Annotated in this window: 50 protein-coding genes and 1 riboswitch (1 of these 51 cut by a window edge); of the genes, 44 read left to right on the top strand and 6 right to left on the bottom strand. The window is 69.3% G+C overall.

The features are described from left to right. The 3 genes in view from ACU0DV_RS07705 to cobD are tightly spaced (at most 18 nt apart) and all read left to right on the top strand, a layout consistent with a single transcriptional unit that may run on beyond the window. Positions 1-742, top strand: partial view of a propanediol utilization protein gene (locus tag ACU0DV_RS07705; RefSeq protein ID WP_446243172.1) — the 3' portion only. The gene continues 32 nt to the left of window position 1, outside the view; 742 of the gene's 774 nt are visible here — the last part of the coding sequence; its start codon lies beyond the left edge, outside the window; the stop codon is at positions 740-742. After that, positions 739-1,677, top strand: a complete 939-nt coding sequence (gene cbiB, locus ACU0DV_RS07700; RefSeq protein ID WP_446243171.1) for an adenosylcobinamide-phosphate synthase CbiB — start codon at positions 739-741, stop codon at positions 1,675-1,677. The genes ACU0DV_RS07705 and cbiB overlap by 4 nt, the downstream gene beginning before the upstream one ends. Positions 1,678-1,695: 18 nt before the next feature. After that, positions 1,696-2,664, top strand: coding sequence for a threonine-phosphate decarboxylase CobD (gene cobD / locus ACU0DV_RS07695; RefSeq protein WP_446243170.1), 969 nt, complete (start codon positions 1,696-1,698; stop codon positions 2,662-2,664). A gap of 2 nt (positions 2,665-2,666) precedes the next feature. Here cobD and ACU0DV_RS07690 read toward each other — a convergent pair whose 3' ends face one another. From ACU0DV_RS07690 to cobO, 3 genes are all read right to left on the bottom strand, one after another. Beyond that, positions 2,667-4,112 carry a cobyric acid synthase gene (locus ACU0DV_RS07690; protein ID WP_446243169.1) on the bottom strand — a complete coding sequence of 482 codons (1,446 nt, stop codon included), beginning with the start codon at positions 4,110-4,112 and terminating at the stop codon, positions 2,667-2,669. Then, entirely contained in the window at positions 4,109-4,375 is a 267-nt protein-coding gene (locus ACU0DV_RS07685; RefSeq protein ID WP_446243168.1) for a YrhK family protein, read from the bottom strand. The genes ACU0DV_RS07690 and ACU0DV_RS07685 overlap by 4 nt, the downstream gene beginning before the upstream one ends. 725 nt (positions 4,376-5,100) lie before the next feature. Next, positions 5,101-5,712, bottom strand: a complete 612-nt coding sequence (gene cobO / locus ACU0DV_RS07680) for a cob(I)yrinic acid a,c-diamide adenosyltransferase (protein WP_283980899.1) — start codon at positions 5,710-5,712, stop codon at positions 5,101-5,103. A 49-nt stretch (positions 5,713-5,761) separates the two neighbouring features. Further along, positions 5,762-5,951: riboswitch (cobalamin riboswitch) on the top strand. 117 nt (positions 5,952-6,068) lie between these two features. On the opposite strand from cobO, the gene ACU0DV_RS07675 reads away from it, so the two are divergent. Genes ACU0DV_RS07675 through cobJ form a run of 7 tightly spaced genes read left to right on the top strand, consistent with a single transcriptional unit; the run spans position 6,069 to position 14,162 of the window. Next, complete coding sequence (locus ACU0DV_RS07675; protein WP_283980898.1) at positions 6,069-6,455, top strand: DUF1636 domain-containing protein; 387 nt, start codon at positions 6,069-6,071, stop codon at positions 6,453-6,455. After that, positions 6,456-7,511: a cobalamin biosynthesis protein CobW gene (gene cobW / locus ACU0DV_RS07670; RefSeq protein ID WP_446243167.1), complete on the top strand. Its 1,056-nt coding sequence runs from the start codon at positions 6,456-6,458 to the stop codon at positions 7,509-7,511. A 46-nt stretch (positions 7,512-7,557) separates the two neighbouring features. Further along, the gene (gene cobN, locus ACU0DV_RS07665) at positions 7,558-10,869 is read left to right on the top strand and encodes a cobaltochelatase subunit CobN (protein WP_446243166.1); all 3,312 of its coding nucleotides are present in this window, start codon (positions 7,558-7,560) and stop codon (positions 10,867-10,869) included. Further along, entirely contained in the window at positions 10,866-12,050 is a 1,185-nt protein-coding gene (locus ACU0DV_RS07660) for a cobalamin biosynthesis protein CobG (RefSeq protein WP_446243165.1), read from the top strand. The genes cobN and ACU0DV_RS07660 overlap by 4 nt, the downstream gene beginning before the upstream one ends. Further along, a complete protein-coding gene (locus ACU0DV_RS07655) occupies positions 12,047-12,676 on the top strand; it encodes a precorrin-8X methylmutase (protein ID WP_100929604.1) in 630 nt (209 codons plus the stop codon). Before ACU0DV_RS07660 ends, ACU0DV_RS07655 begins: the two co-directional genes overlap by 4 nt. After that, positions 12,673-13,407, top strand: coding sequence for a precorrin-2 C(20)-methyltransferase (gene cobI, locus ACU0DV_RS07650; RefSeq protein WP_100929605.1), 735 nt, complete (start codon positions 12,673-12,675; stop codon positions 13,405-13,407). Before ACU0DV_RS07655 ends, cobI begins: the two co-directional genes overlap by 4 nt. Beyond that, positions 13,404-14,162 (top strand): precorrin-3B C(17)-methyltransferase, encoded by a 759-nt coding sequence (gene cobJ, locus ACU0DV_RS07645; protein WP_446243164.1) that lies wholly within the window; start codon positions 13,404-13,406, stop codon positions 14,160-14,162. Before cobI ends, cobJ begins: the two co-directional genes overlap by 4 nt. Before the next feature lie 98 nt (positions 14,163-14,260). On the opposite strand, the gene ACU0DV_RS07640 is transcribed toward cobJ, so the two are convergent. Then, complete coding sequence (locus ACU0DV_RS07640) at positions 14,261-14,989, bottom strand: cobalt-precorrin-6A reductase (protein ID WP_283980892.1); 729 nt, start codon at positions 14,987-14,989, stop codon at positions 14,261-14,263. Between ACU0DV_RS07640 and cbiE the strand changes: the two genes are divergently transcribed. The 7 genes from cbiE (at position 14,988) to ACU0DV_RS07605 (ending at position 23,207) form a co-directional block, all read left to right on the top strand. Continuing rightward, the gene (cbiE, locus tag ACU0DV_RS07635) at positions 14,988-16,193 is read left to right on the top strand and encodes a precorrin-6y C5,15-methyltransferase (decarboxylating) subunit CbiE (RefSeq protein WP_446243163.1); all 1,206 of its coding nucleotides are present in this window, start codon (positions 14,988-14,990) and stop codon (positions 16,191-16,193) included. The two genes, ACU0DV_RS07640 and cbiE, sit on opposite strands and share 2 nt — an antisense overlap. Positions 16,194-16,281: 88 nt before the next feature. Next, positions 16,282-16,644 carry a cobalamin biosynthesis protein gene (locus ACU0DV_RS07630; RefSeq protein WP_100929609.1) on the top strand — a complete coding sequence of 121 codons (363 nt, stop codon included), beginning with the start codon at positions 16,282-16,284 and terminating at the stop codon, positions 16,642-16,644. Further along, positions 16,641-17,438, top strand: a complete 798-nt coding sequence (cobM, locus tag ACU0DV_RS07625) for a precorrin-4 C(11)-methyltransferase (RefSeq protein ID WP_446243162.1) — start codon at positions 16,641-16,643, stop codon at positions 17,436-17,438. Before ACU0DV_RS07630 ends, cobM begins: the two co-directional genes overlap by 4 nt. Continuing rightward, the gene (locus ACU0DV_RS07620) at positions 17,435-18,748 is read left to right on the top strand and encodes a cobyrinate a,c-diamide synthase (RefSeq protein ID WP_370311221.1); all 1,314 of its coding nucleotides are present in this window, start codon (positions 17,435-17,437) and stop codon (positions 18,746-18,748) included. The genes cobM and ACU0DV_RS07620 overlap by 4 nt, the downstream gene beginning before the upstream one ends. Then, complete coding sequence (gene cobA, locus ACU0DV_RS07615) at positions 18,745-19,464, top strand: uroporphyrinogen-III C-methyltransferase (RefSeq protein ID WP_100929612.1); 720 nt, start codon at positions 18,745-18,747, stop codon at positions 19,462-19,464. The genes ACU0DV_RS07620 and cobA overlap by 4 nt, the downstream gene beginning before the upstream one ends. A gap of 431 nt (positions 19,465-19,895) precedes the next feature. Next, on the top strand, positions 19,896-20,621 hold the full coding sequence (gene cobF / locus ACU0DV_RS07610; protein ID WP_446243161.1) for a precorrin-6A synthase (deacetylating): 726 nt from the start codon (positions 19,896-19,898) through the stop codon (positions 20,619-20,621). A gap of 369 nt (positions 20,622-20,990) precedes the next feature. Next, positions 20,991-23,207, top strand: a complete 2,217-nt coding sequence (locus ACU0DV_RS07605) for a hypothetical protein (protein WP_446243160.1) — start codon at positions 20,991-20,993, stop codon at positions 23,205-23,207. 124 nt (positions 23,208-23,331) lie between these two features. Here ACU0DV_RS07605 and ACU0DV_RS07600 read toward each other — a convergent pair whose 3' ends face one another. Continuing rightward, positions 23,332-24,726, bottom strand: a complete 1,395-nt coding sequence (locus ACU0DV_RS07600) for a helix-turn-helix domain-containing protein (RefSeq protein WP_100929615.1) — start codon at positions 24,724-24,726, stop codon at positions 23,332-23,334. Positions 24,727-24,866: 140 nt separating this feature from the next. Between ACU0DV_RS07600 and ACU0DV_RS07595 the strand changes: the two genes are divergently transcribed. The 6 genes from ACU0DV_RS07595 (at position 24,867) to ACU0DV_RS07570 (ending at position 31,480) form a co-directional block, all read left to right on the top strand. After that, positions 24,867-26,066, top strand: coding sequence for a pyridoxal-phosphate-dependent aminotransferase family protein (locus ACU0DV_RS07595; RefSeq protein ID WP_446243159.1), 1,200 nt, complete (start codon positions 24,867-24,869; stop codon positions 26,064-26,066). A 94-nt stretch (positions 26,067-26,160) separates the two neighbouring features. Beyond that, positions 26,161-27,120 carry an HpcH/HpaI aldolase/citrate lyase family protein gene (locus ACU0DV_RS07590; RefSeq protein ID WP_370311216.1) on the top strand — a complete coding sequence of 320 codons (960 nt, stop codon included), beginning with the start codon at positions 26,161-26,163 and terminating at the stop codon, positions 27,118-27,120. Positions 27,121-27,253: 133 nt separating this feature from the next. Then, complete coding sequence (locus ACU0DV_RS07585; protein ID WP_100929617.1) at positions 27,254-28,435, top strand: malate--CoA ligase subunit beta; 1,182 nt, start codon at positions 27,254-27,256, stop codon at positions 28,433-28,435. Positions 28,436-28,485: 50 nt separating this feature from the next. Then, entirely contained in the window at positions 28,486-29,382 is an 897-nt protein-coding gene (sucD, locus tag ACU0DV_RS07580) for a succinate--CoA ligase subunit alpha (RefSeq protein WP_100929618.1), read from the top strand. Next, positions 29,379-30,248 carry an FAS1-like dehydratase domain-containing protein gene (locus ACU0DV_RS07575; protein ID WP_446243158.1) on the top strand — a complete coding sequence of 290 codons (870 nt, stop codon included), beginning with the start codon at positions 29,379-29,381 and terminating at the stop codon, positions 30,246-30,248. Before sucD ends, ACU0DV_RS07575 begins: the two co-directional genes overlap by 4 nt. After that, a complete protein-coding gene (locus ACU0DV_RS07570) occupies positions 30,245-31,480 on the top strand; it encodes a CoA transferase (protein ID WP_446243157.1) in 1,236 nt (411 codons plus the stop codon). Before ACU0DV_RS07575 ends, ACU0DV_RS07570 begins: the two co-directional genes overlap by 4 nt. 431 nt (positions 31,481-31,911) lie before the next feature. On the opposite strand, the gene ACU0DV_RS07565 is transcribed toward ACU0DV_RS07570, so the two are convergent. Then, positions 31,912-32,826, bottom strand: a complete 915-nt coding sequence (locus ACU0DV_RS07565) for a hydrogen peroxide-inducible genes activator (protein WP_100929620.1) — start codon at positions 32,824-32,826, stop codon at positions 31,912-31,914. Positions 32,827-33,035: 209 nt separating this feature from the next. Here ACU0DV_RS07565 and katG point away from each other — a divergent pair, with 209 nt between their 5' ends. From katG to hypD, 21 genes are all read left to right on the top strand, one after another. Then, positions 33,036-35,243 carry a catalase/peroxidase HPI gene (gene katG / locus ACU0DV_RS07560; protein ID WP_100929621.1) on the top strand — a complete coding sequence of 736 codons (2,208 nt, stop codon included), beginning with the start codon at positions 33,036-33,038 and terminating at the stop codon, positions 35,241-35,243. A gap of 198 nt (positions 35,244-35,441) precedes the next feature. Next, the gene (locus ACU0DV_RS07555) at positions 35,442-36,515 is read left to right on the top strand and encodes a LysM peptidoglycan-binding domain-containing protein (protein ID WP_370314128.1); all 1,074 of its coding nucleotides are present in this window, start codon (positions 35,442-35,444) and stop codon (positions 36,513-36,515) included. 83 nt (positions 36,516-36,598) lie between these two features. Continuing rightward, positions 36,599-37,981 carry a sensor histidine kinase gene (locus ACU0DV_RS07550; RefSeq protein ID WP_446240790.1) on the top strand — a complete coding sequence of 461 codons (1,383 nt, stop codon included), beginning with the start codon at positions 36,599-36,601 and terminating at the stop codon, positions 37,979-37,981. Beyond that, positions 37,978-38,967 carry an NADH-quinone oxidoreductase subunit B family protein gene (locus ACU0DV_RS07545; RefSeq protein ID WP_446240791.1) on the top strand — a complete coding sequence of 330 codons (990 nt, stop codon included), beginning with the start codon at positions 37,978-37,980 and terminating at the stop codon, positions 38,965-38,967. The genes ACU0DV_RS07550 and ACU0DV_RS07545 overlap by 4 nt, the downstream gene beginning before the upstream one ends. Further along, on the top strand, positions 38,964-40,391 hold the full coding sequence (locus ACU0DV_RS07540) for a nickel-dependent hydrogenase large subunit (protein WP_446240792.1): 1,428 nt from the start codon (positions 38,964-38,966) through the stop codon (positions 40,389-40,391). The genes ACU0DV_RS07545 and ACU0DV_RS07540 overlap by 4 nt, the downstream gene beginning before the upstream one ends. Before the next feature lie 96 nt (positions 40,392-40,487). After that, positions 40,488-42,710 carry a carbamoyltransferase HypF gene (gene hypF / locus ACU0DV_RS07535; protein ID WP_446240793.1) on the top strand — a complete coding sequence of 741 codons (2,223 nt, stop codon included), beginning with the start codon at positions 40,488-40,490 and terminating at the stop codon, positions 42,708-42,710. Positions 42,711-43,086: 376 nt separating this feature from the next. Then, the gene (locus ACU0DV_RS07530; RefSeq protein WP_100929627.1) at positions 43,087-44,175 is read left to right on the top strand and encodes a hydrogenase small subunit; all 1,089 of its coding nucleotides are present in this window, start codon (positions 43,087-43,089) and stop codon (positions 44,173-44,175) included. A gap of 3 nt (positions 44,176-44,178) precedes the next feature. After that, on the top strand, positions 44,179-45,972 hold the full coding sequence (locus tag ACU0DV_RS07525; RefSeq protein ID WP_100929628.1) for a nickel-dependent hydrogenase large subunit: 1,794 nt from the start codon (positions 44,179-44,181) through the stop codon (positions 45,970-45,972). A 15-nt stretch (positions 45,973-45,987) separates the two neighbouring features. Continuing rightward, a complete protein-coding gene (locus tag ACU0DV_RS07520) occupies positions 45,988-46,164 on the top strand; it encodes a hypothetical protein (protein ID WP_283980874.1) in 177 nt (58 codons plus the stop codon). Further along, entirely contained in the window at positions 46,157-46,939 is a 783-nt protein-coding gene (gene cybH, locus ACU0DV_RS07515) for a Ni/Fe-hydrogenase, b-type cytochrome subunit (RefSeq protein WP_370314123.1), read from the top strand. Before ACU0DV_RS07520 ends, cybH begins: the two co-directional genes overlap by 8 nt. Before the next feature lie 341 nt (positions 46,940-47,280). After that, positions 47,281-47,889 carry a HyaD/HybD family hydrogenase maturation endopeptidase gene (locus ACU0DV_RS07510; protein WP_100929630.1) on the top strand — a complete coding sequence of 203 codons (609 nt, stop codon included), beginning with the start codon at positions 47,281-47,283 and terminating at the stop codon, positions 47,887-47,889. Positions 47,890-47,892: 3 nt separating this feature from the next. Further along, on the top strand, positions 47,893-48,213 hold the full coding sequence (locus tag ACU0DV_RS07505; RefSeq protein ID WP_283980873.1) for a HypC/HybG/HupF family hydrogenase formation chaperone: 321 nt from the start codon (positions 47,893-47,895) through the stop codon (positions 48,211-48,213). An 11-nt stretch (positions 48,214-48,224) separates the two neighbouring features. After that, positions 48,225-48,608 (top strand): hydrogenase accessory protein, encoded by a 384-nt coding sequence (locus ACU0DV_RS07500; protein ID WP_283980872.1) that lies wholly within the window; start codon positions 48,225-48,227, stop codon positions 48,606-48,608. 13 nt (positions 48,609-48,621) lie between these two features. Continuing rightward, on the top strand, positions 48,622-49,452 hold the full coding sequence (locus tag ACU0DV_RS07495; RefSeq protein ID WP_446240794.1) for a hydrogenase expression/formation protein: 831 nt from the start codon (positions 48,622-48,624) through the stop codon (positions 49,450-49,452). Further along, complete coding sequence (hybE, locus tag ACU0DV_RS07490; protein WP_446240795.1) at positions 49,449-50,261, top strand: [NiFe]-hydrogenase assembly chaperone HybE; 813 nt, start codon at positions 49,449-49,451, stop codon at positions 50,259-50,261. Before ACU0DV_RS07495 ends, hybE begins: the two co-directional genes overlap by 4 nt. A gap of 4 nt (positions 50,262-50,265) precedes the next feature. Beyond that, a complete protein-coding gene (locus tag ACU0DV_RS07485) occupies positions 50,266-51,162 on the top strand; it encodes a hydrogenase expression/formation protein HupK (protein ID WP_446240796.1) in 897 nt (298 codons plus the stop codon). After that, the gene (gene hypA / locus ACU0DV_RS07480; RefSeq protein ID WP_100929636.1) at positions 51,155-51,496 is read left to right on the top strand and encodes a hydrogenase maturation nickel metallochaperone HypA; all 342 of its coding nucleotides are present in this window, start codon (positions 51,155-51,157) and stop codon (positions 51,494-51,496) included. The genes ACU0DV_RS07485 and hypA overlap by 8 nt, the downstream gene beginning before the upstream one ends. Next, on the top strand, positions 51,496-52,359 hold the full coding sequence (hypB, locus tag ACU0DV_RS07475) for a hydrogenase nickel incorporation protein HypB (protein ID WP_446240797.1): 864 nt from the start codon (positions 51,496-51,498) through the stop codon (positions 52,357-52,359). Before hypA ends, hypB begins: the two co-directional genes overlap by 1 nt. A 5-nt stretch (positions 52,360-52,364) precedes the next feature. Further along, positions 52,365-53,861, top strand: a complete 1,497-nt coding sequence (locus tag ACU0DV_RS07470; protein ID WP_100929638.1) for a sigma-54-dependent transcriptional regulator — start codon at positions 52,365-52,367, stop codon at positions 53,859-53,861. 4 nt (positions 53,862-53,865) lie between these two features. Further along, positions 53,866-54,180: a HypC/HybG/HupF family hydrogenase formation chaperone gene (hypC, locus tag ACU0DV_RS07465; RefSeq protein WP_283980867.1), complete on the top strand. Its 315-nt coding sequence runs from the start codon at positions 53,866-53,868 to the stop codon at positions 54,178-54,180. Continuing rightward, complete coding sequence (gene hypD, locus ACU0DV_RS07460) at positions 54,177-55,319, top strand: hydrogenase formation protein HypD (protein ID WP_446240798.1); 1,143 nt, start codon at positions 54,177-54,179, stop codon at positions 55,317-55,319. Before hypC ends, hypD begins: the two co-directional genes overlap by 4 nt. Positions 55,320-55,486 lie beyond the last annotated feature (167 nt).

The following is a 55,486-nucleotide window of genomic DNA, read 5'->3' as shown; positions in this document are numbered from 1 at the left end:
GCTGCAGGGGCGGCTTGGCGCGGACGGGCCGGTGGTGCTGGTGACGCTCCATTGCCCGGCGCTGCGCGTGACACCCGGCCCGGGCCCGGCGCTGTTCCCCGGGGACGCGGTGGCGCGGTTCTGCGCGGCACTTGGCACGGACACGGCGCACTGGCCGGAACTGGCCTGCGACATGCCGCCGGGCGGCGGGGCAGGGGCCTCCACCGCCTGGCTGGTGGCGGGCGCACGGGCCGTCGCGCCGCAGGCCACGGCAGAAGAGATCGCGCAAGCCTGCCTTGCCGTCGAAGGCGCCTGCGATCCGCTGATGTTCCCCGACCCGGACCGGCTGCTCTGGGCCTCGCGCGAAGGGCGCATCGCCGACCGCCTGCCCGCGCCGCCCCGTTGCGAGGTTGTCGGCGGCTTCTGGGGGGCGCCGACACGCACCGACCCGGCGGACCACGCCTTTCCGGAGGTCGGCGACCTCGTGACCGACTGGAAACAGGCGGTGACGGCGGGCGACCTCGCACGGGCCGCGCGCGTCGCGACAGCCTCCGCCGCCCGCTGCGACGCCTTGCGCGGACCCGGCGACCCGATGGCCGGGCTTGCACGCGATCTGAAGGCGCTCGGCGTGGTGCGGGCGCACACCGGCTCTGCCCGCGGGCTGATCTTCGCCCCCGGCACCGTGCCAGCCAAAGCAGAAGCCGCGCTGCGCGAGGCGGGCCTGACGCAGGTGCTGCGCTTCACAACCGGACAACGCCCATGAGTTTCGCCGCGACGATGCTGGTGGCGCTGGTGCTCGACGCGGCGATCGGCTGGCCCGACCGGCTTTACCAACGGATCGGCCACCCGGTCGTCTGGATCGGCAACCTGATCTCCCTCTGCGAACGGCGCTGGAACGCGGGCCCACGCCACAGACGCATCGCCCTCGGCGCGCTGACCGTCCTCCTCGTGACCGTCCTTCCGATGACGCTTGCCGCACTCATCGCGCTGGCGCTGCCCGGCGGCTGGGCGGGCATCTTCCTCTCCGGCCTCCTCGCCTGGCCCTTCGTCGCCGTCCGCTCCCTGCACGACCACGTGGCGGCGGTCGCCCGTCCGCTGGGCGGCGGCGACCTCGACGGCGCGCGGCAGGCGGTGGCGATGATCGTCGGGCGTGACGTCACGCAGCTCGACACCGGGGGCGTCGCCCGCGCCGGGATCGAGAGCCTGGCCGAGAACGCCTCCGACGGGGTGATCGCGCCGCTCTTCTGGGGTGTCCTGCTGGGTCTGCCGGGCATCGTGGGGTACAAGGCGATCAACACGATGGATTCGATGATCGGCCACCGCAACGACCGCTACGAGGCCTTCGGCAAACCCGCCGCCCGGCTCGACGACGTGGTGAACTGGATACCGGCGCGGATCACCGCCGCGCTCTTTGCGCTCGGCACGCCGCGCCGTCTGAAGGAGGCGCTGAAGGTGGTGCGCCGGGACGCCGCCGCCCACCGCTCGCCCAACGCGGGCTGGCCCGAGGGCGCGATGGCGGGCACGCTGGGCGTACGCCTGTCGGGCCCGCGCGTCTACGCCACCCACCGGGTGGAGGAGCCCTGGCTGAACGCCGGCGCCCCGGACCCTGCGGCGCGCGACATGCGCCGGGCGCTCCGGGCCTACATGCGGGGCATGGCGCTGGCCGGGGTGCTGCTTCTGGCACTCGCCGCGTTCTAGCGACACGAAAGGAACCACATGGCACGCGACCACGGAGGCAACCTCGACGCCGCGATCAGACGCTTCGGCGGCGTGGCGCTCGACTGGATCGACCTGTCCACGGGCATCAACCGCGTGCCCTACCCGGTGCCGCATGTGCCGCCGCAGGCGTGGCAGGCGCTGCCGACCCGCACCGACATGGACCTCCTGCGCAGCGTCGCCGCCCGCGCCTATGCCACCCGGGCCGAGGTGGTGCCACTGGCGGGCGCGCAGGCCGCGATCCAGGCCGTGCCCTTCCTCGCCGCACCCGGCACCGCCCGCGTCCTGACGCCCACCTACAACGAACACGCCGCCTGCCTGCGGGCCTTCGGCTGGACGGTGGAGGAGGTCGCGACCCCCGATGCGCTCCACGGCGCCGACCTGGCCGTCGTCGTCACGCCGAACAACCCCGACGGCCGCGTGGTGGACACTAACGCGGTGGCCGCGCTGTCCGAACAGGTCGGGCTGCTGGTGGTCGACGAAAGCTTTGGCGATGCCACGCCCGACGCCTGCATCGCCCCGGACCTGCACCGCCTGCGCGACAACGTGGTGGTCCTGCGCTCCTTCGGGAAGTTCTACGGGCTCGCAGGGCTGCGGCTGGGCTTCGCGCTCGCGACCGGCCCGCTGGCAGAGCGGCTGAAAGCCATGGCCGGACCGTGGCCCGTCTCCGGCCCCGCGATCGAGATCGCCTGCACCGCCCTCGCCGACACCGGCTGGCAGGCGGAGACCATCGCCCGCCTCGACTACGACTGCGCCGCGATGGACGCGCTCGCCATGGCGCGCGGCTGGCCGCTGGTGGGGGGCTGCCCGCTTTTCCGGACCTACGCGGTGCCCGATGCCGTGGCCGCGCAGGACCGCCTTGCCCAGGCCCATGTCTGGAGCCGCATCTTCCCCTACAGCGCCACATGGCTGCGGCTGGGCCTGCCGGGCAGCGACGAATGGCCCATGGTGGAGGCCGCGCTGCGCTGAGGCTAGCGTGCCACCGCCAGCAGCCCCTCCACATCGAGATGCGTTTCGAGGTGATCCGCCAGGGCATCCAGCGTCGCGTCCACCGTGGCATCGTATGCCTGCGACGAGGCCACCCCGAACCGCTTCAGGAACCCCGCGCGGAAGGCGTCGTCGGTGAACATGCCGTGCAGGTAGCTGCCCATCACGCGGCCATCCGCGGAACAGGCGCCCTCGGGCCGGTTGTCGACAAAGGCGAAGGGCCGCGCGCAATCCGCGCCGGTCGTGCGCCCGATGTGGATCTCGTACCCGGCGAAGGGCAGGGCGGTCGCGGCGTGTTGCGCGCGCACCCGGGTCAGGCGCTTGTCGCCGGTCATCACCGTGTCGACGTCGAGCAGCCCGAGCCCCGCCGTCTCGCCAGCCGCGCCCTCGATCCCGTCCGGGTCGGCCACGCTCCGCCCCAGCATCTGGAAGCCGCCGCAGATGCCCAGCACATGCCCGCCGCGCCGGTGATGGGCGGCCAGGTCGATGTCCCAGCCCTGGTCGCGCAGGAAGGCCAGGTCGCCCCGCGTGCTCTTCGAGCCGGGCAGCACCACGAGGTCGGCATCGCCGGGGATCGGCTCTCCGTGCCCCAGCATGGTCAGCCGCACGCCCGGCTCCTGCGCCAGCGGGTCCATGTCGTCGAAATTGGCGATGCGCGACAGGCGCAGGCAAACGATGTGCAGCCCCGCACGCCGCTCCGGCGCCCGGATGTCGAGCGCATCCTCCGCGGGCAGTTTCCAGGCATGGGCAAACCACGGCGCGGTGCCGAAGCCGCGCCAGCCGGTGCGCGCCTCGATCAGCGCGTAACCGTCGTCGAACAGCGACGGGTCGCCGCGGAACTTGTTGATCAGGAAGCCCGCGATCCGGGCGTTGTCCGCGGGCGAGAGCACCGCCTGCGTGCCCACCACCTGCGCGATCACGCCGCCCCGGTCGATGTCGCCGATCAGCACGACGGGCAGGCCTGCTGCTTCCGCGAAGCCCATGTTGGCGATGTCGCCGGCGCGCAGGTTGACCTCGGCCGGGCTGCCCGCGCCCTCGACGATCACCAGGTCATGGCGCGCCTTCAGACGCCCGAAGCTCTCGGTGACATGGCCCAGCAACTGCGGCTTCAGCGCGGCGTATTCGCGCGCCCGGACCGTGGCGAGCCGCTTGCCCTGCACCACCACCTGCGAACCCACGTCGGTTTCGGGCTTGAGGAGGACCGGGTTCATGTCGGTGTGCGGCTCCAGCCCGCAGGCCCGCGCCTGCAGCGCCTGAGCGCGCCCGATCTCGCCGCCGTCGACGGTGACGGCGGCGTTGTTCGACATGTTCTGCGGCTTGAACGGCGCGACCGACAGGCCCCGGCGCAGCGCCGCGCGGCAGAGCCCCGCCACCAGCACCGACTTGCCCACGTTGGACCCGGTGCCCTGAAGCATGAGTGCGCGCGTCATTCCGGATCACGATCCCCGGGCAGCGGCAGCTGCGCGAGATGATATTCCCGCGCAAACCGCGACGCGGGCCGCGCGACGAAAAGGACGGAACCCACGGTGAAAAGCCAGGTCGCCGGGTACTGCGTCTCCTCCCAGAAGAACAGCACGGACCCCACGAGGAAGGCCATCCCCGCGCAAAGGTCGATGGTGGTATAGAGCTTCTCGTAGAAGCCATAGACCTCCTCGTGCCGGGAGGTGGCGTCCTGCATCCGTTTCCTGAACATCGGGCGGCGGTCCCTTCATGGCCTGGGCGTACTGACCTCCACCGTTACCAGCCTGCGAAGCAGGGTCAACGCACCGCCCGCCATCGCCCGTCGCCACGCACTCGAAGACAGCCTGAGAACAAAACCGCCCGGCGGTCCGAACAGCGCCCCCGAAACACCTCTGACGACGCTGCCACATCGGCCGTGGATGCAAAGAAACCAAAACGGAAAGTGTCCGGAAAAAGCCCCGACCCGCGGCTAAGGTGTGCCTTTGCACCTTCCAGGGAAACGCGACGCCAGCGGTCGCGGAGGGCCAGGAGACCTTAGGCAGCTTCGTCGCTTGACCCTCCCGCGAGGCCACCACCGACAAATCCGCGCAACAAGAAAATTCGCCCTCGCCTTTAACGCGAGACCGCGACCCATCCCGCCCCGCGCCTCTGGCAAATGCCGCGCCCTTGCCAGCCATATGACGCATGCGGCCTCGTCAGGACGCCTCCGGCGGAGGTATTTTCGCCAAGATGAAGGAGAGGGTCGGGCACCGCGCCTCGGGCCTTCCGGGAAGGGGGAGACGCGGTGCCTTCACCTTGGGCGGTCATCGGGACCTCTCCCTGTACCGCCCGGCGAGCCTCCGCGATTCCGGTTAAGAAAGCCTTTCCTTCATCTTGGCGAAAATACCTTGGGGGTCTGGGGGGAACCCCCAGCGGGTCGGGGCGCCGCAGGCGCGCCGAAACCCGGATCCCGCAGGCTCAGAACTCGACACCCTTCTGCGCCTTCACCCCCTCGCGGAACGGGTGCTTGACCAGCGTCATGTCGGTGACGAGGTCCGCCGCCTCGATCAGTTCGGGCTTGGCATTGCGCCCGGTCAGGCAGACGTGGGTCATCGGCGGCTTCTGTTCCAGCAGGAACCCCACCACCTCGTCGATGTCGAGGTAGTCGTAGCGCAGCGCGATGTTGATCTCGTCGAGCAGCACGAACTGCACCTCGGGGTCGAGGATCTGCGCCTTGGCGATCTCCCAGCCGTTCCGTGCCGCCGCGATGTCGCGCTCGCGGTCCTGCGTCTCCCAGGTGAAGCCCTCGCCCGACACGAAGAACCGGCATTCGGCCGCGAAGCGTTCGCGCAGGAAGGTGCCTTCGCCCGTGGGCCAGGCGCCCTTGATGAACTGCACCACCGCGCAGGGCATGCCGTGGGCGATGCAGCGCATGATCATCCCGAATCCGGAGGACGACTTGCCCTTGCCGGTGCCGGTGTGGACGATGATCAGGCCCTTCTCCTCTGTCTTGGTCGCCATCATCCGGTCGCGGGCCGCCTTGATCTTCTTCATCTTTTCAGTGTGGCGGGCGTTCTCGTCTTCGCTCATGGCGCGGGCTCTCCTTGACATTGCCGGGCGTCCGGCGCATCAGCCGGGGTGCTGGTGCCTGTGTCTAGCAGGTGAAAAGGGAATGCGCAGCCCCGCGTCGGGGTCAGGCGCAGCCGCCCCCGCGACCGTGACCGGAAAGGGCCCGAAGCCACTGGCGAGATCGCCGGGAAGGCCGGGTGCCGTTGGGCAGACAGGGACCCCCTGCCGCCCAGTTCCGCAAGCCGGGAGACCTGCCAGTGGCCGCGCCGTGGAAGGGGCGGAGGAACGAAACCGGACGGGGTGATCCGGGGTCGGGAGAGGGCCTGTCATGGCCCGTGCCCCGCTCAAGGTCCCCCCATGAGACGCGCGAGGTTGCCATGTCATCGGAAGCCGAACTTCTGGTCTGCGTGAAGTGCCGCCGGGGGCAGGAGATCCCCGCCGACGACCGCCGGCCCGGCCAGGCGCTCTACGACGCGCTGGCCGCCCGGCCTTTGCCCGCGGGCCTGCGCCTGACCGCCGTCGAATGCCTGCAGAACTGCGACGCGGGCTGCACCGTCGCCCTGCGCGGCGGCGACCGCTGGACCTACGTGTTCGGGAATGTCGACGAGGTGTCGCATCCGGACATGCTGCTCGACGGCGCGGCGCGCTATCACGCGACCGGCGACGGGCTGATCCCGTGGCGCGAGCGGCCCGAACACTTCAAGCGCAACTGCGTGGCGCGCATCCCGCCCCTGACCCCGAACACCCCACTGGAGGCCGACTGAATGACCGATCTAGCCAAACTCCCCGTCACCGTGATCACCGGCTTCCTCGGCTCCGGCAAGACCACGCTGGTGCGTCACCTGATGCAGAACCCCGGTGGCCGTCGCCTGGCCGTGGTGGTCAACGAATTCGGCGACGTGGGCGTCGACGGAGAGATCCTGAAGTCCTGCGCCATCCCCGACTGCCCTGCCGAGAACATCATGGAACTGGCCAACGGCTGCATCTGCTGCACCGTGGCCGATGACTTCATCCCGACGATCGAGGCGCTGATGGCGCTCGATCCGCGCCCCGATCACATCCTGATCGAGACCTCTGGCCTTGCCCTGCCGAAGCCGCTGCTGAAGGCCTTCGACTGGCCGGACATCCGGTCGAAGATCACCGTCGACGGCGTGATCGCCCTGGCCGACGCAGAGGCGGTGGCGGCAGGCCGCTTCGCCCCCGACGTGGCGCGCGTCGACGCACAGCGCCTCGCGGACGACAGCATCGACCACGAAACGCCGCTGAGCGAGGTCTTCGAGGACCAGATCTCCTGCGCCGACATCATCCTCCTGACCAAGCCCGACCTCGCCGGTCCCGAAGGCGTGGCGAAGGCCAAGGCGATCATCGCCGCCGAGGCGCCGCGCCCGCTGCCGGTGGTCGAGGTCGCCGAGGGCGTGGTGGACCCGCGCGTTATCCTCGGGCTGGAAGCGGCCGCCGAGGACGACATGGACGCGCGCCCCTCGCATCACGACGATCATGACGACCACGAACACGACGACTTCGAGTCGATCGTGGTGGAACTGCCGGAGCAGGACACGCCCGCGCAGCTCGTCGCTGCCATCGAACGGCTCGCGAAGGAACAGAACATCCTGCGGGTGAAGGGCTACGCCGCCGTGAAGGGCAAGCCCATGCGCCTTCTGGTGCAGGCGGTGGGGGCGCGCGTGCGTCACCAGTACGACCGCCCGTGGAAGCCGGACGAGGCGCGCGTCAGCCGTGTCGTGGTCATCGCGGAACACGACGACATCCGTCCCGACGCCATCCGGTCGGTCCTCGGCGCCACGCCGGTCGCCGCAGAGTGACATGAAGTAGGGCGGGGCTCTGCGCCGCCTTCCCCGGGAACCGCCGATGCACGTCATCTTCCGCGAAAGCCACGGCCTCGAAGAGAGCGAGACGCCGCAGGACCTGGGCCAGAGCCCGGCGGACCTTGTCGTCCTGTCGTTCTCCGACAGCGACCTCGGCGCCTTCGCCGAAGGCTGGCGGCGCGGCGGCGGACCGGAGGGGCGGATGCCCACGCTCCGCCTTGCCAACCTTGCAGCCCTCAGGCATCCGCTTTCGGTCGACACCTATGTCGAGCAGACGCTGGAGGGCGCGAAGGGCATCCTGATCCGGCTGATCGGCGGCGTGCCCTACTGGTCCTACGGCTTGCAGCAGGTCCTGGCGCTGGCGCAGCAGAAGGGCATCGCGCTGGCCGTGCTGCCCGCCGACGGGCGCGAGGACAGGCGGCTCGACGAGATGTCGACGCTGCCGGTGTCCACGCTGCGGCGGCTGGCGCATCTCTGCGACGCGGGGGGCACCGTGGCGGCGCAGGCCGCGCTGGCGCAACTGGCGCTGGCGGCGGGCCTCTATGCCGGGCCGGTGCGCGGCGCCAAGGGCCTGCCGCCGCTGGGCGCCTGGACGCCCGAACACGGCGTGACCTGCCCGGTGCTGACGCGGGAGCCGGGCAAGACGCCGCTGGCGGTGGTCTTCTACCGCTCCTACCTCGTCTCCGCCGACCTCGCGCCGATCCGCGCGCTTTACGAGGAGTTCGCCGCACGCGGCTTCGCCGTCACCGCCTTCTTCGTGCCCTCGCTGAAGGCGCCGGAGGCTTCGGGCTGGCTGCGCCGCCAGATCGCGGCGCTGGCCCCGGCGGCCATCGTCAACGCCACTGCCTTCTCCGGCAAGGGCGCGGACGGCACCTCGCCGCTCGACGCCGCCGACGTGCCGGTCTTCCAGTGCGTGCTGGCCACCTCCGACCGCAAGGCCTGGGCAGAGGCCGACCGCGGCGTCTCGCCCGCCGATCTCGCCATGCACGTGGTGCTGCCGGAAGTCGACGGCACCATCCTGGGCGAACCCGTCTCCTTCAAGGAAACCGGCGCGCGCGACCCCGACCTGCAGTTCGCCCGCGCCGCCCATGCCGCCCATGCCGAGGGCATCGCGGCCCTCGCCGACCGGGTGGTGGCGCGCCTGTCCCTGGCCCGCCGCACCCCGGCCGAGCGCCGCCCCGCACTGATTCTCTCGACCTACCCGGGCAAGGACTGGAACATCGGCCACGCCGTGGGCCTCGACGCACTGGCCTCCGCCCGCGCGATCCTCGACGACCTGCGCGACGCGGGCCACGACGTGACGGGCGCCCCCGCCGACCTGCCCGCTGCCCTCCTGGCCCGTACCGAAAGCTGGCCGCTGGCGGAGTACGAGGCGGCCCTCGCCAGACTGCCCGACACCCTGCGCGACGACCTCCATACCGCCTGGGGCGCCCCCGACACCGACACGCTGGTCCGGGACGGCGCCTTCCGCTTCGCCGCCCTCCGCTGCGGCCGCGCGACGGTCGCGCTCCAGCCCGAACGCGGCACGCCGGAAACCCGCGACGACGACTATCACGACCTCTCGCGCACGCCCTGTCACGGCTACGTCGCCTTCTACCTCTGGCTGCAACAGCAGGCCGACGCGCTGATCCACATCGGCGCGCACGGCACGCTGGAATGGCTGCCGGGCAAGTCCGTGGCGCTCTCTGCCGCCTGCTGGCCCAAGGCGCTGACCGGCACCCTGCCGGTGATCTACCCCTTCATCGTCAACGACCCCGGCGAGGCGGCGCAGGCCAAGCGGCGCCTCGGCGCGCTCACCCTCGGCCACGTCCCCCCGCCGCTGCGCGAGAGCGGCACCCCGGACCGGCTCGCCCGGCTCGAGGCGCTGCTGGACGAATTCTCCAACGCCGACGGCCTCGACCCGCGCCGCCGCGACCGGCTGCAATCCGACATCCGGGACGAGGCGCAGGCGCTGGGGGTGGAGGACGACCTCGGCCTCGACCGCGCAAGCTCCACCGCCGAGGCGATCACCCGCATCGACCGCTTCGTCTGCGACGTGAAGGAAAGCCAGTTCGGCGAGGGCCTGCACATCTGGGGTCGCAGGGATCCGACGGCGCAAGACCTCCCACAAGACCTCACCGGCTCGCCCGCATCCGAACGCCGCGCCATCCCCGCCGCGCTCGACGGCCGCCGCATCGCGCCGGGGCCCTCCGGCTCGCCCTACCGGGGCCGCCGCGACGTGCTGCCCACGGGCCGCAACCTCTTCACCACCGACCCCCGCGCCGTCCCGACCCGCGCCGCCCATGCGCAGGGCGTGAAACTGGCGGAGGAGCTGGTGCGCCGCCACCTGCAGGACGAAGGCGACTGGCCCCGCGGCCTGATCGTCGACCTCTGGGGCTCCGCCACCATGCGCACCGCCGGCGAGGAATTCGCCATGGCGCTGCACCTCCTCGGCGTGAAGCCGGTCTGGGACAAGGGCTCCGAACGGGTCTCGGGGATCGAGGTGCTGCCCATCGCGGAACTCGACCGCCCGCGCATCGACGTCACCCTCCGCGTCTCCGGCCTCTTCCGCGACGTCTTCCCGACGCTCTCCGCGCTCTTCTCACAGGCCGTGCGCGCGCTGGCGCAGCGCGACGAGGCGCCCGACTGGAACCCCTTCGCCGGGCGCGCCGACCTCGCCCGGGTCTACGGCCCCGCACCGGGCAGCTTCGGCCTGAACATGGGCGCCACGCTCGAGGACTACAGCGACGCGGGCCGCCGCGCCGCGGGGGAGGCCTGGCTTGCCGCCTCGGCCTTCGCGCTGGACGGCGACGCCGCCACCCGCGATGCGCAGGGCCTCGCCGCCCGCGTCGCCGCCGCCGACAGCTTCGTGCACCTGCACGACCTGCCGGAAACCGACCTGCTCCTGGCCATGGACTTCGCCGGGCACGAGGGCGGCTTTGCCGCCGCCCAGCAGGTCACCGGAGGCAATGCCGCGCTCTGGCATCTCGACAACACCGACCCCGCCCGCCCGCGCGCCCGCACCTTGACCGAGGAGATCGCCCGCGTCGTGCGCGCCCGCGCCGCCAACCCCGCATGGACCCGGGGCATGATGCCCCACGGCTTCCGCGGTGCTGCGGAAATCGCCGCCACGCTCGAACACATGGCGGCCTTCGCGCACCTGGCCCGGGCGGTCCCCGACCACCTCTTCGACCTCTACCACGACGCCACGCTCGGCGATCCGGAGACCGACGCCTTCCTGCGCGAGGCCAACCCGCAGGCCCATGCGGCGATGCAGGCGCGTTTCGCGGAACTGCACCGCGCGGGCCTCTGGACCAGCCGCCGCAACTCCATCCTCGCCGACATGGCGACCGGCATCGAAAGGGCGGCGGAATGACCGACGGCACGGACCCACAGGTGCGCGGCTGGTGCCCCGGCGCGCTCCGGCCCATGGCCTCGGGCGACGGCCTCGTGGTGCGTGTCCGCCCGTGCTTCGCACGGCTCACGGCGGCGCAGGGGCAGGGGCTCTGCACCCTTGCCCTGCGCTACGGCGACGGCGGGCTGGAAATGACCAACCGCGCCAACCTGCAGATCTACGGCGTGGCTGCGGCCGATCACCCCGCGCTCATTGACGGGCTGCGCGCGCTTGATTTGCTCGACGCCGACGAGACGCTCGAAGGCCGCCGCAACGTCCTCGTGGCTCCCGGCCACGTCCCGGGGGACCTGACCCACCGCCTGGCAACCGCGCTTTACGCCGCACTTCCGGAGCTGCCGGAGCTGCCGGCGAAGGTCGGCTTCGCCGTCGACACCGGCCCGGCGCCGGTGCTGACGAACGACCCTGCCGACTTCCGCCTCGAGATGTCCACCCGTGGCCCGATCCTCCGCGCCGACGGCACTGACAAGGGCCTGCCCGTCACCGGGGACGAGGCGATCCCGGCGCTGATCGCGCTCGCCACCCTCTTCGGCACGACCCGCACCCCGGGCCAGCGGCGCGCCCGCGCCTGGACCGCCGCGGGCGGGCTGCCCGAGGCCTGGCAGACCACGCCACCGCTGTCTTCCCCGCATCCTTCATCTTGGCGGAAATACCTCGGGGGTCCGGGGGCAGCGCCCCCGGCGGGTCGGCCCGGCGCCAGCCCGGACGATCCCGAAGGCTATGCCGCCCCCTTCGGCCGGATCGAGGCCACGGACCTCGCGGAGCTTCTCACCCGCTCCGGGGCCACCGCGTTCACGGTCACCCCGTGGCGGCTCCTGCTGCTGCACGGCGCCCGCCGCGTCGATCATCCGGGTTTCATCACCGATCCCGACGATCCGCTGCTGACCGTCTCCGCCTGCCGCGGCGCACCCTTCTGCCCGCAGGCCACGGTCGAGACCCGCGAACTCGCCCGCCGTCTTGCTCCCCATGTGCGCGACCTGCATGTCTCGGGCTGCGCCAAGGGCTGCGCCCGTGCCACGCCCGCCTCCGTCACCGTCACCGGACGCGACGGCGCCTATGACCTCGGTCAGGGTTGCGCAGGCGAGACCCCCCGGCTATCCGGCCTCACCGCCGACGCCCTCATCCAGGACCTCACCCGCCCATGACCTACCAGTACGAAACCGACGGGGCTGCGATCTACCGGCAGTCCTTCGCCACCATCCGGGCCGAGGCCGACCTCGCCGCCTTCGGTCCCGACGAGGAACAGATCGCCGTCCGCATGATCCACGCCGCCGGCATGGTGGGTCTGGAACGGCACATCCGCTTCTCCCCCGGTTTCGCCGCTGCCGCCCGCACGGCGCTGGAAAACGGCGCGCCGATCCTCTGCGACGCGCGCATGGTCTCCGAGGGCATCACCCGCAAGCGCCTGCCCGCCGACAACGCCATCGTCTGCACCCTGCACGACCCGGACGTGCCGGCGCTGGCGGCCAGCATGTCCAACACCCGCTCGGCGGCGGCGCTGGAGCTCTGGCGCCCGCACCTCGGCGGCGCGCTGGTGGCCATCGGCAACGCGCCCACCGCGCTCTTCCACCTCCTGAACATGCTCGAGGACCCGGACTGCCCGCGCCCCGCCGCCATCGTCGGCTGCCCCGTGGGCTTCGTCGGCGCGGTGGAATCGAAGGACGCGCTCTGGGCCGACCAGCCTGTGCCCTGCTGCATCGTCGAGGGACGCCTCGGCGGCAGCGCGATCACCGTCGCCGCCGTCAACGCCATCGCGAGCCGCGCCGAATGACCGCGCAGCACGGCACCCTCTACGGCGTGGGCCTGGGCCCCGGCGCCGCGGACCTGATGACGGTGCGCGCCGACCGGCTGATCGCGAACGCCCGCCACGTCGCCTACTTCCGCAAGGCCGGGCGCAACGGCCACGCGCTGACCATCGCCGGGCCGCTCCTGCCGAAGGACGCGATCCACTTCCCGATGGAATACCCCGTAACCACCGAGATCCCCCTCCAGGACCCGCGCTACAACGAGACCCTGTCGGAGTTCTACGCGCAGGTGACCATGCACCTCCGCCAGCTCCTCCTCTCGGGCGAGGACGTGGTGGTGCTCTGCGAGGGCGACCCGTTCTTCTACGGCTCCTTCATGCACCTCTACGAACGGCTGAAGGACACCGTCCGGGTCGAGGTCGTGCCCGCGGTCACCGGCATGTCCGCCGCCTGGACCGCCTCCGGCGCGCCGATCACCTGGGGCGACGACGTGCTGACCGTGCTGATGGGCACGCTGCCGTCGGAAACCCTGATCCAGCGGATGACCGACGCGGACGCCATCGTCGTGATGAAGATCGGCCGCAACATCGGCAAGATCCGCCACGCCCTGCGCGAGGCGGGCAAGTACGACCGCGCCTGGCTGGTGGAATACGCAGCCCAGGAGGGCCAGACCGTCCAGCGCCTGTCCGAGGCGGAGGATCGCGTCACCCCCTATTTCTCCATCGTCCTCGTGCACGGGCAGGGGCGCCGCCCATGACCGGCGCCGCCGCAGGCTGGGTGAAGATCGTGGGCCTCGGCCCCGGTGCCGACAGCCTCGTCACGCCCGAGGCGCAGGCCGTTCTGGCCGAGGCCACCGATGTGGTGGGCTACATCCCCTACGTGGCCCGCGTCGCCGACCGCCCCGGCCTGACGAAACACGCCTCCGACAACCGGGTGGAGATCGACCGCTCGCAGCACGCGCTGTCCATGGCCGCCGAGGGGCACCGCGTCGCGGTGGTCTCCTCCGGCGATCCCGGCGTCTTCGCCATGGCCTCCGCCGTGTTCGAGGCGCTCGAAGACGGGCCCGACGCATGGAAGGCCCTGCAGATCGAGGTCGTCCCCGGCATCACCGCCAGCCTCGCCGCCGCCGCCCGCGCGGGCGCGCCGCTGGGCCACGACTTCTGCACCATCAACCTCTCGGACAATCTCAAGCCCTGGGCGCTGATCGAGAAGCGCCTGCGCCTCGCGGTGGAGGCGGACTTTGCCATGGCGTTCTACAATCCGCGTTCGAAATCGAGGCCCGAGGGCTTTGCCCGCGTGCTCGACCTCCTGCGCGAGACCTGCGAACCCGGACGCCTCATGATCTTCGCCCGCGCCGTTTCCGCCCCGGACGAGACGCTGAATGTCGTGCCGCTCTCCGACGCGACGCCGGACATGGCCGACATGCGCACCATGGTCATCGTCGGCTCTTCGCTGACCCGCCGCATTGCGGGCACGCCGCACGTCTACACCCCGAGGTTCGTCGCGGAATGACCCCTGCCGCCGATCACCCGCCGCACCCCTCGTGCGGCCCTGCCGCAGGGCAGCGCGCGGCGGTCGGCCTCAGGACCCGCTCGGGCGCGGTGCGGCTTTCAGCCCAGCCAGTCCAGCACGGCCTGCACGTCATGCGCCTCTCTCCGGTCGGGCAGGGCGGGGCGGTCGATCATGATCACCTCCAGCCCCAGCGCCCGCGCCGCGTCAATCTTCGCCCGCGCTCCGGTGCCGCCCGCGTTCTTCGACACCACCAGACCGATCCCGTTGTCGCGCATCAGGGCAAGGTCGTCCTCCAGCGTGAACGGCCCGCGGTCGATCACCGCGTGGCTGTCGGGGAAGGGCAGGGCCTCCTTCGGCGGATCGACGAGGCGCAGAAGGTAGAAGTGCTGCGGGTTCGGCGCGAACTCCGCCAGGTGCATCCGGCCCACCGCCAGCATGACACGCGTCGCGGGACGGTCGAGCGCGGCAACCGCGCCCGCGATGTCCGGCACCCGGGTCCAGCGGTCGCCCTCCTGCGGCTGCCAGGGCGCTCTGGTCAGGGCGATCAGCGGCGTGCCGGTCATCTCGCAGGCGGCCACGGCATTGGCGCTCATCTGCGCGGCAAAGGGGTGGGTTGCGTCGACGACATGCGTGACGCCGTTATCGCGGATGTGGCGCGCCAGCCCTTCGGCACCGCCAAAGCCGCCGACGCGCTGCGGCAGCGGCTGGCGCACCGGGCGCTCCACCCGTCCCGCAAACGAGATCGTGCCATGAATGCCCTCGTCCGCAAGACGGCGGCACAGTGCGGTGGCTTCCGTCGTGCCGCCAAGGATGAGAAGGTTGGGCATGTCTGAGATCCAGTCCGATCCTTGGTTGACCATCGTCGGCGTGGGCGAGGATGCCGGCCTGACGCCCGCGGCCCTCGCCGCCATCGCTGGGGCAGAGGTGGTCATGGGCCCGCCCCGCCACCTCGCGCTGCTGGAAGCGGTTCTGGGCGAGACCCGCGCCGAGATCAAGCCCTGGCCGGTGCCCTTCGCCGATGGCGTCAACCAGTTGATGGCACTGGCGGGGCGGCGCGTGGTGGCGCTGGTCTCCGGCGATCCCTTCTGGTTCGGCGCCGGATCAGTGCTGGCCGACCGGCTTCCGCCGGGCGCGTGGCGGGCGATCCCGGGCGTCTCTGTCTTCTCGCTGGCGGCGGCGCGGCTTGGCTGGCGGCTGGAAGGCACGGTCTGCCTCGGCCTGCACGCAGCGCCGCTCACGCGGCTGGCGCTGCACCTCGCCCCGGGCCGCCGGCTGATCGTGACGCTGCGCGACGGTGCGGCGGTGGGCGACCTTGCCGAATACCTGCGCGCGGCGGACTTCGGCGCGACGGTCATGCATGTGATGGAGGCGCTCGGCGGCCCCCGCGAACGGCTGCGCCGCGTGACGGCCGAGGCCTGCGCGCTGGACGACGTGGACCACCCGGTCTGCGTGGCGCTGGAACCGCTGGGCGAGCCGCTGCCGCTGGCGACCGGCCGGCCCGACAGCACTTTCGACAACGACGGCCAGATCACCAAGCGGCCTGTCCGTGCCCTGACGCTTTCGGCGCTGGCGCCGCGTCCCGGCGAACACCTCTGGGACATCGGCGGCGGCTCCGGCTCCATCGGGATCGAGTGGCTGATGTGCGATCCGTTGATGCGCGCCACGGCGGTCGAGGCCGACGCGGGCCGCGCCGCCCGCATCCGCAGCAACGCCGAGGGCCTCGGGCTGGACCGGCTGCAGGTGGTCGAAGGCCGCGCGCCCGAGGCGCTCGACGGCCTGCCCGCGCCCGATGCGGTCTTTGTCGGCGGCGGCCTCTCGCAGGCGCTGCTCGACCGGCTCGACACGCTCGCCCCCGGCGCCCGCCTCGTCGCCAACGCCGTGACGCTGGAGTCCGAGGCGCTGCTGGCCCGCGCCCACGCCGTGCGCGGCGGCTCCCTCCTGCGCATCGAGCTGTCCGACGCCATGCCCCTCGGCACCCGCCGCGGCTGGAAATCCGCCTACCCCATCGTGCAATGGAGCGTGACGCTATGACCACGGTTCACCCGCCACGCACAATCCCGTCCCGGACGAGACCCCAAACCGCGACAGCCGGACCCGCGCAGCCAGGAAGGACCGCCCCATGATCGTTGCCGGATTCGGATATCGCAGCGGGGCGACCCTCGACAGCCTGCGCGACGCCTACCGCCGCGCGCGGCTGGGACAGGAGGCCGACGTGCTCGCCACCGTCGAGGACAAGCTCCCGCTGCTCCACGATCTCGGGGCTGACATCCGCCGCCCCGCCGTCGGCATCTCCTCGAAGTTCATGCAGGTGCAGGAAACCGAAACCGTGTCCGAGATCGTGCTCGCCGCCCGCGGCGTCGGATCGGTGGCCGAGGCCGCCGCTCTTGCCGCCGCCGGCCCCGGCGCGCAGCTCCTCTCGACCCGCGTGGTGTCCGAGGACGGCCGCGCCACCTGCGCCTTCGCCATCGGAGAAGATGAATGACCGTACACTTCATCGGCGCGGGACCCGGCGCGCCCGACCTCCTGACCCTGCGCGGCCGCGACCTGATCGCCGCCTGCCCGGTCTGCCTCTACGCCGGCTCCCTGGTCCCCGAGGCCATCCTCGGCCATTGCCCCGCAGGCGCGCGCATCGTGAACACCGCGCCCATGGACCTCGACCGCATCATGGCCGAGATCGCCGCGGCCCATGCCGCGGGCCACGACATCGCGCGCCTCCACTCCGGCGACCTCTCCGTCTGGTCGGCCATGGGCGAACAACTCCGCCGCCTGCGCGAGATGGACATCCCCTACACCGTCACCCCCGGCGTGCCCTCCTTTGCCGCCGCCGCAGCAGCGCTCGGCACCGAACTGACCCTGCCGGGCCTCGCCCAGTCGGTCGTCCTGACCCGCACGCCCGGGCGCGCCTCCTCCATGCCCGAGGGCGAGACGCTCGCCAACTTCGCCCGCACCGGCGCGACGCTGGCCATCCATCTCTCGATCCAGAACCTCGACACCGTGACCGCCGACCTGATCCCCGCCTACGGGCCCGACTGCCCCGTGGCCGTCGTCTTCCGCGCAAGCTGGCCCGACCAGCGCATCATCCGCGGCACGCTCGCCGACATCGCCGGACGCATGGACGGCGACATCACCCGAACCGCGCTGATCCTCGCAGGCCCCGCGCTCGCCGCCGAGGGCTTCGACGAAAGCTGTCTCTACGCCGTCGACTATGACCGCCGCTACCGCCCGCAAAGCGCCGAGAGCCCCTGGGCCGGATGGCGCCCGGAGGACGAGGCATGAAGGGCGTCCTCGTCTCTGCGCCGTCCTCCGGCACCGGCAAGACCACCGTCATGCTGGGCCTCCTCCGGGCGCTGGCCGACGACGGCGTGAAGGTCCAGCCGTTCAAGTCCGGCCCTGACTACATCGACCCGGCCTTCCACCGGGCCGCCAGCGGGCGCGACTCCTTCAACCTCGACACATGGGCGATGGACGCGGCGCTTCTGGACGCGCTCGCCAGCGAGGCGGCAGAGGCCGACTTCTGCATCGCCGAAGGCTCCATGGGCCTTTACGACGGCGTCGCGACCGAAGGGCAGTCGGGCTTCGGCTCCTCCGCCGAAACCGCGCGCCGCTTCGGCTGGCCGGTGGTGCTGGTGCTCGATGTGGGCGGGCAGGCGCAGTCGGCGGCAGCCACGGCGCTGGGGTTCGCCACCTACATGCCGGACCTGCCCTTCGCGGGCGTGATCCTGAACCGCGTGGCTTCTCCGCGCCACGAACGGCTGACCCGGCTGGGGATGGAGCGTGCGGGCCTGAACGTGCTGGGCGTGCTGCCCCGGCGCGGCGACCTGACGCTGCCGGAACGCCACCTCGGGCTGGTGCAGGCGGTCGAACATCCCGACCTCGACGCCGCCATCGCGGGCTATGCCGACTTCCTGCGCGAACACGTCGACCTCGACGCCATCCTTACGGCAGGGCGGGGCGAATCCCGCCCCACGGGGCCGATGCGCCTGCCGCCGCCGCCCGCGCAACGCATCGCGCTTGCGCAGGACGCGGCCTTCTCCTTCACCTATCCGCACATCCTCAAGGGCTGGCGCGAGGCCGGGGCAGAGATCCTGCCGTTCTCGCCCCTTGCGGACGAGGCGCCCGCACAGGACGCCGACCTCGTCTGGCTGCCCGGGGGCTACCCGGAGCTGCACGCAGGCCGCCTTGCCGCCGCCGACCGCTTCCGCACGGCGCTTTGCCGCCACGCCGAAACCCGGCCCGTGCACGGCGAATGCGGCGGCTACATGGCGCTTGGCGCGGCGCTGACCGACAAGGACGGCGTCACCCACCGGATGGCGGGCCTTCTGGGCCTCGTCACCTCCTACGAGAAGCGCAAGTTCCACCTCGGCTACCGCCGCGCCGTGCTGCAGGCGGCCATGCCCGGCTTCACCCCCGGCATGGCGCTGCGCGGGCACGAATTCCACTATTCCACCATCCTCGAACAGCCCGACGCGCCGCTGGCGCAGGTCTTCGACGCGGATGGCAACCCGGTGGTGGAAACCGGCTCCGTCCGGGGCCACGTGTCGGGGACGTTCTTCCACCTCATCACCGGCGAAGGGGGCATGGCATGACCGGCTTTGTCAGTTTCGTGGGCTCCGGTCCCGGCGATCCGGAGCTTCTGACCCTGAAGGCCGTGGACCGCCTGAAACGGGCCGACGCGGTGCTGTTCGACGACCTCTCCTCCGGTCCGATCCTCGGACATGCGCGGCAGGGGGCGGACCTCGTGGGCGTGGGCAAGCGCGCCGGGCGCCCCTCGCCGAAACAGGACCATGTCTCTCGCCTGCTGGTGGACTACGCCCTGACCGGCCAGCGCATCGTGCGGCTCAAATCCGGCGACAGCGGCATCTTCGGCCGGCTTGAGGAAGAGCTGACCGCGCTCAAGGCGGCGGGCATCCCCTACGAGATCATCCCCGGCGTGCCCTCAGCCGTGGCGGCGGCCGCGGCGGCGGGCATCCCGCTGACCCGGCGCCTGACCGCGCGGCGGGTGCAGTTCGTCACCGGCCACGACGTTTCCGGCGCGCTGCCCGAGGACCTGAACCTCGACGCGCTGGCCGATCCGCTGGCCTCTACGGTGATCTTCATGGGCAAGGGCACCTTCCCGCGCCTTTTCGCCATGCTCGAAGCGCGCGGCCTCCCGGCCTCCACCGCCGCGATCCTCGCCGAAGAGGTCAGCGGCCCGGGCCAGACCATCACCCGCACGACCGTGGGCGCCCTGGCCGAGCAACTGGCCGCCGAGAAGGGCACCAAGGCCGCCCTGATCCTCTACGGCTCCCTTGCGGAGGCCTGAGGGGTGCGCGGGCGGTCGGGTCTTTGTGGCGTCCGGATGGGGCGGGTTGCGGGTGCTGTCCGCCGTGCCGCTCTTGTCTAGGGGCTTGAACGGTGATGGAGCACGCCGCGCCCCCCAAAGCCACAGTGCCCGCTCGCGTCGGCGCAATCCGGGCCTGTCAGGCGCGCCGCGCCTTGTCCTTCGCGTGTATCCAAGGGGGCGACCGATGAGCGACTACACGACCGACACCGACGGCCTGACAACCTCCTGCGTTCACCGCGCCGTGGCACCGCAGGCGGCGAACGCTTGTCTTGCAACGCCTTCCGAGAGGTCCAACCGATGACCAACCACGCGACAGGCGTGGACGGCGCGACAGCCTCCGTCCACCTTAGAGCCATGGACCTGCGGGTGACGAGCGCCTGCTGGATCAAACCCTTTGAAAGGACCGAACGATGATCGAACGTGTGGTCCTTGTGGGCATCGGGACGGGCAGTCTTGGCCACCTGACGCTGGACGGGCAGGCGGCGCTGCGGGCGGCGGACGTGATCCTCGTGCCCCGCAAGGCCGAGAAGGACGACCTCGCCGAGATCCGCCTGCGCCTGCTGGAACAGGCCGGCGTCGCGGCCCGGGTCGCCTTCTTCGACTATCCGGTGCGGGACGAAACCTTGCCATACCTCGAACGCGTCGAACGCTGGCATGACGAAATCGCAACCCGCTGGACCGCCGCCGCCGGAGAGGCCGCCGAAATAGCCCTCCTGGTCTGGGGCGACCCCTCCTTCTACGACAGCACGATGCGCATCGCGTCCCGGCTGGTGTCCGCGGGGGCGGTGCGTGTGGTGCCCGGGATCACGGCGGTGCAGGCCCTGACGGCGGCGCATGGGGTGCCTTTGAACACGGTGAACGGGCGGATCCTGGTCACCACGGGCCGGCGGCTGAGGGAGGGGGGGTGGCCCGAGGGGGCGGAGAGCGTGGTGGTGGTGCTGGACGGGGAGTGCTCGTTCAGGGGGCTGACTGGACTGGGGCTGGAGATCTGGTGGGGGGCGTTCCTGGGGATGCCCGAGGAGATCCTGCTGAGCGGGCCGCTGGACGAGGTTTCGCCGCGGATCGTGGAGGTCCGGGAGGCGGCGCGGGGGCGGCACGGGTGGGTGATGGACACCTACCTGATGCGGAAATCCTGAGGGGTGGGGCCCCGTCCAAAGGCTCCGCAGGTTTCGCGGCGAAACCTTCTTTTGTTAACAATGGGTTAATGTGTTGGGTTTGGGTGTTGGTTAGGATGATCGCTTTGGTATTTGATAGTAAGATCAATGCCGGTCGAAAGGCGAAAACGGCCTTGAGCGAACTTTGACCGAAAGGCTTCGTCGCTGCAGTGCGACCCGTCAAACTGGACTTTAGCCAAAGTCGCAAAATACAGATTCAAATTCGTGAAACTTGAACGAAAGGCGCAGTCGGTATGAGGTAAGTCTGAAATCTACATCCTGTGCCAACTCGACTCTCGACCACAAGGGCGGTAACCTGCCGCCCGTAACTCCTCGCAACGGTAGAATTGCATGACGGTCGGTCCAGCAGCAGTACGAGTTAACGCGGTTCTTTCTGCGTTTCGCGACAACGAGAACTCGGACGTCATCGACGCCCTTTGCTACTTCTACGTCCCCATTCTTGATAAGCTCCACGGAAAGCCGATCACCGCGTCATTGCTGGCTAAGGCCGCTAAGCTCATCTACGGCTGGAACCTCACGGAGTCTGTCGGCCATGTATTCGTTGAACGACTGGTCGCGCAAGGGCATCTAGTCGAGGAGCAAAAGAACGGTCAGACGATTTTCGTCGCGCAGCCAAGCCCCGAGCTAGCCGCCGATGTTGAAACATCGATACAAGAGTCATTCGAAAAGGTCACCGAGTTGTTCGGGGAGTTTGACCTTGTTGCTGGCGATCTAATCTACAGGCAGCTTACCCGTGAGCAGTTGGGCGACCTGCTCGTCCGTTTCCTCATATCACTGGACGCCTATTCGAATAATGAAATTACGGCTTCCTTGAGGTCAGGAGACATTGCCAACGGGGAACGCAGTGCCCTTCAAGAGTTGACAAAAGACGTTTCCGTTCTATCGCAGGCGGAAACTCATGTCTGCGCCAGATTTGTGCAGTGGCTTTCAAAGGAGCAGCCGGAACTAGCCGAGAAGCTCAGTCTTTTCGTCGCGGCAGGCCTTTTGGCTGAACTGGTTGAGGATTTCCGCAAGCCCTCCGCACTGGAAACGAAAAGCGAAACAACGTTCTTTCTTGACGGGCCAATGCTTCTCGGCCTCGTTGGGACAAGCGGTGCAGCCCTTCAAGAGGAAGCAAGAACGATTGTTGATGCCTTAAAGTCGATTGGCTGTCGCGTTCAGGTCTTCAGCGAGAGCTGCCGCGAGGCGGAACGAGTTCTAAGGTCCTATTTGAAAGCTTCACCTTCGGATCGTTACGGTCGCACTCACACGGCCATACTGAATGGTGAGGTTGACAGAGCCTACGTTCAAACTGTTGCGGCCGACATTGAGGCGGCCGCCGAAAAGTTCGGCGTAAGTGTCAGGGATTACTCCCTCGACGCCTTCCCCAATGATCATAAGTACTTCGATACAGAGCGGAATACTGACGTTTACTCGTTTCTGTCTTGGGAAGGTTCACTTGCCCGTGAGCATGATGCGTTCGCAGTGACAGCGATAATGCGGATGCGCCATGGCAAGCACAAAAACGATCCGCTGCAAAACAGCCATGTCTTCATTTCCTCGAATGAGAAGCTAGTAAGGAAAGCGCGGGATTACTGCTTGCAGTCTCAACTGATTCGCGAAACACAGTGCGGCCCGGTCGTCGATACCCGAGACTTGGCGACAATCGCATGGCTGCGAACTGGTTTCGAGAACTCGGAGAAATTGCCAACATCGCACATGCTGGCACAATGCGAACGCGTCCTTCGGGTCCGAAAGGACGTGATCGAAAATGCCCGGCTGCAGGTCGCCAAATTCACCCCTGAAAAGGTGGAGCAGTTTGAACTGCTATTGCAGGACAATCGCGCGGTCAGCTACCTGATGGATACTGCACGCGGTTCGTCGGCCCCATTCGACCCAGAACGAGATCAAGAACTTCTGGATGGAATGCTGGATGCGGCCATCAAGGTTGTCCGAGACGAAACAAATGCCAAGCTTTCCGAAAAGGACAAGAAAATTCGTCAACTGCGCGCCGAGAACAAGAAGAGGCAGCAAGAAACCCAAGCCGAATATGAAGAAAGACTCAATGAGGAAGCCCGAAAGACCGCCGAAGTGGGGGCTCGGCTAGCCGAATTGGAACGTCTGAGAGCCGCAGATGCGGAGCGTCTTGCTTTGGTCTCTTCGCGGCATGAGATCATCATGAGGGAAGGGATTGAGTATGCCAACAAGTGGATAGGCCGATATCAGTTTCTGGGAGCGGCAGTATTGGCAGCAGCAGGCATACTCGCAACGTTTGGAGTGTTTTGGGATCCTTCGTCTCTACCTCCGGTGGTGGACTGGGGTTCGAAGCTAGTGGCTGTAACCGGCGTGGTGTTCACGATCCTCGCGCTTCTTGGGCGACCAGTGCCCGGTTTATGGCAGCTGATCGAGCATAGCGGCGAGAAATGGTATTCTAAGTACTGTGTGAACAAGGGCGTCCCTGCGACTGAAGCTAAAGAGCGTCTGTCAGTCGGAAAAACACGGCTCATACTGGCGGAACCTGATAAACAAACTTTGGAAGTAAGCCGTTTGGACGTCAAAAGGGACTAGCGAACCAAATTAGATACGGCTTTCAATCTTTGTTGGGGCAATGAGGAAATCAGTGCGTGTCTGCTCTCGGGCTGATCTCAGTATCTTTCGCATCTGTGGCGAACGTCCGGAATCCGCCCCCCCCTCATGTCGCGTACCGCGTCGCGCCTCTCCGGGCGGTGTCGACCGGGGTCGACAGGACCAGGGCCTGGTGGGCGCGCTGGTCGCAGTTGGCGCGGGGGCAGATGCGGCAGTTGATGCCGATCTCGGTGGGGCGGGCCTCGGCCAGGTTCAGGTCCTCGGCGTAGCCCAGGGCGTCGGCGTGATCGCGGGCGCAGCCCATGGCGACGGCGAGGCGGACGTCCTGCGCGTGGCGGGTGAAGGTTGGCCGGTCTACCGTCCTCGCGAAGACGAAGAACTGCGAGCGGTCCGGCATCTCGACCACTTGCGGCACGATGCGGCCGGGGGTGCGGAAGACGGAGTGGACCTCGAGCCGGGGACAGGCGCCGCCGTATTCGGCGAGGTGGAAGTCGGTGGCGTTGAAGCGCTTGGTGACGTTGCCGGCCTTGTCGATCCTGAGGAAGAAGAAGGGGATGCCGCGGTGGCCCGTGCGCTGGAGGGTGGTGGCGCGGTGGCAGGCCTGCTCGAACGAGACGCCGAAGCGGGTGGCGAGGTGGTCGAAGTCGTACTTGGAGGCGCGGGCCTCGGCGAGGAAGCGGTCGTAGGGCATGAGCACGGCGGCGGCGAAGTAGTTGGCGAGCTCGACCCGGCAGCGGGCGCGGCCGTGGGCGTCCTCCAGCCCGGCCTCCGTCAGGATTGTGTCGAGGAGGTCGGCCTGTTCGAGGAGGCCCGCGACGTGCACCAGCTGGAAGAGGCGGTTGGGGTGGTCGAGGGCCTCGGACAGGCGGACCTCGCCGCGGGTCTCGTCGTATTCGCGCAGGGAGCGGGGCATCTCGGCCACGGGGGCGATGCGGACGCGCAGGCCGAGCTGCTGGCGGAGGCGGGATTTCAGGGCGAAGTACATGTCGTCGGCGGCGACGGGGGCGTCCCAGAAGGCCTCGGCCGCGGCCTCGAGGCGGGGGAAGTGGTTCTGGTGACGGCGGAAGACGTTGTGGACGACGGCCTCGGGCGCGGTGGGCAGGACCGATTCCTCGCCGGCGGCGGCCACGGACATGAGCTGATCGGTGGCGGCGAGATAGGCGCGGTGCAGCGTGACGAAGGCCGACGCGAGGTCCGGGCTGTGGGCGAGGCTGGCGCGCAGTTGCGGCAGATCGGGGCGGTGGCCCTCGAACAGCGGGTCCTGGAGGGCGGCGCGGATGTCGGCGAGGGCGGCGGTGTCGTCATCCTCGGCGATGTCGCGCCAGTCGACGCCATAGGCCTCGAAGAGCTTCAGAAGGACCGGGACGGAGACCGATCTTTCGTTCTTTTCCAGCAGGTTGACGTAGGATGTGGAGATGCCGAGTTCCTTCGCCATCTGCACCTGTGTCTGACCGTGTTCGATGCGCAAGCGCCTGAGGCGCGGGCCGATGAAGGTTTTCATGGTATTTGACAGTATACAGAATTTGACACCTTTACAATTGTGAGAGTTTGTAAAATTTCGCGTTCACAGCAGGACCCGGTTTGGTTTCCCGTTTGGCGGGAGAGGGCGCATGGTGGCTTCAGCGAAGAGGAGGCGCCCCCATGCAAAGCGGATACACACATCTGTTCATACCCGGTCCCACCAATGTCCCGGAGGTCGTGCGGCAGGCGATGAACGTGCCGCAGCAGGACATGCGCGCACCGGATTTCGCGGCGTTCACGCTGCCCCTGTTCGAGGGCCTGAAGAGGGTCTTCAAGACCACGACGGGCGAGGTGATGATGTTCCCCGGCTCCGGCACCGGCGCGTGGGAGGCGGCGATCACCAACACGCTGAACCCCGGCGACAAGGTGCTGATGTCGCGCTTCGGGCAGTTCTCGCACCTCTGGGTGAAGATGGCGGAGATGCTGGGGCTGGACGTGATCTGCGTCGACGTGCCCTGGGGCGCGGGTGTGCCCTGGAAGGAATACGGTCGCATCCTCGGCGCCGACAAGAACGACGAGATCAAGGCGGTCTTCGTCACCCACAACGAGACCGCGACCGGCGTGGTCAGCGACGTGGCCGCGGTGCGCCGGGTGATGGACGAATGCTTCCACGATGCGCTGCTGTTCGTGGACGGGGTGTCTTCTGTCGCCTCGGTCGATTTCCGGATGGACGAATGGGGCGTCGACCTTGCCGTGACGGGCTCGCAGAAGGGGTTGATGATGCCCGCGGGTCTCGGCATCCTCGGTGTCAGCCAGAAGGCCATGGCGGCGTCGAAGAACGCGCGGATGCGTCGGGCGTACTTCGACTTCGAGGACATGGTGAGCATCAATCGCAGCGGCTATTTCCCGTACACTCCCCCGACCCCGCTCCTGCATGGTCTGCGCGCGTCGCTCGACCTGCTGGAGCGGGAAGGGCTGGAGAACGTCTTTGCCCGCCACGCGCGGCTGGCGGAGGGCGTGCGCCGCGGCGTGAAGGCCATGGGGCTGGAACTGGTGGCGGAGCATTCCTCGCTGATGTCCGACACGGTGAGCGCGATCCGCGTGCCGCCGGAGGTGGATGCGCGCGAGGTGCTGCGCATCGCCTACGAGGAACTCAACGCCTCCTTCGGGTCGGGCCTGGCGCGGCTGGCGGGCAAGGTGTTCCGCATCGGGCACCTCGGCAGCTTCAACGAGGGCATGGCGCTGACGGGGCTGGGCCTTGCGGAACTGGCGCTGGTCAAGGCGGGCGCGAAGGTGCCGCTGGGCGCCGGGGTGGCCGCCGCATCGTCCTATTTCGCCGAAGGCGCGCAGAGCGGCGACCTGAAGATCGCGGCGGAATAAGTCCCGTCTTTCAATAACCATATCAAAGACCTGGAGCCTGTCCGCCGCACCCCCGAGGGGTGCGGTCCGGGAGGCTCTGACCAAGGAGGACATGATGTCTCATACGCTTCACCCGCTGCGCAAGCAGCGCCTGCACCGCTCCGAGCTGGCCGTGCCCGCATCCAACCCCGCGATGGTCGAGAAGGCCGCCGACAGCGCCGCCGACTACGTGTTCCTCGATCTGGAAGACGCGGTTGCGCCGCCGGAGAAGGACCAGGCGCGCAAGAACGCGGTGGAACTGCTGAACGACATCGACTGGGCCGGGAAGGGCAAGACCGTGTCGGTGCGGATCAACGGGCTCGACACCCATTACATGTACCGCGACGTCGTGGACATCATGGAGAAGGCAGGCGACCGGGTGGACACGCTGCTGGTCCCGAAGGTGGGCGTGCCCGCGGACCTCTACATGGTGGAGGCCATGATCAACCAGATCGAGCAGGCCTGCGGGCTCGAGAACCGCGTGGGGCTGGAGGCGCTGATCGAGACGGCGCTGGGCATGGCCAACGTGGAGGCCATCGCGCAGTTCGGCGGGCGGCTGGAGGCGCTGCACTTCGGGGTGGCGGACTACGCGGCCTCGATGCGGGCGCGGACGGTCAATATCGGCGGCCTGAACCCGGATTACCCGGGCGACCAGTGGCATGCCTCGATCAGCCGGATGGTGGTGGCCTGCCGCGCCTACGGGCTGCGGGCGGTGGACGGGCCCTTCGGCGATTTCAGCGATCCCGAGGGCTATGTCGCCGGGGCGAAGCGCGCCGCCGCGCTGGGATGCGAGGGCAAGTGGGCGATCCACCCGAGCCAGATCGCCATGGCCAACGACGTCTTCAGCCCGCCCGAGGCGGAGGTGTCGAAGGCGCAGCGCATCATCGAGGAACTGAAGGCGGCGGAGGCCGCGGGCAAGGGGGCGGCGAGCCTCGACGGCAAGATGATCGACGCGGCGTCGGAGAAGATGGCGCGCAACGTGATCGACATGGCGAACGCCATCGCCGCGAAGTCGCAGCCGATCGCGGCGGAGTAAGGCCTTTTCGGCAAGGGGGGCGGCGGCGCAACGCCCCGCCCTGTGACAGCACCCGCGGGCGGCGGGGTGGTTCGACGTGCCCGGCGGGGCGGTGGGGTGAACCCCCACGCCACGGAATGGAGGAGAGACGGACATGGACATTCATGAGCATCAGGCCAAGGAAATCCTGAAGGGCTTCGGCGTGCCGGTGCCGAAGGGCTTCGTGGCCTATTCGCCCGAGCAGGCGGCCTATTGCGCCCGCGAACTGGGCGGCCCCGGCCCCTGGGTCGTGAAGGCGCAGGTGCATTCCGGCGGCCGCGGCGAGGCGGGCGGCGTGAAGCTGTGCAAGACGGATGCGGAGGTGATGGAGTACGCCGCCTCGCTTCTGGGCACGCGGCTGGTGACCAAGCAGACCGATGCGCAGGGCAAGGGGGTCTACCGGCTTTATGTCGAGGAGGCGTCGGACATCGCGCAGGAACTGTACCTGGGCTTCGTGCTGGACCGGAAGTCGGAGCGGATCATGATCGTCGCCTCCGGCCATGGCGGGATGGAGATCGAGGACCTGGCGCATGAGGACCCCGACAGCCTCGTGCGGTCGGTGATCGACCCGGCGGTGGGCCTGCGCGAATACCAGGCGCGGGACGTGGGGTTCCGGCTGGGGCTGACGGGGCCGCAGGTGGCGCAGTTCGTGACCTTCCTGCAGGCGTGTTACCGGGCGTACCGCGACCTGGACGCGATGATGGTGGAGATCAACCCGCTGGTCATCACCGGCAAGGGCGACCTGGTGGCGCTGGATGCGAAGATGTCCTTCGACACCAACGCGCTTTACCGCCGTCCGCAGGTGGCGGCGCTGCGCGATCCCGGGCAGGAGGACCCGCGCGAGGCGATGGCCGCCGACAACGGGCTGGCCTACGTCGGGCTCGACGGCGACATCGGCTGCATCATCAACGGTGCGGGTCTGGCGATGGCGTCGATGGACATGATCCAGCTGGCTGGCGGGCAGCCCGCCAACTTCCTCGACATCGGCGGCGGCGCCTCGCCCGAGCGGGTCTGCCAGGCCTTCCGCACCGTGCTGTCGGACCGCAAGGTGAGTGTGATCCTCGTGAACATCTTCGCGGGCATCAACCGCTGCGACTGGATCGCGAAAGGAGTGATCCGGGCGTATCGCGAGGTGGGCATCGAGATCCCCGTGGTGGTCCGCCTGTCGGGCACCAACGTCGAGGAGGGCCGGAAGATCATCCGCGAGAGCGGCCTGCCGATCATTTCCGCCGACACGCTGGCCGAGGCCGCCGACAAGGCCGTCGCCGCCGCTTCCCAGAAAATCGCAGCAGAATAACCGCCCCTCGGGTCGCGCAGGCGACGGCAGGGCAGAAAGGACATCCGGAGATGGCAATTCTCATCAAGGACGACACACGGGTCGTGGTGCAGGGTCTTTCGGGGCGCATCGGCCAGTTCCACGCACAGGAGATGATCGAATACGGCACAAAGGTCGTGGCCGGGGTCACGCCCGGCAAGGGCGGCTCATCGGTGCTGAACCGCCCGGTCTTCAACACCGTCCGCGAGGCGGTGGAGCAGACCGGCGCGACCGCCTCGCTGCTGTTCGTGCCCCCGGCCTTCGCCGCCGACGCGATGATGGAGGCGGCAGAGGCGGGGATCGAGACGGCGGTCTGCGTGACCGACGGCATCCCGGCGCAGGACATGATGCGGGTGAAGCGCTTCCTCCGCCGCTTTCCGCGCGACCGCAAGATGCGGCTGATCGGGCCGAACTGCGCGGGCATCATCAGCCCGGGGCAGGGCTTCATGGGCATCATGCCGCCGCACATCTACATGCCGGGCCGCGTGGGCATCATCGGCCGGTCGGGCACGCTGGGCTACGAGGCGGCGAGCCAGATGCAGGCGCTGGGGATCGGCATCTCCTCTTCCATCGGGATCGGCGGCGACCCGATCAACGGATCAAGCTTCCGCGACATCCTCGAGCTGTTCGAGAACGATCCCGACACCGATGCGGTGATGATGATCGGCGAGATTGGCGGCCCGCAGGAGGCAGAGGCGGCGGAATACGTCCGCGACCACATGACGAAACCCGTCGCCGCCTACATCGCCGGTCTGGCCGCCCCCAAGGGCCGCAAGATGGGCCATGCCGGTGCGATCATCTCGGCCTTCGGGGAAAGCGCGCAGGAGAAGGTGGACATGCTCTCTGCCGTCGGCATCACCGTGGCCCCGAACCCCTCGGCCATGGGCGAGACCGTCGCCCGGATGCTGGGCATGAAGGCCGCGGCATGAGCGCGTCATCCCTGATGGAGCCGGACCACACCGCCTGGATCGGGCGCACGCAGACCGTCGAGGGGGGCGTCACGCCCAACCTCGCCGGGATGCTCGGCGCGGCGGTCGGCCACGATCTCTCCCCGGTCCGCGACCTGCGGGCCGGACGGCCGCTGCCCAGCCTCTGGCACTGGGTGGCGTTCCCCGAGTTCGTCCAGATGTCGGATCTGGGCGAGGACGGGCACCCGGCGCTGGGCGGCTTCCTGCCTCCCCTGCCGTTCCGGCGCCGGATGTGGGCCGGGGGCGACATCACCTTCAAGGGCGTCTTCCACGTCGGCGAACGGCTGACAAAGGTGTCGACCATCCGCGCCGTGACGATGAAGGAGGGGGCGACGGGGCGGATGGCCTTCGTCACCGTCGATCACGTCACCAGGGGCGCCGAGGGCGGCGTCGTCGAGGAAGAGCAGAACATCGTCTACCTCGACATCCCGAAATCCTTCCGCCCGCCGAAGCAGACCCCTGTGCCCGAACGTCTGGCCTATGACGAACGGGTGCCGATGAACGAGGTGCGGCTCTTCCGCTACTCGGCGGCGACCTACAACGCGCACCGCATCCACTACGACCTGCCCTATGCGCAGCAGGTGGAGAAGTACCCGGCGCTGGTCGTGCACGGCCCGATGCAGGCCACCATGGCGATCGAGGCGGCGGAACGGCACACGCGGCGCGCGCCCGCGCGGTTCAGCTACCGCGTGGTGCACCCGATGTTTCATGATCATGACCTGCGGCTGGTCGGTGCGCTCGACCCGGCGGGCGGCGCGATCGAGATCGGAACGGCAACCTTCGAGGACTACCTCGGGCTCAAGGCAAGGATGGAGTGGGCGGCATGAGTATCCTGACAGGCATGCGCGTGGTCGAAAGCTCCGCCTTCGTGGCGGTGCCGCTGGCCGGGATGACGCTGGCGCAGATGGGGGCGGACGTGATCCGCTTCGACCTGCCGGCAGGCGGCATGGACGCGAAACGCTGGCCGGTGACGCGGGAGGGGCAGAGCCTGTTCTGGGCCGGGATGAACAAGGGCAAACGCTCGGTGGCGCTGGACGTGAAATCGCCGCGCGGCCGGGAGATCGCGCAGGAGATCATCTGCGCCCCCGGGCAGGACGCGGGGCTGTTCATCACCAACCTCGCGGTGAAGGGCTGGACCGATTACGAGACTTTGTCGGAGCGGCGCGGCGACCTCTGCATGGTGCAGCTGCGCGGCGACCGGCACGGGCGCCCGGCGGTCGACTACACGGTGAACCCGCAGCTGGGCTTCCCCATGGCCACGGGGCCGAAAGGATCGGCTGATCCGGTCTGCCACGTGCTGCCCGCATGGGACTGCATCGCCGGGAACATGGTGGTCAGCGGTCTGCTCGCCGCCGAGCGCCACCGGCTGCGCACGCGGCAGGGGCAGTTCGCCGACCTGACGCTGAAGGACGCTGCAAGCGCGATGCTCGGCAACCTCGGGATCCTGGGCGAAGTGCAGGTCAACGGCGAGAGCCGCGGGAAACATGGCAACGCGCTTTACGGCGCTTACGGGCAGGACTTCCTCTGCGCCGACGGCCGGCGGGTGATGGTCATCGCCCTGACGCTGCGCCAGTGGAAGAACCTCTGCCGGGTGACCGGGACGGAGACCGACATGAACTACCTGTCGGGCGCGCTGAACGCCGACCTCGACACCGAGGGCGCACGCTGGGAACATCGCGCCGCGATCACGAAGGTGCTGACGCCCTGGTTCGCGGCGCGCGGTGTCGCCGACTTCGCGGAGCTCTTCGACAAGAGCGGCGTCACCTGGTCGGTCTTCCGCACCTTCGCAGAGGCTGTGGCGGAGGACCCGGATATCTCCACCGCCAACCCGATATTCTCGGAGGTCGATCATCCCGGCATCGGGCGGATGCTGACCCCCGGCTCGCCGTTCAGCTTCGCGGGCTACGGGCGCGACGTGCCTAGGCCCGCCCCGGTCCTCGGCCAGCACACGGAGGAGGTGCTTGCCGACGTGGCCCGCCTGACCGACGGAGAGATCGGGCGGCTGATGGACGACGGCATCGCCATGCAAACGGGCGACAGGCTGCGCATGGCCTCCTGACACGCGCAGCGCCCCGCCGCTGTGCCCGGTGACCGGATGCGCAACCCGGACACCGGTATGGGTCCGCGCCGCCCCCCGGCGCGGACCCGGTGTGCCCGTCCGGCCCAAAACTCCCGGCCAGAAACGCCCGGCCAGAAACGCCAGACCCCTTCATCTTGGCCGAAATACCTCGGGGGTCCGGGGGCAGCGCCCCCGGCGTGGGGGGGGGGGCCCCGCCCCCCCCCCACCCCCCCCCCCCCCCCCCCCCCCCCCACCCCCCCCCCCCCCCCGCGCCCGCGGGCCCCCCCCGCCGCCCGGGTGGGGTGCCCGCGCGGGCCCCCCCCCCCGCCCCGCCCCGGCGCCGCGCGCCGGCCCCCCCCCCCCGCCCCCCCCCCCGCGGCGCCGCGCCCCCCCCCCCCCCCCCCCCCCCACGCCCCGGCGCCGCAGCGGCATCAGGCGTGAACGGGTTGCGGGCCGCCCGCCGCGCCCACCCGGCGGACCACCTCGGCGATGCGGGCGAACTGTTCGGCCATGGGCGAGGACTTCCGCCAGACCATGCCGATGGTGCGCGCCGGTTGCGGCTCGGCGAAATGCGCGACCGAGACCTGCGCCGCGCCGGTTTCCACCGGGACCGCCATCTCGGGGATCAGGGTGACGCCGATGCCCGCGCCCACCATCTGCACCAGCGTCGTCAGCGATGAGCCGTCCAGACCGTCGCGCGGCATGGCCGAGCCCAGCTTGCAGAACGACAGCGCCTGGTCGCGGAAGCAGTGGCCTTCCTCCAGCAGCAGGAGCCGCATCTTCTGCAGCGCCTCGCCGTCTGGCACGGGCTTGGCCGCGTCGCGGTCGGGGCGCACGAGGACGAAGGTCTCGTCGAAGAGCGCCACCTCGGTCAGCGCGGGTTCGGAGATCGGCAGCGCGAGGATGGCGGCGTCGATGCGGCCGTCGTGCAGCTCCGTGATCAGGCGCGGGGTCAGGGTCTCGCGGACGTGCAGGTCGAGGCCGTCGAACTCTGCCGACAGGTGCCCCACCAGCCGGGGCAGCAGGTAGGGGGCGATGGTCGGGATGATGCCCAGCCGCAGCCGCCCGATGTGGCCGCCCTGCACGCTGCGGGCGAGGTCGCCCAGCTCGTCGACGGAGCGCAGGATCTCCGTCACGCGTTTGCGGAAGGTCTCGCCGAATCCGGTCAGCCGGACGGAGCGCGGCCCGCGCTCGAAGAGCGGCAGGCCAAGTTCGGCCTCAAGCTCCTTGATCTGCACCGAAAGCGCGGGCTGGGAGATCGCGCAGGCCGCGGCGGCGTGGCCGAAATGCCCCTTCTGGGCGAGCGCCTCGAAATAGCGCAACTGTTTCAGGGTGATGTTTTTCATAATCGCAAATTATGGGCGCCATCAGAACTTTCAACTTAAATATATTGGAACCCCCGTTTAGAAAGAGTCCAGACTGGCGACGCGAGGAGACTGCGCGCGCGGCCGAAGCCCGCGGCGCAACACGTCACGGAACGAAAAGACATGAACTGTCCCAAGGGCTTGGCGCCTTTCATGGGGCTGAAACCGACTTTGACCGTAGGGAGATCGACATGGACGGAAACAACACAGGCGGATGCCCGGTGATGCACGGGGCGCAGATCGCCTCGACCTTCGGGGTACGCTCGAACCGCGACTGGTGGCCGAACCAGCTCAACCTCGGCATCCTGCACCAGCATGCCCCCAAATCGAACCCGATGGGCGAGAACTTCTCCTACGCCGAGGCGTTCAAGAAACTCGATCTGAAGGAGGTCAAGAAGGACCTCACCGCGCTGATGACCGACAGCCAGGACTGGTGGCCGGCGGACTACGGCCATTACGGCCCGTTCATGATCCGGATGGCGTGGCACTCTGCCGGGACCTACCGCACGGCGGACGGCCGGGGCGGCGCGGGCTCGGGCCAGCAGCGGTTCGCGCCGCTGAACTCCTGGCCGGACAACGGCAACCTCGACAAGGCCCGGCGCCTGCTGTGGCCGGTCAAGAAGAAGTACGGCAACAGCCTGTCCTGGGCCGACCTCTTCATCCTCGCAGGCAACGTGGCCATCGAATCGATGGGCGGACGCACCTTCGGCTTCGGCGGCGGCCGTGTCGACACATGGGAGCCGGAGCAGGACGTCTACTGGGGCTCCGAGGCAGAGTGGCTGGCGACTTCCGGCGGCGAGGGATCGCGCTACACCGGCGACCGCGTGCTGGAAAATCCGCTGGCGGCCGTGCAGATGGGCCTGATCTACGTGAACCCGGAAGGCCCGGACGGCAACCCGGACCCGCTGGCCTCGGCCCGCGACATCCGCGAGACCTTTGCCCGCATGGCGATGAACGACGAGGAAACCGTCGCGCTGACCGCCGGTGGCCACACCTTCGGCAAGGCGCACGGCGCCGGTGACGCGGGCCTCGTCGGCACCGATCCCGAAGCCTCGCCGCTGGAATCGATGGGCTTCGGCTGGGCCTCCACCCACGAGACCGGGCTGGGCAAGTACACCATCACCTCGGGCATCGAGGGGCCGTGGACCGCGAACCCGACGCAGTGGGACATGGGTTATTTCGACCTGCTGTTCGGCTACGAGTGGGAACTGACCAAGTCGCCCGCCGGGGCAAACCAGTGGACGCCGAAGGACCTCAGGGACGAGGACTTCGCACCGCAGGTCGACGGCTCGGGCGAGAAGGTCAAGCCGATGATGACCACCGCCGACATGGCGATGCGCATGGACCCCGAGTACGAGAAGATCTCGCGCCGGTTCCACCAGAACCCGGAGGAGTTCGCCGAGGCGTTTGCCCGCGCGTGGTTCAAGCTGACCCACCGCGACATGGGGCCGAAGTCGCTGTACCTCGGGCCGGAAGTGCCGGAAGAAGACCTGATCTGGCAGGACCCGCTGCCGAAGGCGGACTACCCGATGATCGACGACGCCGATGTCGCCGCGCTGAAGTCCGAGATCCTGTCGAGCGGCCTGTCGGTGCGTGACCTCGTCTACACGGCGTGGTCGTCTGCCTCGACTTTCCGCGGGTCCGACAAGCGGGGCGGCGCCAACGGCGCGCGCATCCGTCTTGCGCCGCAGAAGGATTGGGAGGTCAACGAGCCTGAGCAGCTTGCACAGGTGCTGTCGGTGCTCGAAGGCATCAAGTCGGGCTTCGACGCCAAGGGGGCGAAGAAGGTCTCCATCGCGGACCTGATCGTGCTGGGCGGTGCCGCCGCCATCGAGAAGGCGGCGAAGGCCGGCGGCCAGGAGGTCGAGGTGCCCTTCGTTCCGGGCCGCGTCGACGCCACCGACGCGCACACCGACGCCGAGAGCTTCGAGCCGCTGGAACCGCAGGCGGACGGCTTCCGCAACTACGCGCAGCAGACCTTTGCCGTCTCGGCCGAGGAGATGCTGCTCGACAAGGCGCAGCTTCTGGGCCTGTCGGCGCCGGAGATGACGGTGCTGGTCGGCGGGATGCGCGCGCTGGGGGCCAACCACGGCGGCACCACGCACGGCATGTTCGACGGGGACTACGGTGTCCTCGACACCAAGTTCTTCGAAGGCATCACCGAGATGGGCGTGAAGTGGGCCCCGGCGGACGAGGAAGGCACCTTCAAGGCCACGAACCGCACCGACGGCGGCGAGCGCTGGACCGGCACGCGGGTCGACCTCGTGTTCGGCTCCAACAGCCAGCTTCGGGCGCTGTCCGAGGTCTATGCGCAGGACGACAACCGCGGGAAGTTCATCTGCGATTTCGTAAGCGCGTGGAACAAGGTGATGAACGCCGACCGTTTCGACGTGGCCTAAGCGCCTTGCGCATGTGAACAGGCAGGCGGCGCCCTTCGGGGCGCCGTTTTGCGTGGGGGGCGTTTTTTGGCAAGGTTGGGTTTCGCATACTTCCCCGCGCGGCGGCTGCGGTGCTAGGCTGCGGCCATTGACGCGGAACGTCTGGCTTCGGGCCTGTGCCCGGGGGGCGTTCCTGACAGGATTTCGAAAGGGGCCGCCATGTCCATCCGACCCTACACCATCCGGGACGGGGATACGCTTTGGGGCATCGCCGGGCGCAAGCTGGGCGACACCAAGCTGTGGGGCGACATCTGGCGGATGAACATCGACGCCGAGCGCCTGCCGAACAACGCCACGCTGATCGTCGATCCCGACGTGCTGTTCACCGGCGACACGATCTACATCCCGAAGGACGGCTCGAAACTGCCGCGCCGGGCGCCGATGCCCATGGCGCGCAGCCTGCGCCGGTCGCTGGGCGAGCGCGGCGCGCAGTCGGAGGTGACGCCGCCCCGGTTCGAGTTCGACATGGTCAAGGTGACGGGCACGGCCTTCCACCCCGATTTCCGCATCACGCTGACGCTTGTGGGGGCGATGGGGATGCAGGCGAAGGACCCGGTCAGGTTCCTCGACATGAAGCCGTCGAACTACGAGATGAAGGAGGCGACCGCGAAGCGGATGATCCTGTCGCGGCTGTTCAATGCAATCCGCGCCGATTACCGGCCCGAGGCGGCGTCGGTGACGCTGGACGCGGGGCAGGCGTTCCGCTCGGCGGGCGGACTGACGGCGCGGCTGAAGGTGAACCCGGTGACCCGCGTGCGCACCGGCCAGGTCGACCTGCCCTCGGACGAGGTTCGGCTCTACGGGCACAGGTTCGATCCGCTCCTGTCGCTGAAGATCGAGATCCAGCACCGCGGCCAGTCGGACGAGGGCGCCTCGGAGGGCATCCAGTCGGTGCAGGTGGCGCTGCCGATTACCGATTTCGGCGTCGATGTGTTCATCACCGCGGACCCGTCGATGGGGCAGAAGCTGCCGAGCTATGCGCTGGCCAGCCGGATGCTGACGCGCGGGGCGCTGGGGGCCAAGATGCTCATGTCGGGCAGCCGCGATGTGGTTACCGGCGGGGTGCGGATGGGCGGCCATGCGGGCAAGAAGGGCGGCGCCGGACGCGCGGGGATCAGCGGCGCGGAGGCGGTGATCGCCGAATCGGGCGGCAACAAGCGCCTGCTGCTGGAGCGCCGCGCGCCGAAGACCGGCCATGGCGCGGCCACCGACCTCGTCCGCGCGGGCGCCTGACGGGGCATCGCCGAAAGACGCCGCAGCCATCGCCCGCCGGAGGTGCATTGTGCTTTGCGGTCCGGGGCGGCTAGGGTCGTGGGATGGAGAACAGCTTCGCAGGCCATGGACAGGGCGACACGCCCGGCGGCGCCCCCGGCGAGATGGGGGAGGCCGCATGGGCGGACGTGCTGCGCGCGGTGGACCGCACCTATGCGGAGCTTGTCGATTATCAGGAAAAGCTGGAGAGCCGGAACGCCGAACTGAGGGCGCTGCGCGGTGTGCTCGCCTCGATCCGCGAGTCGATCGGCGACTACCTTGTCGTGACCGACCGCGATGGGCTGATCGTGGAGGCGAGCGCCTCGTTCTGCGCGATGGCGGGCGTGGCGGAGGCGCGCGCCGTGGGGCGGCCCTTCCTCGATTTCCTCGAACCAGACGCGCGCGCGGCGCTTGGCCGGGCCATCGAGCAGGCGCTTATGGACCGCAGCGTCGCGGGGGTGGAGGCGCCGCTTTCCGGACGCGACGGGCCGGAGCCGGTGGAATGGCGCGTGGCGCCCCGGCAGGAACAGCGCCGCCGCGTCGGTGTCGTGCTGACGGGCCGGCCGCTGGGCGAGTTGCGGCGTGCCTATTCGGAACTGGCGGAAGGCCACGAACGGCTGAAGCAGGCGCAGACCCTGCTGGTGCGCAACGAAAAGCTCGCCTCGCTCGGGCGGCTGCTGGCCGGGGTGGCGCACGAGCTGAACAACCCCATCAGCTTCGTCTACGCCAACTCGCACGCGCTGGGGAAATACGTCGACCGGTTCGAGCAGTATTTCGAGCGGGTGCAGGCCGGTGCCTCGCGCGAGGAACTGGTGGAGTTGCGCGCGAAGCTGCGGCTGGACCGTGACCTGAAGAACCTGCGGTCTGCCCTGAACGGCGCGCAGGAGGGGGCGGAGCGGGTGCGCGACATCGTGGCCGACCTGCGGCGCCTTTCGGCGGACGGGACGGGCGACATGGTGCCCTTCGACCTGGGCGACTGCGCGCGCGTGGCAGCAAGCTGGGTGGAGCGCGGCAGCCGGTCGGAGCTCAGGATCACCTTCGAGGGCGCCTGCGACGGGCCTGCGTTGGGCCGTCCGGGACACATCCAGCAGGTGCTGATGAACCTCGTGCAGAACGCGGCGGACGCCATGGCTGGCCAGGCGGACGCGGAGGTCACCCTGCGGCTGCACAGCGATGCCAGGCGCGAGATGATCGACATCTGCGACAATGGTCCCGGCGTGCCGGAGGAGCTGACGGCGGCGATCTTCGACCCGTTCTTCACCACCAAGGACGTGGGCGCCGGGACGGGGCTGGGGCTGGCGATCTCGGCCAAGATCGTCGAGGAACACGGGGGCACGCTGGAACTGCTGCCGCAGGAGAGCGGCGCCTGCTTCCGTGTCGCGCTGAGGCGCGCGGAGGCCGGGAAGGACACCGGCAGGGACGCCGGGAAAGGAACGGAGCCGGAATGAACGTACTCTGGTTGCAGACCGCGGGTTGCGGCGGATGCTCCATGTCGCTCCTCTGTGCGGAGGCGCCGGGGGTCTTCGACCTGCTGGAGGGCGCGGGGATCGAGATGCTGTGGCACCCCTCGTTCTCCGAGGCGACGGGCGGCGAGGTGCGCGCCCTGCTGGCCGCGATCGAGGCGGGCGAGCAGCGGCTCGATGTGCTCTGTGTCGAAGGCTCCATCCTGATGGGGCCGGGCGGCACCGGGCGTTACCAGATGATGGCGGGCACCGGGCGCTCGATGCTCGACTGGGTGCGCTCGCTCTCGGCGCTGGCCACGCATGTGGTGGCGGTGGGCACCTGCGCGACCTACGGCGGCGTGACTTCGGCGGGCGAGAACCTGACCGACGCGATGGGCCTGCAATACGACGGTGCGCACCGGGGTGGCGCGCTCGGGGCCGGGTTCGTGGCGAAGGGCGGCCTGCCGGTGGTCAACGTCGCGGGCTGTCCGACGCATCCCGACTGGGTGACGGAGACGCTGATGATGCTGGCCGAGGGCGTGCTGGATGCCGGCGCGCTCGACACGCTGGGGCGACCGAAGTTCTATGCCGAGAACCTCGTGCACCATGCCTGCCCGAAGAACGAGTTCTACGAGTACAAGGCCAGCGCCGAGAAGCTGAGCCAGATCGGCTGCATGATGGAGCATCTGGGCTGCGTCGGCACGCAGGCGGTGGGCGACTGCAACATTCGCGGCTGGAACGGCGAGGGGTCCTGCACGCGGGCGGGCTATCCCTGCATCAACTGCACCGCGCCGGAGTTCGAGGAACCCGGCCACGCCTTCGCCGAGACGCCGAAGTTCGCGGGCATCCCCGTAGGGCTGCCGACCGACATGCCGAAGGCCTGGTTCATGGCGCTGGCTTCCCTGTCGAAGGCGGCAACGCCGCCGCGCATCGGGCGGAACGCGGTGTCGGACCGGATCCGCGTCCCCCCCAGCCCGAAGGCGCGTTCATGACCAAGACCTTGCTGGTGGGGCCGTTCAACCGGGTGGAGGGCGACCTGGAGATCCGGCTTGAGGTGGCGGAGGGCCGCGTGGCTGCGGCCTATGCCAATTCGCCGATGTTCCGCGGGTTCGAGCGGATGATGCTGGGCAAGGGACCGGAGGACGCGCTGACGATCACGCCGCGGATCTGCGGCATCTGCTCGATCTCGCAATCGGCGGCGGCGGCCCTTGCGCTGGCCGATCTCGCCGGGGCGGAAATGGCGCTGGAGGGCGCGCGGGTCGCCGCGCTTTTGCACGGGGTGGAGAACCTGCTGGACCACCTGACGCATTTCTACCTGTTCTTCATGCCGGATTTCGCGCGTGCGGGCTATGCGGGCCGGGGCTGGCACGACCGGGTGCAGGCGCGGTTCCTGGCCGGGCAGGGCTCCGGCACGCGGGCGGCCGTGGCGGCACGGGCCGAGCTTTTCCACATCGTGGGGCTTCTGGGCGGCAAGTGGCCGCATACGCTGGCGATCCAGCCCGGGGGCGTCACGCGGGCGCCTTCCGCGCGCGACAAGGCACGCATTGGCGCGTGGCTGGCGGGCTTCCGGCGGTTCCTGGAGCGCGAGGTCTTCGGCGCACCGCTTGAGGTCTTCGACGCGCTGTCGGACGTGGCGGGGCTGGAGCGCTGGGGCACGGGCGACGCCGGGTTGTTCCTGGAGGTGGCGGCGGACACCGGGCTCACCGATCTGGGCCGGGGCCCGGGGCGCTACATGTCCTTCGGCGCCTACCCGGTACCGGAGGGACGGCTCTTCCGGCGCGGGCTTTGGCAGGGCGGCGCAGTGGGGCCGGTGGACGAGGGGGCCATCGTCGAGGACCTGAGCCACGCCTGGATGCTGGGCGCGGCGGCGCATCCTTCGGCCGGGGAGACGCGGCCCGATGCGGCCATGCGCGAGGAGGCCTACAGCTGGTGCAAGGCGCCGCGGCTGGGCGGAGAGACGGTGGAGGTCGGCGCGCTGGCCCGGCAGATCGTCGACGGTCACCCGCTGGCGGTGGCGCTGGCGGGGGAGGGCGGCGTGCGGGCGCGTGTCGCCGGGCGCCTGCTGGAGATCGCGCGGACGCAGATCGTGCTGGAGGGGCTGCTGGCCGGCATCGCGCCGGAGAAGGCCTTCATGACCGAGGTGGCGCTGCCCCGGGACGGGTCCGGCGTGGGGCTGGTGGAGGCGGCGCGCGGGTCGCTCGGCCACTGGCTGAGTGTCGAGGGCGGGCGCATTTCCAGCTACCAGATCGTGGCGCCGACCACGTGGAACTTCTCGCCCCGCGACGGCAGCGGCGTGCCCGGGCCGGTGGAGGCGGCGCTGGTCGGTGCGGAGGTGCGCGAGGGCGAGGACACGCCCCTGGCCGTGCAGCACGTGGTGCGGAGCTTCGACCCGTGCATGGTCTGCACGGTGCATTGATGGCACCGTGTCTGCGGTTGGGCAAGGCGCGCCCGGGTGTCGGCGGCCTGCGGTCTGGCAGGCGGTGCGCCGAGGTATTTGGACCAAGGTGAAGCCATGGGAGCGGGGAGGCGGATACGGGTGCGCGGTCAGGTGCAGGGCGTGGGCTTCCGCCCCTTCGTCTGGCAGCTTGCGCGCGAGAGGGGGCTGACCGGGGTCGTGCTGAACGATCCCGAGGGTGTGCTGATCCTCGCCGCCGGGGCCGATCTGGACGGGTTCGAACGGGCGCTTGTTGAGCGTGCGCCCCTGCTGGCGCGGGTGGATGCGGTGGAGTCCTTGCCCTGCGAGGTGGAGGCGGAGGGTTTTGTCATCGGCGCCTCCGAAGGGGCGGGGGCCGAGACGCGGGTGACGCCGGATGCGGCGAGCTGCGCCGATTGCCTGGCGGAGGTGCGCGATCCCGGCGACCGGCGGCACGGCTATGCCTTTGCCAATTGCACCCATTGCGGGCCGCGGTTCACCATCCTGCGGGGGCTGCCTTACGACCGGGCACAGACGACCATGGCGGCCTTCCCGATGTGCGACGCCTGCCGGGCGGAGTATGGCGACCCGGGCGACCGGCGCTTTCACGCGCAGCCGGTGGCCTGCCCGGACTGCGGCCCGCGGCTGTGGCTTGAGCCGGAAGGCGGTCTGGCGGAAGCGGTGGCACGGCTGGCGCGGGGCGAGGTGCTGGCGGTCAAGGGGCTGGGCGGCTTTCACCTGGCCTGCGACGCCACGAACGCGGAGGCGGTGGCGCTGTTGCGGGCGCGCAAGCGGCGGCCGTCGAAACCCTTTGCGCTGATGGCGGCGCTGGAGGTGATCCGGCGGTTTGCACGGGTGGACGGTGCGGCGGCGGCGCTGCTGCGCGACCCGGCGGCGCCGATCGTGCTGTTGCCGAAGGGCTGCGAGACCCTGCCCGAAGGCGTGGCGCCGGGCATGGCGGAACTGGGCTGGATGCTGCCCTATACGCCGCTGCACCACCTGCTGCTCGATGCCTTCGGGGGCGTGCTGGTGATGACCTCGGGCAACCTGTCGGGCGAACCGCAGGTCATCGGCAACGCGGAGGCGCGGGACAAGCTCGGGCCGTTCGCCGATGCCTTCCTGATGCACGACCGCGACATCGCGCGGCGGCTGGACGATTCCGTCGAGCGGGCGGCGCCGCCGATGGTGCTGCGCCGGGCGCGGGGGCGGGTGCCGGGGACGCTGCCCCTGCCGGAGGGCTTTGGCGATGCGCCGCAGGTGGTGGGCTATGGCGGCCAGATGAAGGCGGCGATCTGCCTTCTGAAGAACGGGCAGGCGCTCCTGGGGCATCACCTGGGCGAGCTGGACGAGGCGCTGACCTGGGATGCCTTCCTCGACGCCGACCGGGATTATGCGGCGCTTTTCGATCATCGCCCGGAGGTGGTGGCCGTGGATCTGCATCCGGATTTCCGCGCCTCGCGCCACGGAGCGGCGCGGGCGGAGGCCGAGGGGCTGCGGCTGGAGGAGGTCCAGCATCACCACGCGCACCTTGCGTCCTGCCTCGGCGAGAACGGCTGGCCGCTGGACGGCGGGCCGGTCGCCGGGATCGTGCTGGACGGGCTGGGGCTGGGGCCGGATGGCACGGTCTGGGGCGGCGAGCTGCTGCTGGGCGATTACCGCGGGTACGCGCGGCGTGGCTGGCTGGCGCCGGTGCCGCTGGTGGGCGGCGACCGTGCGCAGGCGGAGCCCTGGCGCAACGCTCTGGTCCGGCTGGACGCGGCGGGGCTGGCGGACTGGGCGGACGGGCTGTTCCCCGATGCGCCGCGCGACATGCTGCGGATGGCGGCGGCGCGGGGGCTGAACGCGCCGCTGTCGTCTTCGGCCGGGCGGCTCTTCGACGCGGTGGCGTCCTGCCTCGGGATTTGCCCGGACAGGCAGAGCTACGAGGGGGAGGCGGCCATGCGGCTGGAGGCGCTGGCCGGTGAGGGCGGCGGTGCGGGCTACGAGTTTGGCCACGATGGGCCGGTCATCGACCCGGGGCCGGTGTTCCATGCGCTTCATGATGACGTGTCGCGGGGTGCGGGGGCGGCGCAGGTGTCGGCGCGGTTCCATGCCGGGCTGGCACGGGCCTTTGCCGGGCGCGCGCGGGCGATGGTGCGGGACGGGGAGGCGGAGGCCGTGGCGCTGACGGGGGGCTGTTTCCAGAACGCGCGCCTGCTGCGGGAGACGCTGGCGGCCCTTGGCGATGTGCCGGTGCTGGTCCATCGGACGGTGCCCGCGAACGACGGCGGGCTGGCGCTGGGGCAGGCGCTGGTGGCAGCGGCGCGGGTGGTGGCGGACTGAGGCAGTCCTTGCGTTGCGATGTTGGTGCGCGGGGGAGGGTGGCGTGAACCCCCACCCTACGGGGTGTCGCGCGGCCGGGACAGGCATGACTCGGGCCCGTGGTTGCCGCGCTGCGGCAGGGGGAGGCTGCGGAAAGCGACTTACCGAAAGCAGGTGGAAAGCGGACAGCCCTTTGCCGGAGGCGGGCGCGCCCATCACCTGCACAACCGGCGCAAACATCTGAAAATCCGTGACTAATCGAAGATGTGCGCAGTCTGCACATTCATTTTGCATCGACCCCCTCCGAGCGGCCCATATGGGTGGCAGCTTTGTATGCCACGGCATTCTGCAGCGCCGCATCGCGCCGCTTGCGGCCGGAGGACAGGGAGGGACCAGCTTGAGCCAGATAGAAACCTTCTATGACGTGATGCGCCGGCAGGGGATCACCCGCCGGAGCTTCATGAAGTACTGCACGCTGACGGCGTCGGCGCTGGGGCTGGGACCCGCCTTCGTGCCGCAGATCGCCCATGCGATGGAGACCAAGCCGCGCACGCCGGTGATCTGGGTCCACGGGCTGGAATGCACCTGCTGCTCGGAGTCGTTCATCCGCTCGGCGCATCCGCTGGCGAAGGACGTGGTGCTGTCGATGATCTCGCTGGACTACGACGACACTCTGATGGCGGCGGCGGGCCACCAGGCGGAGGCGGCGCTGCAGGACACCATCGAGAAGTACAAGGGCAACTACATCCTCGCCGTCGAAGGCAACCCGCCGCTGAACGAGGACGGGATGTACTGCATCGTCGGCGGCAAGCCCTTCGTCGAGCAACTGCGCCACGCGGCGGAGCACGCCAAGGCGATCATCTCTTGGGGCGCCTGCGCGTCCTATGGCTGCGTGCAGGCCGCCGCGCCCAACCCGACGCGGGCGACGCCGGTGCACAAGGTCATCACCGACAAGCCGATCATCAAGGTGCCGGGCTGCCCGCCCATCGCCGAGGTCATGACCGGCGTCATCACCTACATGCTGACCTTCGACCGGCTGCCGGAACTCGACCGGCAGGGCCGCCCCGCGATGTTCTACGGTCAGCGCATCCACGACAAGTGCTACCGCCGGCCGCACTTCGACGCGGGCCAGTTCGTCGAGGCCTGGGACGATGACAACGCGCGCAAGGGCTATTGCCTCTACAAGATGGGCTGCAAGGGTCCGACCACCTACAACGCCTGCTCCACCGTGCGCTGGAACGAGGGCGTGTCCTTCCCGATCCAGTCGGGCCATGGCTGCATCGGCTGTTCCGAGGACGGCTTCTGGGACCAAGGCAGCTTCTACAACCGCGTGACCGATTTGACCCAGTTCGGGGTCGAGGCGAACGCCGACAAGATCGGGCTGGCCGCGGCCGGCGTCGTGGGGGCGGGCGTCGCAGCCCATGCCGCCGTGACCGCCCTGAAGGCCGCACAGAAAAAGACCCAGTCCGCGAAAGAGGAGGCCTGATAGATGGTCATTCAAACCCCGAACGGCTTTGACCTCGACAATTCCGGCAAGCGGATCGTCGTGGACCCGGTGACCCGGATCGAAGGCCACATGCGCTGCGAAGTGAACGTGGACGAGGAGGGCTTCATCCGCAACGCGGTCTCTACGGGCACCATGTGGCGCGGGCTGGAAGTGATCCTGAAAGGCCGCGATCCGCGCGACGCCTGGGCCTTTACCGAGCGGATCTGCGGCGTCTGCACCGGCACCCATGCGCTGACCAGCGTGCGGGCGGTGGAGGATGCGCTGGGGATCACCATCCCCGACAACGCCAACTCCATCCGCAACATCATGCAGCTCAACCTGGAGATCCACGACCACGTCGTGCACTTCTACCACCTGCATGCGCTCGACTGGGTGAACCCGATCAATGCGCTGAAGGCGGACCCGAAGGCCACGTCGGAGCTGCAGCAGGCGGTCTCGCCCTCGCATCCGATGTCCTCGCCCGGCTACTTCCGGGACGTGCAGAACCGGCTGAAGAAGTTCGTGGAAAGCGGGCAGCTTGGCCTCTTCAAGAACGGCTACTGGGACAACCCGGCCTACCTGCTGCCGCCCGAGGCGGACCTGATGGCCACGACCCACTACCTCGAGGCGCTCGACCTCCAGAAGGAGATCGTCAAGGTCCACACCATCTTCGGCGGCAAGAACCCGCATCCCAACTGGCTGGTGGGCGGCGTGCCGTGCCCGATCAACGTGCATTCGACCGGGGCCGTGGGCGCGATCAACATGGAACGCCTGAACATGGTGTCCTCGATCATCGAGCAGTGCATCGAGTTCAACAAGAACGTCTACCTGCCGGATGTGAAGGCCATCGGCGGCTTCTACAAGAACTGGCTCTATGGCGGCGGGCTGTCGTCCAAGGCGTGCCTCGCCTACGGGGACATCCCCGAGAACCCGAACGATTTCAGTGCCGAGCAGCTTCACCTGCCGCGCGGCGCGATCATCAACGGCGACCTCACCACGGTGCACGACGTCGACCCGCGCGACCCCGAGCAGGTGCAGGAGTTCGTCGACCATTCGTGGTACACCTACGGCGAGGCGGGCAAGGGGCTGCATCCGTGGGACGGCGTGACGGAGCCGAACTACGAGCTTGGCCCCAACGCCAAGGGCACCCGGACCGACATCCAGGAACTGGACGAGGCGGCGAAGTACTCGTGGATCAAGGCGCCGCGCTGGCGGGGCAACGCGATGGAGGTGGGCCCGCTCGCCCGCTACGTCGTGGGTTATGCCAAGGGTCACGAAGAGATCAAGGACCAGGTCGACCGCCTGCTGCGCGACATGGACCTGCCGCTTGAGGCCGTCTTCTCGACCCTCGGGCGCACCGCTGCGCGGGCGCTGGAGTCGGAGTACTGCGGCCGGTTGCAGAAACACTTCTTCGACAAGCTGGTGACCAACATCAAGAACGGCGACGAGTCGACCGCGAACGTGGCGAAGTGGGACCCCTCGACCTGGCCGAAGGAGGCCAAGGGCGTCGGCATGACCGAGGCGCCGCGCGGCGCACTGGGGCACTGGGTCCGCATCAAGGACGGGCGCATCGACAATTACCAGTGCGTCGTGCCGACCACGTGGAACGGATCGCCCCGCGACACGGCGGGCAACATCGGCGCCTTCGAGGCGTCGCTGATGAACACCAAGATGGAGCGCCCGGAAGAGCCGGTGGAGATCCTGCGCACCCTGCACAGCTTCGACCCGTGCCTTGCGTGCTCCACCCACGTGATGTCGCCGGACGGCGAGGAACTGACCACCGTCAAGGTGCGCTGAGGGAGGACCCGAACCATGAAACGCATTGCAGCACTGATCGCACTTCTTCCGGTTTCGGCCATGGCACACGGGGCGCACGCCCCGGTGCCGGAAAGCAGCCACGGCCTTGCCCACCTAGCACCCGCGCTCTTGGTGATCGCGGTGGCCGTGGTGGTCGCCCGCATCTCCCTCCGGAGGAAGGACGATGCATGACGGCACGGAGACGATCCACCAGCCGCGGCCGGGGATCGAGCCCCTGCCGACGGCCCGCCTGACCGGCGACGCCACCGCGCAGGACCTCGAGTCGATCCGCAAGCGCACCTCCGTTTACGTCTACGAGGCGCCGGTGCGCCTGTGGCACTGGATCAACGCGGCCTGCATCTTTGTGCTGGTCTTCACCGGCTGGTTCATCGGCAACCCTTTCCCGTCGATGCAGATCGGAGAGGCGACGCACCAGTTCATCTTCGGCTACACCCGCTTTGCGCATTTCGCGGCCGGGCTGATCCTGACGGTGGGCTTCTTCGGGCGCATCTACTGGGCCATTGTCGGCAACCACCACGCCAAACAGTTGTTCTACGTGCCGGTCTGGAACCGCCACTGGTGGAAGGAGCTGTGGTTCGAGGTCAAGTGGTACGCCTTCCTCGAAAGCGAGCCGAAGAAATACGTGGGCCACAACCCGCTGGCGCAGCTGGCCATGTTCATGTTCATGACGGTCGGCCTGTCCTTCATGATCCTGACGGGTCTCGCGCTTTATGGCGAGGGGCTTGGCGATCACAGCTTCATCTATGCCGCCACAAGCTGGGTGCTCACCCTGTTCGGAAATAGCCAGATCGTGCACTCGGTGCATCACCTCGGCATGTGGTTCATCGTGATCTTCATGATCATCCACATCTACGTGGCGGTGCGGGAAGACATCATGTCCCGGCAGTCCATCGTCTCGACTATGATCTCGGGGCACCGCACATTCAAGGATGACCGCGCCGACTGACACGGGGCGTCCGCGAAGGCACGGGAAGGCGGGTCGCAGGGCCCGCCTTTTCGCATTCCGGTCAGCGGCTTTCCGGCCGCCGCGTGCAAGATTCTCCGGAGATACATTTTTTGGATGGAATTTTGTCTTTCTGTTTTCATCAATGTTGCAAGATAAGTTTCCAGATGTCGTGCGCCGATGTTCGCGGTCTGCCTGAAAAAACGCTTATCCGGTAAGGGTTTGTTCAATATGCATGAAAAACGGCCCGAACCGGCAAGTCCGTTGCCGTCCGCCGCCCATCCATGGAAAGGTCTGCATGGTAACGAGGCTTCCGGCAAGGCGGCTCGACGGAGGAGGACAGCATGACAGGGAAAACCCTCATCATGGGCATCGGCAACGTGCTCTGGGCCGACGAAGGGTTCGGCGTGCGCTGCGTGGAGGCGCTGGCCGACGCATGGTCCTTCCCGGCGGAGGTGACGCTGCTCGACGGGGGCACGCAGGGGCTGTACCTGCTGCCGTTCCTCGAAGAGGCCGACACCCTGATCGTCTTCGACGCGGTGGACTACGGGCTGGTCCCCGGCACGCTGAAGATCGTGGAGGGCGACGAGGTGCCCGCCTTCATGGGCGCCAAGAAGATGTCGCTGCACCAGACAGGTTTCCAGGACGTGATCGCGACGGCGCAGCTCATGGGGTACTGCCCCGAGACGCTGATCCTGATCGGCTGCCAGCCCGAGGAGCTTGAGGATTACGGCGGCGGCCTGCGGGCGGTGGTGGCTGCGCAGATCGCCCCGGCCCTCGAGATCGCGCTGGAGAAGTTGCGAGCCATGGGCATCGAGCCCGTGCCCGGCAAGGCCGACACCCACCTCTTGGCCGACAAGTCGATCCTGCGCGACGCCTACGAGGAGGGCCGCCCCTCCGAGGAAGAGGCCTGCCGCATCGGCGACGCCCGCTTCCTGCCCGCGGGCGCCTGAGCCATGTGCGTCGGCGTCCCGATGGAGATCCTTTCGGTCGACGGCATCTCGGCCATGGCCTCGGGCGCAGAGGGGATCGAGGTGATCGACCTGTCCCTGACGCCGGACGCGACCGTGGGTTGCCACGTCCTGACTTTCCTCGGCGCCGCACGAGAGATCATCACCGCCGACGAGGCCGCGAAGATCGCCAGTGCGCTGGCGGGCCTGCGGTCGCTGATGAACGGCGGCGAGCTGGGCGACGCCTTTGCCGACCTCGAAGACACCGGGCCGCGCCTGCCGCCCCATCTGCAAGCCGCCCTTGCCGCCGGCAAGACCACCGCCTGAAGGAGACCGCCATGTCCCATCCGCTCATCACCCGCCTGACGACCGAATTCGGCTGGCCCCGTTTCGAAGACATGGGATCGCTGGAGGACTGGCGCGCCGGTCCGGGCGTGCACGTGCTGTTCGTGCCGGGCGATCCTGTGCGCAACCTCGAAACCGCCGACGTCGCGGTGATCCTGCCGGAACTGCGGCAGGCCTTCCAGGGTCGTTTCGACTGCGCGGTCTGCGGCGACGCCATCGAAGAGCAGGTCCGCAACGAGACCAAGGTCTTCAAGACCCCCAGCCTGATCTTCTGGCGCGCGGGCGAGATGATCGGCGCCGTGCCGAAGGTGCGCGACTGGGACGACTACATGGCCCGCGTCGCGCATATCCTGAGCCTGCCGGTCGCCGCCGAATAAGGGAGAGAGACAGATGTCGAATTTCGTACTGCCCCCGGTGGGCTTCGGCCCCGGATCGCAGCCTCTGGGCGACGAGGACGCGCAGCTGGAATACATGCCGATGCCGCAGGACATGCGCACCTACGCGCCGCATGTGCCGGACGTGGCGGGCGACGCGGAGCAGGCCATGGCCCTGCTGGCGGAGGTCGGAGAGGCCTGCGCGCAGGTGGCCCGCGACGGCGGCTCGAAGACCTTCGACCTGACCGGGCTCGACGCCGCCAACCTCGCCCTGATCAAGGAGACGCTGGGCGAGGGCGAGGTTGCGGTGAAGGTCTGGGGCCTGCCCGCGCTCGCCGCGCAGGAGTCGGTCTTTGCCGGGGTCTGGCGCGTCACCGGCGAGGGCGTCGACCGCATCGAGGTCGCACAGGTGCCGCAGGCCGCCCGGGCGCGTGCCTTCATCCCGCGCAAGCCCGCCGCCGGTGCGCAGGCGCCGAAGGGCGTGGGTGTGGTCAACGCTCCGGCGCTGGCGGTGGAGCTGGAAGAGCGTTCCGCCCATTACGCCGCCGCGCGGGAGCTGCATGTCGTCAACCTGACCCTGCTGCCGCACACCGAACCGGACCTGCTTTGGCTGGACACCGCGCTGGGGCAGGGCTCTGCCACGCTGCTCTCGCGCGGCTACGGCAACTGCCGCGTCACGGCGACGGCGCTGCCGCATGTCTGGCGGGTGCAGTTCTTCAACTCGATGGACACGCTGATCCTCGACACCTTCGAGGTGACGGACATGCCCGAGGTGGTCCTGGCCGCCAGCGAGGACCTGAGCGACAGCGCGGAGCGCATCGCCGAAGTGCTGGAGGCGATCCGATGAACACGCAGACCGGGTTCGAAGGTTCCTACCTCGGCGCGTCGGACAAGATCAGCGCGCAGGCGATCATGGAGTGCAAAATCTGCTGGACGCCCTACGATCCGGCAGAGGGCGACGACACGCGGCAGGTGGAACCGGGCACGCCCTTCCTTGCCCTGCCGGACGACTGGTCCTGCCCCAACTGCTCGGCGCCGAAGGAACAGTTCCTCGTGCAGTCCGATCCGGGGTCGGTTGCCGCGCAGCAGGCGGCGGCGCTGGCCCCGCGCATCGCGGCGCTGGAGGCCGATTTCCGCGAGATCTGGCATTCGAAGATGCGCGACGTGCCGATGGTCAACGCCGCGCTGCGGGTGGAGGCCGTGGGCTTCACCCTGTACGAAGGCCGCCCGCTGGGCGTGCTGATCTCGCCGTGGTTCATGAACCTCGTGATGCTGTCCGCCGAGGGCGAGGACTGGTCCGGGCTGAAGGCGGGCGAGAAGGAGGTGATCGCTTTCCCCTCCGGCGAGTACGAGTTCCTGCACAACGTCCGGGAGCAGGCGGGCGGCTACAAGGCCTGTTCGCTGTTCTCGCCGATGGGCGATTTCCGCAGCCACAAGGACGCCGCCGACGTGGCGCGCGCCGTGATGGTCGCGCTCTTCCAGGAGGAGCACCGGGCAGAAACCGACCGCTCTGCCGACATCCGCGCCGCGCGCGAGGCGGAACTGGCTGCGGCTGAGGCGGCCGCAGAAGAGGAGGGCGGGGCGCCCGTGCTCGATCCCGCGCCGACGCGGCGTGCGGTCATCACCGGCGGCATCGCCTCCGGCGAGGAGGAATAGCGCGATGCTGGCCCTCGTCGGACAGCCGGGCTTGGCATGGCGGACGGGACCGGCGCTGCCGGTGGCGCGCCTTGTCATCGGCCGTCCGGCAGAGGAGGCGGCGGCGGTCCTGCCGCGCATCTACAACCTGTGCCGCGGCGCGCAGGAGACCGCCGCACGGCTGGCCTTCGGTCTGCGGCTGGAGGACGGCACCGACGACCGCCTGCATGCGGAGATCCTGCGCGATCACGTCCTGATGCTCTGCGTCCGCCTGCCGCGCCATTTCGGCAGCTCGGCGATGGTCCTGCCGCAGGGCTGGCAGGCGGACCCCTCGCTGCTGCGCGCGCCGCTGTTCGGGACGGTCGAACGGCTGCCCCGGCATCTGTCGGAGCTGGACCGCGCCATGGCTGCCGGGGCGGGCGTCATGCTTCTGCTGCGCCGGGTGCGCGACAGCTTTGCCCCGTTCGAGGCGGCAACGGGTGTCCTGCCGGTGCCGGAAGGGGCAGAGGTCCTCGACCTCACGGCGCAGGAGAATTCTGTCGCGGGACGCTGGGCCCTGCATCCGCTGATGCGCGAGGTCGAGCGGGACTTCGGGCGCGGGCCCTTCTGGCGGCTCATGGGCCGGGTCGTCGAACTTGACGCGCTGCTGGCCGGTGTGCGCCTGCCGTTCCGCGTGACCCCGGACGGAGAGGCTTTTGTCCCCGCCGCCCGCGGCTGCTACGGTGTCTCGGCACGGACAGAGGCAGGCCGTGTGACCGCCTTTGAGCGGGTGACGCCGACCGATCACCTGCTGGCGGAGGGCGGTGTGCTGGACCGGAGCCTTGCGGCGCTGCCGGGCCGCAAGCGGGGGCTGGCGCCGCTGCTTCTGGATATCCTGGACCCCTGCGTGCCGGTCCGGCTGGAGGAGACGACCGATGCATGAACTCTCGCTTTGCGAAGGCATCCGGACGGTGCTGGAAGACACCGCGCGCCAGCACGGCGTCGACCGCATCGCGCGGGTGCGGCTGGAGGTCGGGCGCTTTGCCGGGGTCGAGAAGGAGGCGCTGTTCTTCGCATTCGACGTGGTGATGCGCGGCTCTGCGGCCGAGGGGGCTGTGCTGGAAGTGATCGACCTGCCGGGGCAGGCGATGTGCTACGACTGCATGAAGGTCGTGGAGATCGCCCACCGGCTGGACCCCTGCCCGGACTGCGGCGGGGGCAAGCTGATGCCGCAGGGCGGCGACGAAATGCGTATCAAGGATTTGGAGGCTGCGTGATGTGTACGGTTTGCGGATGCGGAGACGGAGAGGTGAAGGTGCACGGCCATGACCACGATCATGACCACGGGCATCATCATCACCATGGGCATGACCACGAGCACGGCCATGACCATCACCACGGGGACACCCACGACCACGTCCACTTCGGCCACGGTCCGGCGGGCGTCGAGGTGCCGGGCATGTCGCAGTCTCGGCTGATCGAGATCGAGACCTCGATCCTCGCCAAGAACGACCGCTACGCGGGGGCCAACCGCAGGGCGCTTGCCGCGAAGGGTATCCTCGCGTTGAACTTCGTCTCTTCCCCCGGTTCGGGCAAGACGACGCTCCTGTGCCGGACCATCGAGGCGCTGGGGGACCAGCCGCTTGCCGTGATCGAGGGCGACCAGCAGACCCAGAACGACGCCGACCGTATCCGTGCGACCGGCGCGCGGGCGGTGCAGGTGAACACCGGCAAGGGCTGCCACCTCGACGGGCACATGGTGGGCCACGCGCTGGAGCATCTCGACCTCGCGCCCGGCGCGATGCTGTTCATCGAGAACGTCGGCAACCTGGTCTGTCCGGCGGGCTTCGACCTTGGCGAGGACTGCAAGGTGGCGATCCTGTCGGTCACCGAAGGCGAGGACAAGCCGCTGAAATACCCAGACATGTTCCAGGCGGCGCGGCTGGCGATCCTGAACAAGACCGACCTCGCCCCGCATTGCGACGTGGACATGGACCTCTACGAGGCGAACCTGCGCCGGGTGAACCCGGAGATCGAGATCATCGCCCTCTCGGCCCGCACGGGCGAGGGCATGGACCTCTGGACCGGCTGGCTGAAGGCGCGCCTCGCGGCGAAACGGGCGCCGGCCGCCGCGGAGTGAACGCCATGGCCGACGCATCCACCCTGACCCTGCCCACCATCCTGCTGGTCGACGACGAGGAGCACGCGCTCAACGCCATGCGGATGGCGCTGGAGGACGACTTCGACTGCCTTTGCGCGCTGAACGCCGACGAGGCCGAGGCGCTGATGGAGGACAACTTCGTCCAGGTGGTGATCTGCGACCAGCGGATGCCGGGCAGGTCCGGGGTGGATTTCCTGTCGGCCGTGCGCGACCGCTGGCCCGAGACGGTGCGCATCATCATCACCGGCTACGCCGAGACGCAGGACATGATCGCGGCGATCAACGACGCGGGCATCTACCAGCTGATCACCAAGCCGTGGCATCCCGACCAGCTCATCATGATGGCGAAGAATGCCGCCGACCTCTTCCGCCTGAACCGCGACCACGAACGCATGTCGCTGGAGATGCGGTTCCTCACCCGCTCGGTCGAGCACAAGCTGGCGGAGAAGCGCCGCGCGCTGCGCGAGGGGCTGGGGTTCGAGAAGATCCTGCGCTCGGCCAATTCGCCGATGAACCCGGTGGTGGCGCAGGCGCGGCAGTTCGCGTCCTTCGACGTCTCGGTGATGATCGTGGGCGAGGAGGGCACCGGCAAGGCGGAGATGGCCCGCGCGATCCACTACGGCTCCCTCCGGTCGGACCGGGCGTTCCACGAAGTCAACGTGGTGGGCGTGGACGACCGCATCCTCGAGATCGAGCTTTTCGGCCACAAGCGCGGTGCGGTGCCCAACCTGCAGACCAACGGCGTGGGCCTTTTGCAGAAGGCCGACCGGGGCACGCTGTTCCTGAACGGGATCGAAAGCCTGTCGCCGCGCATGCAGCTCCAGTTGCAGCAGGTGGCGACGGAGGGCGTGTTCCGCCCCGTCGGCGGGCACGAGACGCTGCGCAGCGGCGCGCGGCTGATCGCCGGCAGCAGCCGCGATCTCAGGGCGGAGGTCGAGGCGGGCAACTTCCGCGCCGACCTGTTCTATGCGCTGGCGCAGACCACGCTGCAGGTCCCGCCGCTGCGGGCGCGGCTTTCGGACCTGCCGCTTCTGGCGCAGGAGATGCTGTTCGAGGCGGCCTCGCGCCACGGCAAGATCGTGCACGGGCTTTGCGAGGACGCCGTCGATTTCCTGAAGCGCTATCACTGGCCGGGCAACCTGCGCGAGCTGGAGAACGAGGTCTTGCGCATGCTGATCTTCGCGCAGGACGCGGTGCTGGGGCCGGAGCTGATCTCCCGCCACATCCTTCAGGCCGCGCCGTCGGAGGCAGGGCGCGAGCCGGGCGTCGACGCGGTGCTGGCCGACACGGGATCGCTGAAGGAACGGGTGGAGCAGATCGAAATGCGCATCCTGCGCGAGACGCTGACCCGGCTCAGGTGGAACAAGTCGCGGGCGGCCTCCGAACTGGGGCTGAGCCGCGTGGGCCTGAGGGCAAAGATCGAACGCTATGGCATCGAAGAGCCGCGCAAGGCCGGGATGCCGGACGACGAGGAGGAGTAAGGCCATGTGTCTGGGGATCCCGGGACAGATCATCGAAGTGACGGACGAGGCGCGCATGATGGCGCTGGCCTCCGTCTCGGGCGTCCGGCGCGAGGTCAACGTGGCCTGCGTGGCGACCGGCCCGCTGGAGGAGCTGGTGGGCCAGTGGGCGCTGATCCACGTGGGCTTTGCCATGTCGCTGATCGACGAGGAGGAGGCCGCCAAGACGCTCGAGGCGCTGCGCGGTCTGGGCGAGGCGCAGGAGACGCTGGAGGCGATGGCGGCGGGCGACGCGGCGCTGGCCGGTCCGGCGCGGGACACCGTGGAGGAAAGCGCATGAAACACGTCCAGGAATTCCGCGACCCGAAACCCGCGAAGGCGCTGATCGCGCGCATCGGCGCGGCGCTCGACCGGATCGGCGCCACGGCGGAGAAGCCGGTGCGCATCATGGAGATCTGCGGCGGGCACACCCATGCGATTTTTCGCTACGGGCTCGACAAGCTGGTGCCGCCGGGGCTGGAGTTCATCCACGGGCCGGGCTGCCCGGTCTGCGTGCTGCCGATGAGCCGCGTCGACGAATGCATCGAGATCGCGGAGCGCCCCGAGGTGATCTTCACCACCTTCGGCGACGCGATGCGGGTGCCGGGCACGCGGAAGTCGCTGATCCAGGCGAAGGCGGACGGCGCGGACATCCGCATGGTCTATTCGCCGCTCGACGCGCTGGAGATCGCCCGGCGCAACCCCGACCGCGAGGTGGTGTTCTTCGGCCTGGGCTTCGAGACCACGACGCCCTCCACCGCCCTGTCGATCCAGGCGGCGGCGCGCGAGGGGCTGACGAACTTCTCGGTCTTCTGCAACCACATCACCGTGCCGCACCCGATCCGCGCGCTGCTGGACGACCCGCACATGGTGCTGGACGGCTTCGTCGGGCCCGGGCACGTGTCCATGGTGATCGGTGTCCACCCCTACGATTTCATCGCGGAGGAGTATGGCAAGCCGCTGGTGGTCGCGGGGTTCGAGCCGCTGGACCTGCTCCAGTCGGTGCTGATGGTGCTGGAGCAGATCGCCGAAGGCCGCGCCGAGATCGAGAACCAGTACGCCCGCGTCGTGCCGGAGCACGGCAACCCGGTCTCGCTTGCCGCGATCGCGGATGTCTACGAGGAGCGTCCGTCCTTCGAATGGCGGGGACTGGGCGAGATCGACGCCTCGGGCCTGCGCATCCGCGCGGCCTACCGGGCCTGGGACGCGGAGGAGAAGTTCGGGATCGGCTATGCCACCGGCGCGCGCAACGTGGCGGAGCCGGAGGGCTGCATGTGCGGCGCGGTGATGACCGGCCGGATGAAACCGGTCGCCTGCCCGCAGTTCGGCACGGGCTGCACCCCGGAGATGCCGCTGGGGGCGCTGATGGTGAGTTCGGAAGGGGCCTGCGCGGCCTACTACCAGTACGGCGGCGCCCGGGCGGCGGAACCGGCGGAATGAGGGGTTTCGCCGGGCTGGCGCCCGGCGATCCGGGGGGGGGGGGGGGGGGGGGGGGGGGGGGGGGGGGGGGGGGGGGGGGGGGGGGGGGGGGGGGGGGGGGGGGGGGGGGGGGGGGGGGGGGGGGGGGGGGGGGGGGGGGGGGGGGGGGGGGGGGGGGGGGGGGGGGG

The sequence above is a fragment of the Sagittula sp. genome (assembly GCF_052825245.1).
The sequence above is the reverse complement of the archived record's forward strand: the minus strand, read 5'-3'. Positions and strand labels throughout refer to the sequence as shown.

What these genes read in the sequence shown, in the direction of transcription:
- cbiB (WP_446243171.1), top strand. Translation starts at nt 739, where the DNA reads ATGAGTTTCGCCGCGACGATGCTGGTGGCGCTGGTGCTCGACGCGGCG.
- cobD (WP_446243170.1), top strand. Translation starts at nt 1,696, where the DNA reads ATGGCACGCGACCACGGAGGCAACCTCGACGCCGCGATCAGACGCTTC.
- ACU0DV_RS07690 (WP_446243169.1), bottom strand. Translation starts at nt 4,112, where the DNA reads ATGACGCGCGCACTCATGCTTCAGGGCACCGGGTCCAACGTGGGCAAG.
- ACU0DV_RS07685 (WP_446243168.1), bottom strand. Translation starts at nt 4,375, where the DNA reads ATGTTCAGGAAACGGATGCAGGACGCCACCTCCCGGCACGAGGAGGTC.
- cobO (WP_283980899.1), bottom strand. Translation starts at nt 5,712, where the DNA reads ATGAGCGAAGACGAGAACGCCCGCCACACTGAAAAGATGAAGAAGATC.
- ACU0DV_RS07675 (WP_283980898.1), top strand. Translation starts at nt 6,069, where the DNA reads ATGTCATCGGAAGCCGAACTTCTGGTCTGCGTGAAGTGCCGCCGGGGG.
- cobW (WP_446243167.1), top strand. Translation starts at nt 6,456, where the DNA reads ATGACCGATCTAGCCAAACTCCCCGTCACCGTGATCACCGGCTTCCTC.
- cobN (WP_446243166.1), top strand. Translation starts at nt 7,558, where the DNA reads ATGCACGTCATCTTCCGCGAAAGCCACGGCCTCGAAGAGAGCGAGACG.
- ACU0DV_RS07660 (WP_446243165.1), top strand. Translation starts at nt 10,866, where the DNA reads ATGACCGACGGCACGGACCCACAGGTGCGCGGCTGGTGCCCCGGCGCG.
- ACU0DV_RS07655 (WP_100929604.1), top strand. Translation starts at nt 12,047, where the DNA reads ATGACCTACCAGTACGAAACCGACGGGGCTGCGATCTACCGGCAGTCC.
- cobI (WP_100929605.1), top strand. Translation starts at nt 12,673, where the DNA reads ATGACCGCGCAGCACGGCACCCTCTACGGCGTGGGCCTGGGCCCCGGC.
- cobJ (WP_446243164.1), top strand. Translation starts at nt 13,404, where the DNA reads ATGACCGGCGCCGCCGCAGGCTGGGTGAAGATCGTGGGCCTCGGCCCC.
- cbiE (WP_446243163.1), top strand. Translation starts at nt 14,988, where the DNA reads ATGTCTGAGATCCAGTCCGATCCTTGGTTGACCATCGTCGGCGTGGGC.
- ACU0DV_RS07640 (WP_283980892.1), bottom strand. Translation starts at nt 14,989, where the DNA reads ATGCCCAACCTTCTCATCCTTGGCGGCACGACGGAAGCCACCGCACTG.
- ACU0DV_RS07630 (WP_100929609.1), top strand. Translation starts at nt 16,282, where the DNA reads ATGATCGTTGCCGGATTCGGATATCGCAGCGGGGCGACCCTCGACAGC.
- cobM (WP_446243162.1), top strand. Translation starts at nt 16,641, where the DNA reads ATGACCGTACACTTCATCGGCGCGGGACCCGGCGCGCCCGACCTCCTG.
- ACU0DV_RS07620 (WP_370311221.1), top strand. Translation starts at nt 17,435, where the DNA reads ATGAAGGGCGTCCTCGTCTCTGCGCCGTCCTCCGGCACCGGCAAGACC.
- cobA (WP_100929612.1), top strand. Translation starts at nt 18,745, where the DNA reads ATGACCGGCTTTGTCAGTTTCGTGGGCTCCGGTCCCGGCGATCCGGAG.
- cobF (WP_446243161.1), top strand. Translation starts at nt 19,896, where the DNA reads ATGATCGAACGTGTGGTCCTTGTGGGCATCGGGACGGGCAGTCTTGGC.
- ACU0DV_RS07605 (WP_446243160.1), top strand. Translation starts at nt 20,991, where the DNA reads ATGACGGTCGGTCCAGCAGCAGTACGAGTTAACGCGGTTCTTTCTGCG.
- ACU0DV_RS07600 (WP_100929615.1), bottom strand. Translation starts at nt 24,726, where the DNA reads ATGAAAACCTTCATCGGCCCGCGCCTCAGGCGCTTGCGCATCGAACAC.
- ACU0DV_RS07595 (WP_446243159.1), top strand. Translation starts at nt 24,867, where the DNA reads ATGCAAAGCGGATACACACATCTGTTCATACCCGGTCCCACCAATGTC.
- ACU0DV_RS07590 (WP_370311216.1), top strand. Translation starts at nt 26,161, where the DNA reads ATGTCTCATACGCTTCACCCGCTGCGCAAGCAGCGCCTGCACCGCTCC.
- ACU0DV_RS07585 (WP_100929617.1), top strand. Translation starts at nt 27,254, where the DNA reads ATGGACATTCATGAGCATCAGGCCAAGGAAATCCTGAAGGGCTTCGGC.
- sucD (WP_100929618.1), top strand. Translation starts at nt 28,486, where the DNA reads ATGGCAATTCTCATCAAGGACGACACACGGGTCGTGGTGCAGGGTCTT.
- ACU0DV_RS07575 (WP_446243158.1), top strand. Translation starts at nt 29,379, where the DNA reads ATGAGCGCGTCATCCCTGATGGAGCCGGACCACACCGCCTGGATCGGG.
- ACU0DV_RS07570 (WP_446243157.1), top strand. Translation starts at nt 30,245, where the DNA reads ATGAGTATCCTGACAGGCATGCGCGTGGTCGAAAGCTCCGCCTTCGTG.
- ACU0DV_RS07565 (WP_100929620.1), bottom strand. Translation starts at nt 32,826, where the DNA reads ATGAAAAACATCACCCTGAAACAGTTGCGCTATTTCGAGGCGCTCGCC.
- katG (WP_100929621.1), top strand. Translation starts at nt 33,036, where the DNA reads ATGGACGGAAACAACACAGGCGGATGCCCGGTGATGCACGGGGCGCAG.
- ACU0DV_RS07555 (WP_370314128.1), top strand. Translation starts at nt 35,442, where the DNA reads ATGTCCATCCGACCCTACACCATCCGGGACGGGGATACGCTTTGGGGC.
- ACU0DV_RS07550 (WP_446240790.1), top strand. Translation starts at nt 36,599, where the DNA reads ATGGAGAACAGCTTCGCAGGCCATGGACAGGGCGACACGCCCGGCGGC.
- ACU0DV_RS07545 (WP_446240791.1), top strand. Translation starts at nt 37,978, where the DNA reads ATGAACGTACTCTGGTTGCAGACCGCGGGTTGCGGCGGATGCTCCATG.
- ACU0DV_RS07540 (WP_446240792.1), top strand. Translation starts at nt 38,964, where the DNA reads ATGACCAAGACCTTGCTGGTGGGGCCGTTCAACCGGGTGGAGGGCGAC.
- hypF (WP_446240793.1), top strand. Translation starts at nt 40,488, where the DNA reads ATGGGAGCGGGGAGGCGGATACGGGTGCGCGGTCAGGTGCAGGGCGTG.
- ACU0DV_RS07525 (WP_100929628.1), top strand. Translation starts at nt 44,179, where the DNA reads ATGGTCATTCAAACCCCGAACGGCTTTGACCTCGACAATTCCGGCAAG.
- ACU0DV_RS07520 (WP_283980874.1), top strand. Translation starts at nt 45,988, where the DNA reads ATGAAACGCATTGCAGCACTGATCGCACTTCTTCCGGTTTCGGCCATG.
- cybH (WP_370314123.1), top strand. Translation starts at nt 46,157, where the DNA reads ATGCATGACGGCACGGAGACGATCCACCAGCCGCGGCCGGGGATCGAG.
- ACU0DV_RS07510 (WP_100929630.1), top strand. Translation starts at nt 47,281, where the DNA reads ATGACAGGGAAAACCCTCATCATGGGCATCGGCAACGTGCTCTGGGCC.
- ACU0DV_RS07505 (WP_283980873.1), top strand. Translation starts at nt 47,893, where the DNA reads ATGTGCGTCGGCGTCCCGATGGAGATCCTTTCGGTCGACGGCATCTCG.
- ACU0DV_RS07500 (WP_283980872.1), top strand. Translation starts at nt 48,225, where the DNA reads ATGTCCCATCCGCTCATCACCCGCCTGACGACCGAATTCGGCTGGCCC.
- ACU0DV_RS07495 (WP_446240794.1), top strand. Translation starts at nt 48,622, where the DNA reads ATGTCGAATTTCGTACTGCCCCCGGTGGGCTTCGGCCCCGGATCGCAG.
- hybE (WP_446240795.1), top strand. Translation starts at nt 49,449, where the DNA reads ATGAACACGCAGACCGGGTTCGAAGGTTCCTACCTCGGCGCGTCGGAC.
- ACU0DV_RS07485 (WP_446240796.1), top strand. Translation starts at nt 50,266, where the DNA reads ATGCTGGCCCTCGTCGGACAGCCGGGCTTGGCATGGCGGACGGGACCG.
- hypA (WP_100929636.1), top strand. Translation starts at nt 51,155, where the DNA reads ATGCATGAACTCTCGCTTTGCGAAGGCATCCGGACGGTGCTGGAAGAC.
- hypB (WP_446240797.1), top strand. Translation starts at nt 51,496, where the DNA reads ATGTGTACGGTTTGCGGATGCGGAGACGGAGAGGTGAAGGTGCACGGC.
- ACU0DV_RS07470 (WP_100929638.1), top strand. Translation starts at nt 52,365, where the DNA reads ATGGCCGACGCATCCACCCTGACCCTGCCCACCATCCTGCTGGTCGAC.
- hypC (WP_283980867.1), top strand. Translation starts at nt 53,866, where the DNA reads ATGTGTCTGGGGATCCCGGGACAGATCATCGAAGTGACGGACGAGGCG.
- hypD (WP_446240798.1), top strand. Translation starts at nt 54,177, where the DNA reads ATGAAACACGTCCAGGAATTCCGCGACCCGAAACCCGCGAAGGCGCTG.